We start from the raw sequence: 57,671 nt of genomic DNA, 5'->3' as shown, positions 1-57,671 counted from the left end.
TTTACAAGCCCAAAATAAGCAATTTCTTTTAGATGGAAAGCCTATTCAACTCATCTCTGGAGCCATCCATTATTTTCGCGTCGTGCCTGACTATTGGGAAGATCGTTTATTGAAGCTCAAAGCTTGCGGGTTCAATACCGTGGAGACGTATATGCCTTGGAATTTGCATGAACCGGAGGAAAATGTTTTTAATTTCGCTGGCATTGCGGACGTGGAGCGATTCATTCGGAAGGCTGGCGAGCTGGGGCTGCATGTGATCTTGCGACCGAGCCCTTATATCTGTGCGGAGTGGGAGTTTGGCGGATTACCAGCGTGGCTGTTGAAATATCCGGACATGAGGCTTCGCTGCATGGATCGGACTTATTTGGAGAAAGTAGACCGATACTATGACGCGCTGATCCCGTTATTGGTCCCGCTGCTTAGCACAAATGGCGGACCCATCATCGCGATGCAGATTGAAAATGAATATGGCAGCTACGGCAATGACACAGCGTATTTAACGTATTTGCGGGATGGGCTTATCAAGCGCGGCGTTGATGTTATGCTGTTTACGTCTGACGGTCCGGAGGACGGCATGCTGCAGGGCGGGACGGTTCCAGGCACACTGGCCACGGTGAACTTCGGTTCTAAGCCGGAGGAAGCTTTTGATAAGTTTCGCGAGTATCGTGTTGATGAGCCGCTCGTTTGCATGGAGTACTGGAACGGTTGGTTTGATCACTGGTTGAAGCCTCACCACACGCGTGATGCGGGCGATGTTGCGGACGTATTCGACCGTATGCTTCGCGCTGGCGCCTCAGTGAATTTCTACATGTTCCACGGTGGGACGAACTTTGGCTTCTACAACGGTGCGAACTATGGTGATAAATATGAAGCGACCATCACCAGCTACGACTATGATTCTCCTTTGTCTGAATGCGGAGATGAGACAGAGAAATATAGAGCTGTCCGCAGCGTCATTGCTAACTATCTAGGAAAAGATGGTAAGGATTTCCCTGAATTGCCTGCACCCATTCAAAAGAAAAGCTATGGTCGTATTGCTTTGACTGAAAGTGCAGATATGCTTGACCATTTGACAAACCTCACTAAGCCGGTGAAGAGCACATGCCCAGAGCCGATGGAGAAGCTCGGTCAAAGCTATGGATTCATCGTTTATTCCACGCACGTGTCAGGGCCGCGCACCGGTGAAAAGCTGCACCTGCAGGAGGTACATGACCGTGCGCAAGTCTTCTTGGACGGTGTCTATCAAGGTACGGTGGAAAGATGGGATTCGCGTCCACTCCCGATGGACATTTCCGCTCAAGGCGCGAAGCTGGACATTGTGGTAGAGAACATGGGGCGCGTCAATTATGGTCCGAAATTAAAGGACTATAAAGGCATTGCAGAGGGTGTTCGAATGAACAATCAGTTCTTGTTTGATTGGACGATATATCCACTCCCACTGGACGATTTGTCGGCGATTCCATTTGGACGCTCCGCTGAGGTGAGTGAACGGAATGATCGCCCTGCGTTTTATCGAGGGGAATTCACCGTGGAAGAAGCGGGGGACACGTTCGTTCGTTTGGACAACTGGTCGAAAGGCGTAGTCTGGATTAACGGGTTTAATTTGGGCCGTTATTGGGAGAAAGGGCCGCAGCAAACTTTGTATCTGCCGGCGCCTTTACTGGGGACTGGACGCAATGAAATTATCGTATTTGAATTACATCATACAGAGAAGCCGGTCATTGAGCTGACGGATGCGCCGGATTTGGGATAACTTGTAATTGGAGGGATTGACAATGGCATCTAGAATGGCAGTCAAAAGAGTCATCATTCTTGGCATAGATGGGGCGGGGGCATTCGTCAGCGAAGCGGATACGCCGTATATCGATGTGCTCCTCCTTGGCGGAGCCAGGACGGATCTTGCGCAGACCGTATTTCCCTCCAATAGCGGGGAATGCTGGGGTTCTCTGCTGCATGGCGTAACGCCGGAGAAGCATGAGTCCCATTTGAATATTAAAATGGAACGGAACTACCCAGTTATCTCGGCAGCGCCCTCCTTATTTCAAATCATAAGTGAAGCCAAGCCTAACAACAAGATGGCTTCCTTCGTCTCATGGAAACCTATCCAGACCGGAATCATTGAAGAGAACGATGCGGTTTATAAATACGCTGCACCGGATGAAGAATTGGTTCCTGCCATTGCCGCGTATATCCATAACACCCCGGATTTTGAGCTGCTATTCGTTCAGTTGGATGATGTGGATGCTGCCGGCCATCGGCACGGGTATGGCTCCGAGGATTACTTAAAGGCGATCACGCGCGCTGACAATCAAATCGGTGAGATCAGTAAAGCCATTCTAGATGCAGGAATGCTGGAAGACAGTCTGATTATCGTAACGACGGATCATGGCGGCGGGGGCTTAGATGCCTTCAATCATGGCAGCGATCATCCGAAGGACATGACGATTTTCTGGGGCTGCCGCGGTCCGGGCGTCCTCTCAGAGGCTGATTTAGCTGGCATGACTATCATGGACACGGCTGCCGTCGCGCTGTCTGCTCTGAGCCTACCATTCCCGGATGATTGGGATGCCAAGCTTCCGGGCGGATTGCTGGTTAAAACAGGGCAGCGCTAAAGGATGACGCATGGCGACTGGAGATAGCCAGACGCCGTATGGGCAAAGAGCAATCGAGTCAGTGAAATGGAACCTCCAAATCCACCTGAAGTGGAAATGGGGGTTTTTCTTTTTTTTAGAGAGGCTCGGAATTCAAATTGGCATTAGGGAAATTGGAATACTATCTATGTCTAGTTGCGGGGAAAGGGTATGTACTTGTGGTGAATTTGTTTGGATTTTTTTGTGACGTCAGAGCTGGCAACGCAGGCTTGGCTGCAGGTTTTCCGCTCCATAGTGATGTTTTTCAATGCTAAAGTTTGAACGGGACCGAAATGTGTTTCGTTAACGATATAAAACAACCTTAAATGATGTGGAATCAACTATAGTGATGTTTTTCATTGCTAAAGTGTGTGCCAGAGGGGAATCTCCATATTTAACGATGATTAACATCGCTAAATACCTTGTAACTGGATGTGACAACTTCTAGCACCTAGCCTCAGCATCAGTCACCAGCATCAGTCACCAGCATCAGCACCTATCCTCAGCATCAGCCTCAGTAACTAGCTCCCAGTAACAGTCCCCAACCCCAACCCCCTCACTCAGCCTCTGGCACCAGCCCTCAGCCCCGGCTCTCCCAACCTGCGCAGACTCCAAAGTCCAGTCTATTGTACAATCAACAACCCCTTTCATCGAATAATGTGCTCATGAGAGGAGGGAGCGCGTTGGAGCAAATAACGATCGCCGCTGTCGGAGATTTATTGATGAAAAGTGAAATCATTGACTCAGCTAAACAAGGAGACGGATACTCGTTTGATTCTATTTTTGAACCCATTAAACCTTATCTAATGAACCATGATCTAACGATTGGTAATCTGGAGACGACCTTCTCTGGGAAAAGGCAATTGGGCAGGATGGGAATCCGTCCTAAATGCAATTGTCCAATGGAACGAAGGAATCCGAGGACGGGATACCCTGTATTCAATTGCCCAGATGCACTGGCAGCAACGCTGAAAAACGCAGGGTTTCATGTATTAATAACTTCCAATAACCATTGTATGGATGGTGGTTCAGCTGGCTTGAAGCGAACGTTGAAGGTTCTCGATCAGCACGGGCTCAAGCATACGGGTACCTCACGTACCCTTGATGAAGCTAATCAGCATCTGATTATGCGTGTAAAAGGGGTGAATATCGGCATTTTGGCCTATACCAAAGGGACGAATGCCATATCTGTTCCACGTCGATGGATGGTGAATTCATTCGATCGAAAAAGGATGATTGCAGATATCCGCCAATTGAAAGGCATAGCCGATTTCATCATAGTCTGCTTACATTTTGGGAAAGAGTATCAGACGTATCCGAGCAGAGATCAGAAACAATTGATGCAGTTTCTCTTTAAACAAGGGGTTAATGTAATCTTAGGTTCACATCCTCATGTGCTTCATCCGGTAACTCAGACCGTAATGAAAGACAACGATGGCAAGGTGCGCAATCGAGTCGCCGCGTCCTCCTTAGGCAACTTCGTATCGTCGAAGCTGACAAGAAGTGAGAATACGATTCGGGGAATGATTCTGTCATTGACTCTAACTAAAAATGAGAGTGGCGTCATAGATGTCAAAAAAATTGACCAAATTCCAACGATAGTGGAGAAGAGGAAAGATGATAAGACTACGTTTACAGTTGTTCCGGTTAAATAGTCTTCGGAAAGAAAAAGTGCCTCTCGCCATGTAATCACATGGGAGGGGCATTTTTCTTGTTGTTGCATCTGTTCATCATGAACCGATTTTTATTCATATTGTGAAAGGGGAAGGAACTGCTCGACGAGTTTTTCGGCCCAACGTTGATTGGCTTGCACTGTTCGCCCAGCGTTATGTGGAGTGTGAACGACATTGTGTCTTCCTAAAAGCGAATCATTCAATGGCAAGGGCTCGATGTCAAAAACATCGGCTGCAAGGCTAATCTCATTTTTAAGAACGCGCTCACGAATCGCCTGCATATCGCAAATTTCTGCTCTCGTTACCAATACCACTAAACATCCTTTAGGCAATGAATGAATATGCTCCGATGTAATTAGTCCTGTTGTTTTCTCTGTTAAGGGTAACATAGGTACGAAAATCTCAGCATCTTGGATAAGATGGCTCAAGTGCCATTCTTTTCTGGCTCCAGCGCGGTGAAAGGAAGGTTCAGTAGCGAAGGGATCCCAAGCTGCAACGTCTGCCCCAAGCATGCTGACAAAGCTGGCATAACGAGAAGCGATATTACCTGCCCCGACAATACGGACACGTTTACCCTCAACGGTTCCATTCGTAAAGTTGGGATCGTCACCAAACTGTTCTCCTCTTGTTTTCGGTGTGCCTACACAATTCTCGGGTTCATAGTGCCAAGGCTGCAAGCTTGTCATGATGTCATGATGCATTTGAGGAATTCTACGTAAACCACATAGGGTCAGCGCCAGACCGAATTCGGATACCGATTGTCCCCAATAACCTTCGCTAGGATGAGTGTACATGGTCACCCCTGCATCTTTCAAAATCTCCAATTGTTCATCCGCTAAAGAACTCCCATAGGAGTTGGTTGTAATAACGGCTTCTTTTAAGCTGCTGAAAGAGCGTAAGCAATCGGATGTTACAGCTACATTTAAGGAAACCAAACGGGTAACGCTGTCGGGTTCGGAAACAAGCTCTCCGAGGGGTTTTAACTCATCAGGAGCCACTCGAATAAATTCAGTTGATCCTTGGGCTTTCCAAAGTGTGTGAAAATGGTCCGCTGTCCACGGCCAGGTCGCATCGAAGCTAGGATGGACGATAATGACACTTCTCATAATGGGGGATCACTCCTAGTTCATTGATGTTTTAATGCAAAAATCTCGCCAATTGTTATTCACAAGGGATGGATCCCTATCACCACAAAATACGAGTATCCGATATTGATGGATTTGTATTTCGGCTTTACCCAGCTCCCACTGACCTGCAATACAACGGCTTGGGGAAATCCCTAATTCTCCATCAACGCGCCATGGCACAGGATGCTCCGGATTGTTCGGATGGTCCATAAACACAAAGCCGGCGTTATCAGTTCGGCCTTCAATTGGCATGCTGCAGGAAACCCAACGAGCGCGTTTTCCTTCTGCTTCTCTGTACAAGAATCGGATCTGGATGATTGCCACGATAAATACGTATGCTTTGTTCATCGGTTTCAGCTCTTAAATAGGGGATATTCAATGGGGATGACCTCCATCTACGAAATAACTTAACGGAATACGGGCAGCTTCACTTGCTCACCATTGTTCATGGCGGATTCATGTGCGCATATGCCGGCACAAGTCCAATTGGCAGACGTATAGACGTTGGGGAAAGACTCACGTTTCTCAACTATGCTCATGATGAATTCGTGTGCCAAATGCGGATGGGAGCCACCATGCCCGTTTCCTTGTTTAAAGGATAAATGTACGTTATCTGCTGAATCATAGACACCCTCCAGCGTATATTTACGTATGCCTTCTGGGAGCAAGTGCGCATAATCTGGAATTTCAACCCGCTTGGCATTCTCACCTGTGAAGATAACAGGTTCTTCCCCCTCTAACTGCTGCCATTCAAAGCTCATTTGATCCGCATAAACGTCAAAGCTTTCCACATATTCGCGTGATGTTTCAAAGAGAGAGCGCGTAACCTCCATGGCAAGGTTAGAGTCACGAAGTCGGAATATCGCGGATTCGACTGCAAAAGGCGACCCGTATTTGGCAGCAAGCTTATCAGCTATTTGTCCTGAGCCCATGCACGTGACGAATTCTGCTTCCTTACCGGCTAGTGCGAGCAATGGGCTAACCGCGTGTGTTGCATAATGCATGGGTGGGAGGCCTTCCCAATATCCAGGCCAGCCTGACATCTCTTGTTGATGAGCTCCGCGCAGAAACTGAATCCTCCCAAGTTGGCCGCTGTCTCGCAAAGCTTTCACATATAGAAACTCGCGAGTATAAACGCAGGTTTCCATCATCATATAATTTTTCCCAGACAGCTGCCCAGCTTCGACTATTCGCCTACAATCTTCAACAGTTGTCGCCATAGGAACCGTACAAGCTACATGCTTGCCTGCCAACAATGCGGTAATGCTTTGCTCGGCATGGTTAGGGATTGGAGAATTAATATGCACAGCATCAATGTTGTCGTCCTTTAGCATGTCATCGAAACTGGAATATCTAACTGGGATACCGAAATGGTCACCTATCTGATTCAGTTTATCCGTTGTTCTTTGACAGATGGCGTAGATGTCCGCATGGGGATGGTTTTGATAAATGGGTATAAATTCAGCCCCAAAACCTAAACCGATTATGGCGACTCGTATTTTTGAAGACACAGTTGGATCCTCCTATCCTATTCCATTTATAGCTTGACTTTAGAGCAAAAAACAAAAGAAGTCGATGAGATTATTTGCTTTTAAAATGAGATTTTTCACCTATCTTTCCTAGTTGTAAATATCAAAATATAACCATATATTAAAGGAAGTGCGAAAATGAGGTGTTCACTAATGAGTTTATTCACATCAGGATTCAACGAAAATTCATCTATAACGAATCCACAGCAAAAACAAGTCGCTCTGTTAATTGAAACTTCGAATGGGTACGCTCGTGGACTTCTTAGCGGGATAAACACCTATTTGCGTGAAAACCGTCCTTGGTCGATATTTCTTAGTGAATATAGCCGAAATAACACCGATTTGACTTGGCTGCGTGAGTGGCAGGGGGATGGCATTATCGCTCGTATCGAAAACGAGCAAACCGCTCGGTTTATTAAGGACGCGGGTCTGCCAACCGTAGACCTCAGTGCCTCAAGAATGATTCCGAGCCTTCCTTATGTAGAGACCAATGATCAATCCATTGCCCAATTGGCTGCGGAGCATTTTCTCGAAAGAGGCTTTAAACATATAGGATTTTACGGGGACTCTCGTTTTCGATGGTCAAAATTACGATGTACCTATTTGGCGGCATATCTTGCGGAGAGAGGTTATGATTGCCATATTTATGAAGCCTCTGAAAATCGATTAGGTGAAAAATCATGGAAGACAGAAAGAGATAAGCTGGTCCAATGGTTGTATGACCTACCCAAGCCGATAGGGATAATGGCGTGTTATGACATTTGCGGCCAACAGCTTCTCGAGGCTTGCCGGGTTGCTGGGATTGCCGTTCCTGATGAAGTGGCTGTCCTAGGTGTGGATAATGATGAGCTCCTGTGCGAATTATCCAATCCTCCCTTATCCAGCATCAAAACGAATGCCGTCAAGACAGGCTACCAAGCAGCGGAATTACTCGAGCGTATGATGTCAGGTGAAGTCATAGGAGGACAAATGCACTTGATTGAACCCGTAAATGTGGAGGTCAGATTGTCAACAGATGTTCTTGCCGTAGAGGATAAAATAGTATCCGATGCCGTGCGATTTATTCGTAATCATGCCTACGATGACATTCAAGTTCAAGATATTCTCGAACAACTTAAGGTTTCGCGTCGCATATTGGAAAGCCGATTCCAGAAAGCATTGGGTCGCACACCGCACGATGAAATCATAAATGTAAAACTAAAGCTTGTAAAAAAACTACTCCTAGATACTAAACTTTCCTTAGCCGTCATCGCCGAACGCATCGGATTCAAACATACAGAATATATGAGCGTAGTCTTCAAAAGAGCGACTGGAATCAGGCCTGGGCAGTATCGGCAGCAGAATAAACATCGCATGCAAGATTTGTAATAGCAAAAGTGCCTCTCTCATTGCAATCGCGTGGGAGGGGCACTTTTTAATTATAGAAAAGACTTAGTTAATTACCGCCAACTCTGGAATAGCGACGACTTTCTTCAAATTCTGGGACTCCATACCCGCAAGTATGGTCTGAAGCGCTCTATACCCATCCACTCCGGTAATTTCATGGCCGTTTCCAGACAGGATACCATTAACAAAATGATGAATAACGCCTGAATTATGCTGCTCCCCTGCCTTGTTGGTTTGCAATGCCCCGACTTCATGGTAATCCCTCATACCGTCTGAGTATTCAACAATCACCCCGAATCGATCATCGGTTCCGATTTTCAGTGTACCTTTTTCGCAGTATAAAATAGTGGCGTTTATTTCATTCGCATAATTGGTCCAGCTGGCTGTTAACGAGCCTACGGTTCCGTTCGCTGTTTTCAATAATATCATCGAGTGATCGTCCACGTTCGTAGGTTTATGCAGCGTCGAGCAAAATGCCGTGACTTCCGTGATACTGTCTTCCAACAGCCAGTGGATCAAATCCGCTTTATGGATGCCTAAATCGTCTAATGCTCCGGAAAAGGCATGCTCCTGGTTGAAAAACCAGCTGTTTTTGCCATCTATGCTCCAATGTTCGGGTCCCGAGTGAGCGAATGTCGTACTAAAGCTTAACACCTTGCCTAATTTTCCGGATTGTAAAATGTCTTTCGCTTTGCTGTGTGCTGGCATAAACCTTTGATTGTGGCCGACCATCAAAAATACATTCTGTTCTTTGGCCGTGCGAATCATGGCTTCTGCTTCTTTCAGAGAGGTGGCCATCGGCTTTTCAACCAGTACGTGCAGGCCCAATTCCATAGCTTCAATGGACACGGAGCTGTGAAGATGATTCGGCGTACAGACGGAAACGGCGTCAATGCCACCACTCTGCAGCAGTTGTAGATGTGTTTCATAGGCATTCGGTATACCAAACTGTCTAGCGACTTCTTGTGCACGTTCCAAATTAGGATCACATACAGCTACAATGACTACATCCTTATGTGCTAGGTACTCAGGCAAGTGGCGGCGCTGTAAAATGGCCCCGCATCCAATAAGTCCTACCCTCAATTGCGATTTCACAATGCGATTCCTCTCTTCCGATTTCATCATTTTAATTTCGTCCAATCAAACAAAACACCCATGGCAGAACTGCGGTTTTGCACCAATGAATCGTACACCTGAGGGGCCTCTGATGGAGAATAATGATGGGTTATCAAAGAGGACACATCCATTCGTCCTTGCGCGATATAGCTTAAGAATAGAGCGGCCATTTGGGGATGATTCCAACCGTTGTAATTCATTTGGGCGTGGATACCCAGAATGGAAACAGAATTGGACACAACATTGCGGCCCATTCCCTGCTCAGAAGGTGTTGCTGTATCCCCCAGCAAAATAACTCGCCCCAAAGGCCTGACGAGCCGAGTGGCTTGGGCTAAAACGGCCGGATGTCCGGTAATGTCAAAGATAACATCCAGCATCCTGCCATCTGTTTTACGCTTGATTTCCTCATGTGCTTTTCCCGCATCCATGGGGAGCAGATGTATGCCTGGTCTTTGCCCAACCAGTTGCAAGCGGCTCTCTGCAGGATCGATGGCGAAAATTTCTTTGACCCCAGACAGATATAAATATTGGGTAACCAGCTGTCCGAGAAGTCCGAGTCCGATGACACCTACCGTTTCTCCTAACTGCAGCTCTGCTCTTCTTACACCAAGCTGTGTTGTTTTGGAAAGATTGATCCATACGCCTTGCTCGGCGCTGATATTCTGCGGAAGAAGATAGGCATGCTTGGCATCTGTTTTAAAATATTGCGTGTGCGAATTCTCGACAAACACACGATCTCCTTTTTGTATCCCCTTAACTTCAGGCCCGATTTCAAGCACTTCAGCCACCATGCAATAACCGGGATAGAAAGGATACTTAACCCAGTCCGACCAGTTGGTCTCAGGGTCAAATACACCTCTAAGGCATTGAAGCTCTGTCCCTGTACTAATCAGGGAGCATAGAGCGGCACATAAAATTTCGGTCTGGCCGAGTGCAGGATCGAACGTTTCCTTTCGGACCTCCACCTTTTGCTTTTCTGTGAAAACGATACGCAGTGTTTCCATTACAATACCTCCTCTAACGGGTTTATTTCCCCTCGAGATTAGTGTATAGGTATCGGATTTACAAAAATAGAGCACAACTTTGCTGAAGTTTAACACTTATACAGGTCGTGCGGCTGGGGTATTACTGAACATCCAATTATTCGATAAAGCTCTTGAACATAAACGTAAAGACTGGTTGTTTGCCAACACATCCCGTGGCTCAACTCATCAAAAATAATGCTTGAACGTAACGTAACGTAACCCTATATAATAAATAATACTTATTGAGATTAGTGGAGGAAAGATTATGGCGGTATTAATTTGTGGAGGAGCGGGTTATGTTGGAAGCCATACATCCGCATGTCGAGAGTGCATGGGAGTGGCATCGGCGGCATCCTCAAGGATTTCCTAAGATTGATCAAGGAATTCAGAAGGAGGGAAATGTGACTTGAAGCGTGAGGATTACCTAACTACAGGGCAGATTGCCCGACGAACCGGGATAACGATTAGAACTTTGCGATACTACGATCAGATTGGATTGTTAAATCCATCACATTATGATCATGCTTCCCTACGGATGTATAGCAAAGAAGATTTAATTCGTCTGCAAAAGATTCAGACTTTAAAATATATCGGATTATCACTCAACGAAATTAAACAAATCATTCAAGACAATTCATTACCCATACATGATTTGAGAAGTTCTTTAGTCATGTAAAAAGAAATTATTCAGCAAAAAATTGCCCATATGCAGTATGTGGTGAAAGCCATTAATGAATCCATGGGTATTCTAGGTGATAAATTGGAACAAGTGGATTGGGAAAGTCTGGGTAATCTTATTCATGCCATTCACGTGGAAATAGATTGGGTTGAGCAATATCACAACGCGTGCCGACTACAAACAAGAATTCAGTTATACGATAAATTCAGTGTAAATAAAATCGGTTGGCACCGATGGCTTTTTGAGCATTTGAGCCATTCACCTAATTTGAGGGTTTTAGAACTCGGTTGTGGCGATGCGGCATTATGGAGCCGAAATATAGGTGCTGGATCATGTAATTGAACGATTTCATTTAGATAACGGTAAGGAAATTTTGTCCCCTTGGTTTTCTGAGATCGAATGTATTCAGTATGAAGACCATATGCTTGTAGATGAAATTCAACCGCTTATCAATTACATAACTTCAACTCCAATGAATGCTAGAGAGGTTCTTAATGGAGTTACTTTAGATAAATTCAGAAAGTTTATAAGTACCAAGCTAGAGCTAGAGGGAAGCATATATATAACGAAAGAATCCGGATTTTTCTTAGGGAGGAAATAAACAACGATGTTACAAGAGATGAACCCCAGAGTTCGTATCGTGAAAGAAGAGGTTTTATCCAACAACTGGTACGTACTAAAGAAAATAACTTTTATGTATCAAAAAAGTGATGGTACTTGGGAAACTCAAGCTCGAGAGGCTTATGACCGCGGTAATGGTGCGACCATTCTACTATATAATATCGAGAAGAAAACAGTCGTGTTAACGAGACAATTTCGAATGCCGTCCTATTTAAATGGTAACGGAACGGGGATGCTTATTGAGGCATGTGCAGGTTTGTTGGACAATGACGGTCCAGAAGAAAGTATCCTTCGAGAAACGGAAGAAGAGACCGGATATCGTGTAAAGAATGTTCATAAAATCGGTGAAGCTTATATGTCCCCAGGTTCTGTGACCGAGATACTGCACTTTTATATGGCTGAATATACAGCAAACATGCTTGCCGGTGTTGGTGGGGGATTAGAGGAAGAACAGGAGCATATAGAAGTACTGGAAATCTCGTTAGAACAGGCATTGCAGATGGTTAAAAACGGAGAAATCAAAGACGCAAAAACGATTATGCTCTTGCAATACGCCCAAATCAATGGGCTGCTTGAATCCGTTAGTAAACCGCAGCACATCCTCATCGCCGGCCCCTATCGTTCTGGCACCGGTGATGATATCCGTTTGATTGAGAAAAATATGCGCTTCATGAACGAAATCGCTCTTCAAGTATATGAAGCGGGACATTTGCCTGTATTAGGCGAATGGTATGCACTTCCACTGATGGAGACAGCTGGCTCAAAAGGGATTGGAGAGGACATATTCAATCGAATGTTCCACCCGTCTTCAGTGAGATTATTAGACCATTGCGATGCGGTCCTCCGTGTGGGTGGACCCTCTCAAGGTGCAGATGAAATGGTGAAGGTAGCAAAGGAAAAAGGGAAATTCATCTACAAGCATTTTCATGAAGTTCCTCAGGTAAAAAACACTTATTAGGAAAGACCTTTCTGTAAGCACTTTTAACAGACTGCCGAGATTTTTGCGGCAGTCTGTTTACTAATGCATCAAACTTATCACTCTTTCAATATTTTTGCTGATGTTTAAGAGCTTTTTAAACATTTTTATCAAACAAACGCTTGTATTGAACGGGGGAAATGCCCGTGTATTTCTTGAAAAGGCGGGTAAAGGTTTGGAGGTCATTAAATCCGAGGGTGCTGCTGATTTCAGTAATGTTCATTTCCTGCATTTCCAAAAGTGATTTCGCTTTTGCGATTTTCATTTCCCGATGCAGCAGAATCGGAGATTTGCCGAACATCTCTTTGAAATGGTTGCTTACGTAGGTAGAATTCATATGTAAATCCTTGGCTAAATCTGATAATGAAAGCGAAGCCTCGGGCTGGGTGACAATTTTCAATAAGATGGACAAAAAGCTGTGAGACGGCTGTCTCAACTCCGTGGTATTCATGCTTCCCATAGCATTTTCTAATAACAAATAAAGCAATTCAAGGGATTTTGCTTTTTGCAAAATGATATTAGGGATATGGCCTTCCCGTGTAGTGGCGAGCACGAATTCGTCGAATACGGCCTCGAATTTTTTGTGATTTTTCAACGGGTAGATATAAGGGATCTGTAAAAACGGCAGCACATCGATCACATTCTGAATCTTGTAAGTAAAATGCCACCAGAGAAACTCGGTTTCCTCATCGCTATCTTTATATTGGTCATGTTCCAGAAAAGTAGGGATAAAAATGACGGATCCCGGTTCAATCACATAGACTTTGTCTTGAACCCTGAGTTTGGCCGAGCCTTTTCTCACATAGGTCATCATGTAATACTCTTGAAATACTCGGTTCCGGTAGTTCATCTCGCGACGGCGATGGATATCAAACTTTAACACTTTTAACTCGGCTGTTTCCAGCAGAGATGAGAGCATATCATTCTTCATGCTAGTCAACCCCTATCTTAAAATTGATTATATCATAATTACTGGTTCTTATTTGATGCTTATCTAAATGATTTCATAGAAAAAAAGGAGAGATTTTCGACGAAAAAAGGTTTGACAGTCCTTTTTCAATGGCTTAACATGAATCATATGATCCAGATAAATACCAATGATGGAAGGAGGGAAGAGATGAAGGCAGTAATTTCCTTGAAAGGCAAGGTTGAAGTGTTAGACATTGAAGAACCTTCCATTGAAACGAACCATGTGCGTGTAGAAACCTGCTATTCCGCAATTAGTTCGGGCACAGAGCTGCTGTTGAAAAACCTGATGACCGATACTCCCATTCAACTTGGTTACAGTGCGATGGGAATTGTGCGGGAAATTGGGGAAGGCGTCTCCCATGTGAAGGTAGGGCAGAGAGTCGCTTGCTATGGTTCTCCTTATGTTAAGCATGCAGAATTCTTAGTGGTGCCTAAGCATTTGGTTGTTCCGCTTCCGGATGAATGCAGCTCGAAAGAAGCATCCTTCGTCGGACTCGGTGCGATCGCCATTCATGCGCTGCGGCAAGCGGATTTGCGTTTTGGAGAATCGGTTGTTGTGGTTGGACTAGGGATACTGGGACAAATCGTATGTCGGATTGCGGACGTTTCCGGCAGCAGGGTAATTGGGCTTGATTTGTTGGCGGAACGCTGCGGTAAGCTTTCGGAAGCCTGTGACGTACAAGTGTGTGACAATGTACAGGATGTCAATCGCACCATCGATTCGTTACATCAGCATGAAGGTGTTGATACGGTCGTCATCTGCGCCAATGGTGCCAATTCCGGCATGATTGATCAGGCCCTTCGCTGGATTCGCGACAGAGGGAAAATCGTCATTGTCGGCGATGTGAAGATGGACTTCGATCGGGAGTTGATGTTTGCCAAAGAGGCGCAGGTGCTCATCTCGCGCGCTGGCGGTCCTGGGCGGTATCATGACAGCTACGAAAGCAAGGGCGTCGACTATCCGATTGGTTATGTACGTTGGACGGAAGGTCGCAACATGGCGGAATTTATCCGTTTACTTGCGGAACGACGGATATCCATCCAAACACTTATCACGCATGAGATGTCTTTACCCTCTATGACAGTGGCTTACGAATTGCTTCGCGAATCTCCACGAGACGTTTTAGGTGTTCTCATTGATTATGGGAAGGAGCGTCTCGACTCCAAAAGGTGATTATTGATCGTTCAGCAGCTTTTTCTATAATAATTCACACGCATAAAGGCTATTTTGCAACTTCAAGTTGCAAAATAGCCTTTATGCGTGTGAATTGTTGTAGAGAATACAAACATTGGTAATCACTATAGCCCATCTGCCCTCACGAAAGCTAAATGACTCTAAAATCACATTTTGGAGTTGTGCATACCAGTTGTGAATCAATCGACAGTCTCTGTTCTGCAACAATTTAGTCCTTTTCTCATGCTATAGAGCTACTTGTCTATCCTAGTAGGCGTCTTGTAGCCTGCGGCAAACCGTCTCGAAGTCGTCGAGCCGTGCCCAGTAAAGCTTGAAAATATGGCGCATAGTTTCCAGTTCGTGGAAAGTAACATTCATGTCGGTGTAGAAACTAAATGTCGGGATGATGTCCCGGTACATGAAGAACCGAGAAGGACGCGCTAGCGTCTCTTCCCCAGTCCACTCCGCCGCCGTTTTGACACTCGGGATGGTAAGGGTGGTTTTGCGAATATGCAGCTGCGCTTCGTTCGAAACAAGAAAATCGAGCAGGGTTTGGGCTGCTTCTTTGTGCTTGCTCGATTTAATGACCGCAAGTCCAATGATTAAGAGCTGAGTCTTCGCCTCCATCGAATAGGGAAGCGGTGCGATGTCATAGGCGAAGTCAGCATTACGCAAGTGGTTCAAGCTGCAATAGCTGGTCACAATCATGGACGTCTTTTGCTGCAAGAAAAACCGTTCGGCATCAGAGTCATTTTCCGACATATAGACGGTGTCTGGATTCATTCCTTCAAACAGCCCAAGGCTTGTTTGCATGGCTTTCCGAAAGTTATCGTTGTTGAAAATCAGTTTACCTTGTTGATCGCGTTCAAAAACGACTTTGTTTTGCAATAAAAAGAGCGGCCATCGATTGATGGATTGCAGGTGAAACAAAATGCCGATGCGATCATGCTTTTGCGTTAAGGCTAGCGCCGCTTGCTGTACATCGTTCCAACTCCAGCTGCTATCCGGCTCTGGCAAGGCGGCTTCCTTGAAATGATCTCGGTTGTAACACAAGACGATCGGTGAAAAAATAAACGGCTGTACGTACAAATGATTATCTTTGGTGAACGGACCCGACAGAAAGGGATACGTGCCATTCTTTCGTTCAAGCGGCTCCAAGATATCCGAGACAGCCCCGTTTTCGGTAACCCTTTCGTAGCCTTGATTATTTAAAGTGATAAGGTCGAACGCGTCTCTCTCCATGGCTTCTTTCGCGTTCTGAGAAAAGTACGATTGCGAAAGAGGGATCATTTGGACGACAATATGCGGATGCTGCTGTTGAAACTTTTCGACTAGTTCCAATAAGTTAGCTTCTAGGGTGAGAGTAGGGTAATAACCGAATTTCAGGGTAAGCTTTTCGTTCCGGCCCGTCCCGACTACGCGTGTCCCGATTCGCGGTGCTTTTTCGATCATTTCCTGATTGAGTAGTAGTTCCAGTCCTTTACGAACGGAGTTTTTGCTAAGCTGGAACTGTTCAGCAAGTGTTAATTCGGAAGGTAAGAAGTCACCGGGCTGAAGTTTTCCGGTAAGGATATCGCTGCGTAATGTCGTGACCATGTCTTCCAGTCGGGTTCGGAAGGTTGATCGTTTGGGTTTACCCGCCATTTATCTGAGTACCTCCGGGCCATTCAATGTTGGTTTGTATCTGGGTTATATTATAGTATGCCAAGATGATTGGACACAAGGTTCGCAATGTTCTGCCGTCATTTTTTTCTAACCCAATGTCGGATTGCATAAGATTCCATAGTTTTTTCTTTATCATTTAAATACACCAAGTGTTAATTTACATAACAAACAGTTTACATCAGTAAGATTCATCAATAAAGACTCATCGAAGGGGGGGTTCCATTGATCTCATTTCGTCAAGTAGAGAAGCATTATGGCGATTTTCATGTGCTCAAAGGAATTGATCTTCAGATTAAGCAGGGTGAAGTTGTTGTCGTTGTAGGTCCGTCAGGTTCGGGCAAGAGTACGCTGCTAAGGTGTATCAACCGGCTGGAAACCATCACAAGCGGTGAGCTAATCGTGAATGAGTACAAGGTCAGCGATAAGAAGATGGATTTGAACAAGCTGCGTCGAGATATCGGCATGGTATTCCAGCATTTCAATCTCTATCCGCATAAGAAAGTGATCGATAACATTACGCTTGCTCCGATGAAGGTGCATGGTATGTCTAAGAAAGAAGCCGAAGAGATCGCGATGTATTTTCTGGATAAGGTTGGTATTCAGGATAAGGCGCACAGTTTTCCTTCGCAGTTATCCGGTGGACAGCAGCAGCGTGTGGCCATTGCGAGGGGACTGGCGATGAAGCCGAAAATTATGTTGTTTGATGAGCCCACATCAGCCTTGGATCCAGAAATGGTCGGAGAGGTGCTTGATGTTATGAAGGCGCTTGCAAACGAAGGAATGACGATGGTTGTGGTTACACACGAGATGGGCTTTGCCCGCGAAGTAGCCGATCGCGTTGTTTTTATGGACAAAGGTCAGATAGTAGAAGAGTCACCACCAGAGGAATTCTTCGTCAACCCTCGCGAAGAAAGAGCAAAATTATTTCTGAATCGGGTACTTAACCATTAATAAGGAGATGAACAAAACCATGATGTCAAAAAAGTGGAATTTCATGTTGATGTTAGTTACGGTATTCGCATTGGCGGGGTGTGCCTCTAACGGCAGCCCAACAGGAGGCGCATCAAGCACTCCGGCTAGCTCCCCAGCAGCAAGCAGCGCTCCAAGCACTGCCAAGCCGGCCGGTGGAGCGTCCGTTCTGGATGAGATTAAAAGCAGAGGCAAACTCGTCGTTGGTGTGAAATTTGATACCAAGCTATTCGGTTTGAAGAACCCGACTGGCGGCGAAGTTGAAGGCTTCGACATCGACATTGCCAAGGCATTAGCGAAAGAAATTCTCGGCGATGAGAAGAAAATTGAGTTGAAAGAAGTAACGTCCAAGACGCGCATTCCGATGCTCGATAACAAAGAGATTGATATGATTGTTGCAACGATGACGATTACCGAGGAGCGGAAGAAGCAAGTTGAGTTTTCCGATGTTTATTTTAAAGCCGGACAGTCTTTGCTCGTGAAGAAAGGCAGCCCTATTAAGAGTGTAGCGGATGTCAAAAAAGGAACGAAAGTATTGGCTGTAAAAGGCGCTACCTCCGTTGCGAATATTAAAGCAAAATCCCCAGATGCCACCATCCTTGAGTTTGATAATTACCAAGATGCTTTCAGCGCCCTGAAAGCGGGTCAAGGGGACACGTTGACCACAGATAATGCCATCCTCTATGGCATGATGGTACAAGATAAGAACTTCGAAGTGGTTGGCGAACCGTTCACAGATGAGCCTTATGGTATCGCGATGAAAAAAGGTGAAACAACGCTTCAAGCCGCGGTGAATGATGGACTGAAGAAGCTGGAATCAAGCGGCCAATACGCGAAAATTTACGAGAAATGGATTGGCAAAGCGCCAACCAAATAAGCGGAACAAGAATAAAAGAAGAGATGGGTGGCAGCTGCTGCCCATCTTCTGTCTATGAGGGGGGAGCGCATGCCGGATTTCTCGATTTTTACCGATTATTTTGATATCTACATGAAGGGCTTCTTCAACACGATCATTGCCAGCGTTATTGCGTTAATTGGCAGCTTTGTGCTGGGTACGGTCATTGCCATTTTTCGTATTGGATCGGTGAAACCGCTGCAATGGCTAGGGACTGCCTATGTAGAGTTCATTCGAAACATACCGCTCTTGCTTGTTGTATTCGTGTTCTTCTACGGGCTGCCGTCCATCGGCATTACCCTTAGCGGATTCGTGTGCGGGACCTTAGGCCTTACGGTGTACACGGCAGCTTTTATTGCAGAAGCGATCCGGGCAGGTATTATGTCGGTGCCCAAGGGTCAATCTGAGGCGGCACAATCCTCGGGACTGACCTATCTCCAAACGATGTGGCATATCGTCCTTCCGCAAGCGATCAAAATTGTCATACCGCCGCTCAGCAACCAATTTATTAACCTCGTTAAGAACTCGTCGGTACTTGGCGTATTCGCAGGCTTAGACCTCATGTATTTCGGGGATCAGGTCGCAAGTGAGACCTATGCTACGTTCGATACCTATATCTTCGTTGCTGTGCTTTATTTGATACTCACGCTGCCGCTAAGTTACTTGGCCTTGCGTCTAGAACGTAAATTAGCCCGCGCAGACTGACTTTAGGAGGGGGTGAGCGAATGGATATCATGCAGGCTTTCTCGGCTGATAATGTAAGGTTTGTATTTGAAGGTTTCTATATGACGCTTAAAGTCGCTGCGATCTCTATTGTATTTAGCTTTATCGTGGGATGTATTGTCGGTACAATCCGGTATACGAAGCTGCCGGTTGTTTCACCTATTCTGGCTATAGCAGTTGAGCTTCTTCGCAATTTACCGCTGCTGTTAATCATATTTTTCTCGAGGTTCGCCTTACCGGATATCGGGATCAAACTTGGACCCATGAATGCGACGATTTTGGCCTTAACGTTATTTGAAGGTGCGATGATTGCGGAGATTGTGCGAAGCGGGCTGAATTCTATTGATAAAGGACAGATTGAAGCCGCAAGATCTTCAGGACTAGGCTATGTGCAAACCCTTTGGCATATTGTTCTGCCTCAAGGGCTGCGCCGAATGATGCCGCCACTAGTGAGTCAATTTATCTCTTTGTTAAAAGATACGTCTCTTGCGATTGTTATTTCCTTGCCTGAACTGATGCACCATGCGAAAATAGTAATTGGACAAAGCTACAGTTATACCATTCCAATTCTATTTTTAGTGGCTATGCTGTATTTCGCTGTGAATTATGCGCTATCACTAGCAGCTCGCAGGATGGAATCAAGATTGGTATAAGAGGAATATAACATCCAGAAGGAGTCTTGGCATCATGTTACATGTAAGTTGGGAAATGATGATATTCATCATCATCGGTGGTTTTGTAGCGGCATATGTAGATTCAGTTGTAGGTGGAGGAGGGCTGATCGCTCTACCAGTTCTACTGGCCACGGGGCTACCCCCGGCTGTTGCGCTGGGAACGAACAAATTGGCGGGCACCATGTCTTCTCTGACGAGTACGATTTCTTTCATGCGGTCTGGGAATGTTGATCTGAAAGCCGTACGCGGTTTGTTCTTTTTATCTCTCTTAGGAGCCGTGTGCGGAACGACGGTGCTCCGCCAAATTCCATCTGATTTCTTAAAGCCGCTGGTTATCGTTATGTTGATCTTGATCACCATCTACACGATTTTTCGCAAAAATTGGGGGGATATTTCTACCTTCGGCCAATTCTCAACGAAAACAGCGATGTTAATGGGCTTCGCCGCATTCGGTTTGGGTTTTTATGATGGCTTCTTTGGACCGGGGACCGGTTCCTTTCTTATTTTCGTTTTTCTGATGTTAGGATTCAATTTCGTCAAAGCGGCTGGTAATTCCAAAGTCCTTAATTTCGGGAGCAACGTGGCTAGCTTGGCTACTTTCATGGTTCTGGGATCCATTAATTACGGGATTGGCATCCCAATGGGAATAGCCATGGTTTGTGGATCTTTACTGGGCTCACGCATGGCGATCCGCAAAGGCTCAGCGTACGTTCGACCGCTATTTCTTACCGTTTGTATCATCCTAATTGGCAAACAGATATGGGATATCTTATAGGGGGTGAAAGGCTGGGACGCTTAAAGAACGAAGGGCTGCAAATGATTTTCGTCGCAATCGTGACGGCCATAGCCGGAGAGTTTAAGATCACACCTTTCAGTGGCGAAGTGTTTCGGATTGGACTTGGCAGCAGCGCCTTTCTACTCAGTTTGCTTTTGATGAAGCACCTGCCTTATGTCTATACAGGTATCATTACCGGGATCACGGTCCTGCTATTTCGGACGTTGGAGGACGGTATCCTAACGCAGGGGGCCGCGTCCTTCAGCGCGAGCGCGCAAACGCATTTATCAGCCGCATTTTATTATATGGCCTTCGCGATTGCTATGAGCTTGATTAAACGGGAATGGGATCAATTCCACCCTTTTGTACTGGGATTGTTCTTGTCGGTTATTGATCTTATGTCCAATGAGATTGAATTGCTGGCGCGCAGCTTGATTTTTCATTCAGCGAACATGTTTACGGAGCAATTATTGTATATCACCGTTACCGCTGTCGTGCGGAGCTACTTCGTGGTTGGTATCTACAACAGTGTGACCATAAATCAGATGCGAGTCGTGCATAATGAGCAGCAGAAGCGCATGGAACAGATGTTAAATACGAATAGCGGTTTATATGGCGAAGTATTTTACTTGCGGAAGTCGATGGATACGATTGAGCAAATAACAGCCAAGAGCCACAATTTATATGAAAAAATCAATGGCGCGGGGTTAAAAAGCTACTCTCGTACCATTTTGGAAATTACCCAGCAAATTCACGAGGTCAAAAAAGACTCGCAGCGCATCCTAGCCGGGTTATTGAAGCTGTTCGATCGCGACTTCGCTTCCGATATGAGGCTGGCCGAAGTCGTGGAATTCGCTATCAAATCCAACATGGGTTACAGTGCGATGCTTGGCAAAAAGATTCAATTCAAAAGTGATATTCAAACGGACTATTGTTCGGATCAATACCTCCCTCTTTTAACCGTCATCAATAATCTCGTGTCTAATGCCGTTGAGGCGATTGAATTTCAAGGATCGATTCTCGTTAGTGCTTATGAGCAAGGTGCTGAGACCACCATACTCGTTGCTGACAATGGTGTTGGCATTTCTGAGCAGGATAGGGATATGATTTTTGCACCTGGATTTACGACCAAATTCAATCAGGAGGGCTTTGCCGCGACAGGGATTGGACTTTCTCATGTGCGAGATATTGTTCATTCATTAGGCGGAGACATTCATTTGCTTTCTGACAAGCCGGGTTTTCAGAGCACTTTTGTGATAACCATATTGACCGATACGTTGAAAAAAGGAGCGTAGAGATCATGCTGTCATTCGGAATTGTTGACGATGATGCGGTAAGTAGACGGATGCTGCAAAAGATCATTGAAAAAGGCGGTTTAGGCGAAGTCGTTGGTACGGCTGGCAGCGGGAGCGAAGGGGAGAAGGTTCTTCTGGAAACCACCCCCGATGTAGTGGTCATCGATTTATTAATGCCGGATCAAGATGGAATTGAGACGATTATTCGATTGAAGGAGCAAGGTTATCGAGGGAAATACGTGATGATTTCGCAAATTGAAAATAAAGAAATGATTGGCAAGGCCTATCAAGCTGGTGTCGAATTTTACATTCAAAAGCCAATTAATAAAATTGAAGTGGAAGCTGTGCTGTCCAAGGTTAATGAGCAGTGGAACATCAGCCGCTCCTTGCAGGAGATTAAAGAATCTTTAACCAAGTTAAGTTTACTGCACACAGGCCCTGAAAGTATTCGAAAAAAACGAAGCGTCCGCGAAATTATGCAGCCCATTCTCATGGATATGGGAATTGTGGGGGACACTGGCAGTCGCGACTTGATGGACATTATGGAACATCTCGCACGTCATCATAAAGCGGAAGGAATTCCGCCGCTCAAGGAGCTTTATGAAACCGTTTCTAGATGCCATAAGGTGAAGGAAGCGGATGTTGAAAAAGAAGGCAAGGCCGTCGAACAACGGATTCGCCGAACCGTCATGGGGGCATTAACCCATATCGCCAGCATCGGATTGACGGATTACAGCAATCCGAAATTTGAGCATTATGCGCCTCTTTATTTTGAATTCCAGGATGTGCGTATGAAGATGAAAGAAATCGATGAGAACTCGAAGCCTGAGAAGGGCAAGGTCAATATTAAGAAATTTCTTCAAGTTCTCTATCTTGAGGTTACGGATAAGATGCGCAGCGAATATTAATAATAGGGCCGTTTCTGGTTGCGAATTGACCGCTGGTTATGGTATTATTTTGAATTAGTGATAGAAGAAGGAGGTGAAGGTAGGATGAATCGAGAGTTTGTGAACAACCGTGTGAGCCAGTTACCCATTGCGATGGCTGGCATCGTTCATGCAGCAGTCAAAGACGCGAGAAGTCTGTCTATTTATGCTCATACGGAATTACAACTCACGAAAAGACTCCTACCTTAACCCTCAAACGGATCAATCCGAAAGGTCGTAGGAATTTTCCTGCGGCCTTTTTTGTGTACATAGGCGATGGATAGGGTCTTTCACAAATTAGGAGGATCCTTCATTATGTTAATTATTAACGGTCAAAATATAAAGAAATACCATGGTGCGCAGCTAGTTCTTGAGGATGTTACTTTTGAAATCCATCAGGGAGAAAGAGTAGGACTTGTGGGACGCAATGGCAGTGGTAAATCGACGCTGCTTCGCCTTATCTCTAAGATGGAGAAGCCCGATGAAGGGCAATTAACGGTGCGAAAAGATACGCGGATCGGTTATTTAGCACAAATCCCAACGGAGTGGGAGAGCGGTACGGTGTATGATGTGCTGGCGTCCAGCTTTCAAGGGATACTTGAATGCCGCGCCAATATGACGGAGCTGGAGCAGCGGATGTCGAGCTCAGAAGTCATGAGCGATGAGAAGCAGCTGGATCAGCTGCTTAAGCGGTACGCACAGCTGCAAGAACGTTTCGAACGGGAAGGCGGCTACGAGCTGGATGCAAGAATCGATCAAGTCGCGAACGGACTTCGTATAGCACGGGAGGTTTATGAGCGGAGCTTTGCCTCGCTGTCCGGAGGGGAAAAGACGAAGATTGCTCTCGCATCCCAGCTGATCGGCAAGCCTGACTTACTGCTGCTGGATGAGCCAACGAATCATCTGGATTTGTTCGGTGTAGAGTGGTTGGAGGACTATCTCACCCATTATGATGGCGCATGCTTCATTGTTTCTCACGACCGTTACTTTCTGGATCGGGTTGTTACGAAGATCGTTGAGTTGGAAGATGGCGAGTCTACGACCTATCTGACTTCCTATTCGGGATATGTGAAGGAGAAAGAAGTCCGGCTGCTGCAGCAGTTTGCTGATTATCAGGAGCAGCAGAAGGTCATCAAAAAGATGAAAGAGACGATCAAGCAGCTGACGGAGTGGGGCCGGGTAGGAGGGAACGAGAAATTTTTCCGCCGGGCGGCTTCTATGCAGAAAGCGCTGGATCGGATGGAGAAGCTCAAACGGCCTGTTCTTGATCCGAAGGCAGCGGAATTCGGATTGAAGCTGGACGACCGCTCAGGTCGGAGAGTGATTCGTTTCGAGGATGTGAACAAGCGATACGGGGATAAAGTGCTGCTGCAGCGGGCAAGCGGCTTGCTGGAATATGGCGAGAAAGTGATGCTCGTCGGGTCTAACGGTTCGGGCAAAACAACGCTGCTGAGGATGATTCTGGGTGAAGAGCAGCCTAACCAAGGGGAGCTCGAGCTTGGAGCGCGGGTCGATATTGGCTATTTGGCACAACAAGAGTATCCAGAGGACCATAAGAAATCGGTGCTGACTTACTTCTGTGAGGAAGCGAAGCTGGAGGAAGGAGAGGCTAGGGGCCGGCTTGCTGCTTATTTATTTTATGGCGCAGATGTATTCAAGTCGGTCAGTTCTCTTTCGGGAGGGGAGTGGACTAGATTGCGGCTAGCACTGCTTGTGCTTCGTAAGCCTAATTTACTTATTCTCGATGAGCCCACGAATCATATGGATATTGCTTCAAGGGAAGCTTTGGAAGAGGCGCTGGAAGAGTTTCCAGGCACCGTGCTGGCTGTGACGCATGATCGTTATTTTATGAATCGGCTGTCTCGTAAAATATGGGAGCTGGATCAAGGGCGAATTACCGTTTACTTGGGTAATTTTGATGATTATAAAGAGAAGAGCGCTCAATTGCGTGAAAATCGAATCCGTGAGTCTGCTGCTGTTGGTACGAGAAAATCGTCTGGTGCGAGTGCTGGGGCTAGGGATGGTGCACATGCCAATGCAAGTACAAGTACAAGTACAAGTACAAGTGCAAGTGCAAGTGCTATGGCAAGAAATGCTGAGAGTGCTTCGCCAAGAGCTTCTAGGAGTGCTGCGCTAAGTGATTCAGCGAGTGCTACGGCTAAAAATACTGCCAATGTGGCGCAACGAGGGAAGTCTAAAAGCTCATCCGTGTTTACACGGGAGAGGCTAGAGAAGCAGATTGCGGATGGCGAAGCGCAGTTGAGTAATCTGGACCAGCGGCTAGAGAATCTGGCGGCAGATGAACTTAGCGAACTGTGGGCGGAAAGAGAAACGGCGCAGGAGATGTTGGATAGGCTCTATGAGCAGTGGATGCTGATAGAGGAGCAAGAATAGAAAAAGGGGGGCGGATACCCCCCCTTTTTTGGTTTGGGGTGAGGGAATCTCACCCTTAATTTGTTTTCGTAGATTCCGACACGGCGAAATCGATGAGATTTCATCACGTCGCGGAACGAGGAGCCGCTATTTGAAGAAAATAGCGCTAAAAGGACATTTCGCGGAACGTGAGGACTCTATTTGTTGGAAAACCGCGTGATTTGAGGGCGAAACAAGGAAATAGCGGAACGACGTTCCGCGAAAGTCTACAAACAGCCGAATTCCTCACAAATAACGCCTCGACGTTCCGCAAAAGATTAACTTTCACGCGCCGACGGGACATTCCACACGCTGCGCAAGGGATCAAACCTGAATCCATTGCACAGGAACCTCGATGCGCTGCGGAACATAATGCCCGTTGAATTGCTCAAGCAGCAATTTAACAGCCGATAAGGCCATTTGCTCTTCATCCTGCAAAATGTGCGAGATTCCCGGAATCTCTGGATCATCGAAAGAAACCAACTCGATCTTCGGGTTCAAGCCTTCTTCCTGATGCAGAGCATGATGCGTGAGCCTTGCCATCTCAGCAGTTAAAGCAAAAACAGCTGTAATGTTAGGATGCTGATGCAGGAATTTAACAATATAAGCTGAAGTATCGCCGTTTCTGAGGATGTCGATGGGGACATGACACCATAAGCTTTTATCAATCAAAATGTTTCTATCAATATAAGCCTTCTCAAAGCCGTGAGTCCGGTCTTCAACGGTTGTATTCGTATTATCAGGGGAGATGAGCGCGATTTGCTGATGGCCTTTGTTTAACAGTTTGGTAACCGTCTCATAAGCGCCGCCCCAATTATCAGATGTAATCCGGTAAGTTTCGATATTTCGTAAATAACGGTCTATAAACACAAACGGATATTTATCCAGGGATAAACGGAGTAGCGATTCATTATAGCGCTCATCCTCCGTAGGGAAAACAATGATGCCGCGGACGCCTGGGGTGTTGGTCAATTCCTGGACCGAACGGGATTCCTCGATGGAAGATTCGCGTGTGATATGCAGGACGAGCTGATAACCGGCTTCCTTGACGTAGTATTCAATGTAGTCGACAAGTCTCTGAATGACTTTCGTTTTCATGGTAGGGATAATCAGACCAATGTAATTTTGGGAAGAAGACGCTGAAGAACGGCGTTTAGGATCCACTGTGATTGAGTTGGGGTTGACTGACACGAATGTTCCCTTGCCTTGAATACGAGTGACTAGTCCCTCGTCAACCAATACGGCTAGCGCATTCTTCACGGTTATTTTACTGACCATAAATTCATCCATAAATTCTTGCTCCGAAGGCACGCGATCTTTGGGGCGAAGCTCTCCGGATATAATCTTATCTTTAATGGATTGGTAGATTTGTTTATAGAGAGGAATTTTAGTCATTCGTGCATCACCTGATTCTCATATTCTTAGGTTCATTGTACTCAGTAAATGTGAAAAAGGGAATACATAAAAGTCTGAAAAGTATATTTATAATGTTTTAATTAAATTTTATAACCAATTGTATATATAATATTGTAAATATCTACCATTAAAATCCGATTCAACAGGTACCAGTCATATTTCATAAAACGAAAAATTTAATATGGATTCTAAACAAACGTTTAGCCGTGGAATTTATGTGATTAAATATAATAAACATAATTTTATACTCAATTGATTATATTATTATAGGTTTTTATGTACTATAATTCGATTTGTAAAGCGCTTACATGTTAATCGACCATTTGCATGATAGTTTATATGACAATCAAAATTTCTATTTAGGGGGATTAATTGTATGAAGAGAAAGCTACAAGTGTCTTCTGCTGCCATTTTGGCATCCATGCTTTTATTGTCAGCTTGTACATCAAACTCGGGCACAAGTAATGAGGGAACGGCTACTGCGAACCCAGCAGCTACAACCAAGAATGATAGCGCAACCAAATCAGGTACACCTGTTAAGCTGAGCTTCTGGACGTTCAATGAGCTGCATCAGAAATTTTTTGAAAGCATGGCTGAATCATGGAATAAAACACATCCTGAACAGCCGATTCAAGTGGAAGCAACAACTTTCCCCTATGATGATAACCACAATAAACTGTTAGTGGCGCTGCAATCAGGAACGGGTGCTCCCGACATGGCTGACATTGAAATCAGTAAAATCGGCAATTTCCTAAAAGGCGATGTCCAGCTAACCGCGCTGAATGATATTGTTGAACCGGAGAAGGCCAACCTCGTCATGTCTCGACTCGATAATTATGCGAAGGACGGCAAATTTTACGGGATAGATTACCACGTTGGGGCACAAGTCATCTACTACAACAAAGAAATTCTCGATAAAGCAGGCGTAAACGCTGACGATATTAAGACTTGGGATGATTATGAAAAAGCAGGTAAGCAGGTTCTTGAGAAAACCGGCAAGCCGATGACGACGGTCGAAACGTCGGACCAATGGTCATTCTGGCCGCTAGTTGTACAACACGGTTCGGACTTCCTAGACAAAAACGGTAACGTGACAATAGGTGACCAAGCGAATCTAGATGTATTGAGTTACCTGCAGAAGCTTGTGAAGGAGAAAGTTGCCGTTGTGGCTCCGGGCGGCTTGCATCATGCGGAAGAATATTACGGTTTCATGAATAAAGGCGGCGCAGCTTCCGTCTGGATGCCGATGTGGTACATGGGTCGCTTTACGGACTACATGCCTGATTTGAAAGGCAAAGTCATCATTAAACCGATGCCGGTATTTAAACAAGGCGAGATGCGCTCTTCCGGTATGGGGGGTACGGGTACGGTTATTACGAAGCAATCGAAGAATCAAGACGTAGCTAAGAAATTCCTTTCCTATGCGAAATTGTCCAAAGAGGGCAACATTCAGATCTGGTCACAACTCGGCTTCGACCCGATTCGCTCTGATGTTTGGAACGATCCGGCGCTTAAAGCGGACAATAAATTCACGGCTTATTTTGGCAAAAACCTGTGGGATGTTTTGATTTCTGTGAAAAGCGAGATCGCGCCTACGAATATCAAGGAGAAAACACCGGCTGTCTCCGACTATATCAAGACGAAAACCATCTTCCAAGCGCTTAATGATTTGAAAGATCCGAAGCAAGTTCTAGACGATGCTGTGAAAAATATTAAGTAAATTGAACGCCCCGCGTTCCGTTGCTGGCTTTGCCCCAGGGACGTCCCTTCGGCAAGGCTTGCAGCGCTTCTAGAGAGGAGTGGTGATTGACGATATGAATAAATTTCTGTATTCCTCCCGGGTAGCTCCTTATGTCTTTGTTCTGCCTTTTGTGTTATCGTTCCTTATTTTCTTTGCTTATCCGGTTATGACCACGATTGTCATGAGCTTTCAAGAAGTTTTGCCCGGCCAGACCCATTTTATTGGGTTAGCGAATTACAAAAATTTATGGAGCGAGTCGTTTTTCACCGCGTTGAAAAATAGCAGTCGGTATACGTTCTGGACCCTGCTGGTGCTTATTCCATTACCGCTTGTACTTGCTGTATTCCTGAATGCGAAGCTGACCAAGGCGAGTGCGTTCTTCCGTTCCGCTTTGTTTATCCCCTCCCTCACTTCGGTTGTTGTGGCGGGAACTATATTCCGGCTTGTTTTTGGCAGCTTGGATGATTCGGTGATGAATGCATTCCGTCATATGCTGGGCATGCCTACCATTAACTGGCTGGCCAACTCCACGACGGGAATGCTCGTGATGGTTATTTTGGCGACTTGGCGGTTTACCGGCGTTAATATTATTTATTTCCTATCCGCGCTGCAGAGCATTCCGCATGAATTATATGAGTCAGCAGAAATAGACGGTGCCAACAAGTGGGACCAATTCTGGCGAATTACCCTGCCGTTATTGAAGCCGGTAGCGATCTACGTCATTACAATTTCCATCTATGGCGGCTATTCGATGTTTACGGAAAGCTTCATTCTCTGGAACGGTAACCGTTCCCCGAATGACATTGGTCTGACGATGATCGGTCTACTTTATCGTGAAGGCATCGAGCGTAATAATTTGGGCTTCGGATCTGCAATTGGGATCACATTGCTAGGTATAACCATGATCTTAAATGTCATTCAATTGAAATTCTTCGGTTTGTTCAGAAAGGAGGATTAGGACATGCAGATACAACGACATAAGTTCCTTCAAACCTCCTTACTGCTCTTCCTGTTTGTGGTACTTGCTGCATTGGCGCTATTCCCGTTCTACAGTCTCACGTTGGCTTCGTTTAAGCCTTCCAAGGAGATGCTGCGCTACGGGCTCAATGTGAAGCTGCAGCCGGAGTTATTGTCCTTTCATAACTATGCCTTCCTATTCTCTACATCCGCGAAGAAGTATCTGATCTGGTATAAGAACAGCGTCCTTATCTCCATTGTTTATACCGCTTGTTGTCTGCTTTTATCTTCGATGGTGGGCTATGGGCTCGCGATGTACCGATTTAGAGGAAGAAACCTTATTTTCCTCTTGGTCCTCTTGGTCATGATGGTACCTGTCGAAATTATTATGCTGCCGTTGTATAAACAAATGATTGCCTTCCACTTGATCGATACTTACAGTGGTGTCATTTTACCTTTCGTCGTCGCACCGCTGCCGATCTTCTTCTTCCGGCAATATGCTGCCGGGCTGCCCAAGGATTTCCTTGATGCAGGGAGAATTGACGGCTGTTCGGAGTATGGTATCTTTTTCAAAATCATGATGCCACTGATGGCTCCGGCATTCGGGGCGATGGCGATATTGCAGGCCCTTGCGAGCTGGAACAGCTTTGTTTGGCCGCTGATTGTACTCAAAACTGGGAATAAGCTGACCCTGCCGATCGGTCTGTCCAGTCTTGTAACGCCTTATGGCAATAACTACGATATTCTCATTGCCGGTTCCGTGCTTGCGATCGTGCCTATACTGATCGTCTTCATCTTCTTCCAACGCTTCTTTGTTTCGGGTCTTACGGTTGGTGGTGTGAAAGGTTAATGGCGGTCTCTCGGATGAAAAAAAGGCTGCTGCTTTCGCTCGGTTTCGCGCTTGTAGCAGTGGCTGTAGGGGTTTCTTATCTCCAATTCGTGGGTTCACGTTCAGCCCCTGTCGAGTTTCCGAAGAGACCTTTTCAGTACCCGATGTATGACACCGGAAGCACCAATACGGAATCAGGCTGGCATACGATGAATACGCACGATCCCTCCATTTATAAAGAAGGGGATACGTATTATGTGTTTTCTACTGATATAAAAGTTGGCGCCAATAAGGATCCGCTGCGGCCGGGGATCATGGTGAGGCGATCAAAAGACTTGATCACATGGGATTGGGTAGGGTATGCGCTGGATGGAATACCGAAGGAAGCAGCATCATGGACACGGGCAACGAATCTATGGGCACCCGACGTATTCAAAATGGGAGATACCTACTATTTGTACTATGCAGCATCTACCTTCGGAAGTAATCAGTCCATGATTGGTCTTGCAACCTCCAATTCAATTACCGGTCCATGGACGGATCAAGGCGCCGTCGTGAAGACGGCCAAGGGAGATGAAGCGAACGCGATTGATCCTAATCCGGTGTTTGATAGCGAAGGTAAACCATGGCTTTCGTACGGCTCCTTTTTTGGCGGCATATATCTCGTAAGACTTGATGAGAGCACTGGCAAAGTGAAGCAAGGGGAGCAGCCTACGCTGCTTGCCCGTAGAGACAGTCGAACAGTTGCAGGCGCTGTTGAGGCGCCGTATATCATCTATCAACCGGATCAGAAAAAGTACTATTTATTCGTATCCTATGACTCTTTATCTTCCGATTACAGTGTAAGAGTGGGCAGATCTTCCTCGATTACGGGGCCTTATGAGGATTTCAATGGGCATCAGCTTTCGGATACGGGGTTTTCGCCGCAGACGAATGTGGGAAATAAGCTGATTGGCAGCTACGTGTTTAGTGGGAAAGAAGGCTGGATCGCGCCGGGCCATAACTCGGTTCTGAAGGACGGCGATCGCACATTTCTCGTACACCATGCCCGTGGAGAAAAAGATAAGAATTGGTCTTACCTCTATATTCGTGAGCTTTTCTGGACACGTGACGGATGGCCGGTTGCTTCGCCTGAACGATATGCGGGAGAGAAAACACAACCTCTATCTCCGAAGCTGCTTGCAGGGCGTTGGGATCGATTGCCGATTCCGATGGCATGGACGGGAATAGAACGTTCTGAACCAATGACATTGCAGCCTAATGGAAAGATCGAATCGGCACATGGTATCGGGAAATGGTCATTTCAAGAACCGAATGATTTAACGCTGCAATGGACGGCTTTGGATACAAATGAAGGCACCCAGACGACAGAAAAGGTACTTGTCTCGCCTTCCTGGGATTGGGAGAATGACAAGCCTACGCTTGTGTTTACAGGGATGAACGAGAAGGGTATTAACATATGGGGCAAATACACAGATAGCATCAAAGGAGAATAACGATGGGGAACTTAGAAACCAGCTATATCAAACCACTTTTGGAGCAGCGTGCAGATCCGTGGATTTATAAACATACGGATGGATTTTATTACTTTACCGCATCGGTTCCGGAGTACGATCGCATTGAACTACGGCGTTCCGCTACGATTGCCGGTTTGAACGAGGCACAGCCTGTTGTTGCTTGGCGCAAATATGACGAAGGTCCGCTAAGTGCCAATATTTGGGCGCCGGAGCTGCATTTCGTTGCAGGCAAGTGGTATATCTATTTTGCTGCGGCTAGAACGACAGAAACGAATGAAGGCCTTTTCGATCATCGTATGTTTGTGTTGGAAAATAGTTCGGCCAATCCGCTTGAGGGAGAGTGGGAGGAGAAGGGGCAGCTGATCACCGAGTGGGAGAGCTTTGCACTGGATGCAACTTCCTTCGAGCATAACGGTATCCGTTATCTTGTCTGGGCACAAAAAGATTTGAATATAATAGGAAATTCTAATCTTTACATTTCCGAAATGAGCAGCCCATGGACGCTTCGCGGCAAGCAAGTCATGATCACAATGCCGGAGTATGATTGGGAAATCATCGGCTTTAAGGTCAATGAAGGCGCCGCGGTGTTGAAGCGGAACGGACGCATCTTCATCAGCTTCTCCGCAAGCGCAACAGACTTTAATTATTGCATGGGTCTGTTAACGGCTTCGGAAGATGCTGATCTGCTGGATCCGCAATCATGGGCGAAATCCAAGTCGCCTGTTCTGACCACCGATGCAAGCGTCCGACTCTTTGGACCCGGACACAATAGTTTCACTGTATCGGAGGACGGCACACAGGATATCTTCGTCTTCCACGCGAGAAATTATAAAGAAATAGTGGGTGACCCGCTCTACGATCCGAATCGCCACACCTTTGTGCGTGTACTGAAGTGGCACGCGGATGGCACACCGGATTTTGTTGGCTCCGTGTTAGGTGCCTAGAACTGTTAAACCATGATATAAGCCTCTATCTCATGTTAGTGAGAGTAGAGGTTTTTTATTCGTGCGCTTATTCAGAACGAACGTGCAATATAGTCTGCTGAGAAGTCGATTTTCGGCTTCTCAGACTCTGTTAACGAGCTTCGACTCGCAGAGCTCTCACTGAAAGCGCGGTTTTGCGCGCTTATTGGTTCGTGCGCTTCTGAATAGGCGCGTTTTCTGAGCTTGTTCTGCGCGGACGCACAGGATAGTCTGCTGAGAAGTCGATTTCCGGCTTCTCAGACTCTGTTAACGAGCTTCGGCTCGCATAGCGCTCACTGAAAGCGCGGTTTACGCGCTTATTGGTTCCGTCTGGGAGATCTTTCCGCCACCGTTCCGACATGGAAGTCGGTAGTCCATTTATGATAAGCTATACGTATTAAAGAAGGAGGCGATTGCTGTGATTCAAGTTTTCCCTGCGCATACGCGAAATACGACCGATCTAGGGTGGCTAAAGAGCCATAAAAATTTCTCGTTCGGCGATTATTTTGATGAGGATAATGTAGGTTTCGGGGTTATGCGTGTTTGTAATGACGATGACATTGCGGCTGGTCGGGGCTTCGGTCCACATCCCCATAGCGACATGGAGATTGTCAGCATCGTTCTCAGCGGAGCCATTAAACACGAAGATAGTTTGGGGCATGTTGCGGTAACAGGAGTCAATGGCGTTCAGCGGATGTCAGCTGGAAGCGGCGTTATTCATGCCGAGTATAATGCGTCGGATACGGAACCGATGAGTCTATTTCAGCTGTGGTTCATGCCTTCTAAACGGGGCTTGGAGCCGTCCTTTGAGAATGTTACTTATGAGCCTGAAGCGTTGGTTAACGCACTGCTCCCAGTAGTTACACCTGAGGGTGGCGAGCATGCAGCCAAGATCCATCAGGATATGAGCATTTACCTCAGCAAGCTGGAAGCGGGCAAGGAGCTTGTTTTCCGTCAGGCAAAAAATCGACGCATTTTTCTTATGCTTATAAGCGGGAAGTTATCTGCCAATGATGCTGTTTTGGAAACGAAAGACAGCGCTCGTATGGAAGCTGAACAGACGGTTGCTATTCGTGCGATAGAAGATACACATTTCATGCTAATCGATCTGCCATAATGGATGAGGAAGGAGGGCTATGCGGATGAAGGAAGTCTTTTTAATTAAACATGCAGTGGGCGGTCGAGCGTTCGTAGATACAGGTAAACATCCGATCTCCTACACATGTGAGCAGGTTGGAGACCAATGGATTTTTACCGTGCAGATAGAGAAGAAGGAAGATATTGCTGAGCTTTTGAAATGGAAAGAGGAACTCAACGTATTCCTATTTCAGGAGTTTGAAAATGAGCCAACAAAGAAATTATGGTTCTATGTAGGCGATGATTCCGTTCATTATTTCGAGGAAAAAGGCGAGTTAACCATTGTAGCAAAGTCTCAAATCGTCTACATTCCTGATCAGTTTAGTGCGCAATTGTAACTCAACATAGGGAGAGCTTGTGCAGGTGTCAAATGCTTGTGGGGCTCCCCTTTATCGGATTGGAGCAACACCTATGAAAGTTCAGGATCAATTACTAGAGAAAGCTATACCTTTTATCAAGGAATGTTACAGTGAACTAGGCCAAAGCTCGGGCAAAATCGAGGCTCGTCTTGCTGGAATTGCCGAAGCCATTAGGTATAAAGGTTACTACGAACATACCTTTCAAGAGCTAGAACATGGGGCCAAAATGGCATGGCGCAACAGCAACCGTTGTATCGGGCGATTGTTCTGGGAAACACTGACTGTACATGATGCTCGTTATATAGAAACAGAAGAACAGATGGCTGAGGCACTTTTTCGTCATATAGAAACGGCAACCAATGGCGGCAAAATCCGTCCAGTGATTACGATTTTCCCACCTACGCATGATTCGGCTCAGGGAGCCTTTATTCATAATGATCAACTGATCCGTTACGCGGGCTATGAAACTGACAATGGGATTCTCGGTGACCCAGCGTCTATTCAAATAACTGCGTTATGCCAATCGCTTGGATGGCAGGGAGCCGGAACGCCTTATGACGTGCTGCCGCTTGTTGTTCAAATGGGAGATCGGAAACCGAAGCTGTTCGAGATTCCTGCCGAGCTCGTCCTGGAAGTAGATATTACACATCCGGATATAGCAGCATTCGATGATTTGCATCTCAAATGGTATGCCGTACCGATCGTGTCGAATATGTACCTTGAAATCGGAGGGATTCACTACCCTGCTGCGCCATTCAATGGATGGTACATGGGCACTGAAATCGGGGCGCGCAACTTTGCAGATCAAGCAAGATATGACATGCTGCCGCGTGTAGCGTCTGTCATGGGTCTGGATACTCGGCGTGATGCCTCTCTTTGGAAAGATAGAGCGCTTGTTGAGTTAAATGTGGCTGTGCTGCATTCTTATCAACAGCAGGGAGTAGCTATTGTGGATCATCATACGGCAGCAAAGCAATTTAAGTCTTTTGAAGAGAAAGAGCAAAAGGTCAGTCGTGACGTCACGGGTGATTGGTCGTGGCTGATCCCGCCGCTATCTCCGGCGACAACGCATATTTTTCATCAGCATTATTCAAATGAAGTGAAGCTGCCTAACTTTTTTTACCGGCATGAGGGCTGAGCATTCGCAAAGGGATTGCATCTCCATTTATGGATAGCACCAAAAATCGAGTTAGTAAGATCCCCGTAAATACTCGGGGATTTATTGTTTGAAAATTGACCTAGGGACAAATTAAGAGATTCATTGAATTGTGTTACTAGACTTTGAAAAGAGGATTTTATAATGAAAAAAGGGCTTTGGTACGCCATTCTAGCCTATATCGCATGGGGCTTGCTGCCAGTTTATTGGAGGTCTTTTGGATCTCTGCTTGCGGGTGAAATATTGTCTCACCGTGTTATCTGGTCATTTGTATTCATGGCCATTCTCTTATTGATAGGGAAAAGCCGATGGAAAGAATTTCGTGAGATGGTTACGAACCGGAAAGCGCTGCTCCAGATCGGAATCAGCAGCATTTTAATCAGCTCCAATTGGCTAATATTCATATGGGCTGTTAATAACGGTCATGTTATTGAGACGAGCTTGGGGTATTATATTACGCCCCTAATTAATATCATGCTGGCGGTCCTGTTTTTACGTGAAAAACCAAGCCGCAGTCAGTGGGTGGCCGTTGCTTTGGCGGGGGCCGGCGTTTTGCTGGCAACCATCGATTACGGCAGATTCCCATGGGTTTCCCTCTCACTAGCGCTTTCTTTCGGTCTTTATAGTCTTGTGAAAAAGAGAGTTTCCTACGATGCCTCTATCGGACTGGCTGGAGAAACCGTCATTGTCTTCCCAATAGCAGTCGCGTATATTGCCTACTTACACTTCACACATCATGATTCCGCATGGGCGTTACCGCCTATCTCATTAGCGATGCTTTTATTGTCAGGAGTGGCAACCGCTTTGCCTCTGCTATGGTTTGCAAAAGCAACTGCTCGGCTGCCACTTTCCATGCTGGGATTCATTCAGTATATAGGTCCTTCCATTACGCTGCTTTTAAGTGTGTTCCTATTTAAAGAGAAATTCTCTCCCGTGCTTCTCATCAGTTTCTCCTTGATTTGGACGGCGTTAATTGTCTATGCATTGGCATCGATGCGAGTGGCGAGGACTTCTGTAGCGGAGTAGGCTTCAAATGTGGATCGTTTTAGGTGATATTAACAAAACCGTTCGAGACTTAGTCTCGGACGGTTTTGTTATATGCTTTAGCCTAAGGTGATGAGTGAGAACGGCGAAGAATTATGTACTTAGAACTGATTTAGAGGAACGACGTAGTTCACTTTGGGGTCGAAAACAAGGATTTTGCAAGAAATAGCGTACTCACGCACCAACCAGTTGTGTATTCCATAGGCAGTTAGTACAATGATGGTGATTAAGAATACGCTTACGAGAAGCGCTTATGAAGTAAGCTTTTTATAAGAAGAGCTTTAGGAGGACGAGCATGTACAAGCTGCTGCTAGTTGATGACGAAGAGGACGTGCGAGAAGGTGTCGTCCGTGAGATAAATTGGGAAGCGATTGGCTTTGAAGTGGTTGAGAAAGCGGAGAACGGCAGGGAAGCGCTGGAAATGGTTGAGCGGCTGCAGCCGGACGTGGTTGTAACGGATATTCAGATGCCGTTCATGAATGGGCTCCAACTAGCTGAGGCGGTCCGGGAGCGTTTTCCGACGATTAAGCTCATCATCCTTACGGGGCATGATGAGTTCGAATATGCCCAAAAGGCGATTAAGCTGCACATTGATGAATACGTGCTGAAGCCTTTTTCCGCGCAAGAGCTGATCAATGCCTTGCTGAAGGTGAAGGAGCATATTCAAGAGGAAGTGTCCCACCGGGAAAATGTACAGCTGCTGAAGGAGCATTACCGCAAGAGCATGCCTGTGCTTAAGGAAAATTTCCTAGCAACGTTAATGAACCGAAAACTCCCGCGTGACGAAGTCTACGAGAAGGCCGCGAACTACGGGATTGAACTTACTGGCAATAGCTATGTTGTAGCGGTGCTGAGCATCGATGGGGTGCTCATTCATGAAGAGGATTTGGAGAATCGCAGCGAACTCGCGAAGTCCGTTTCTTTGAAATATTCCGAGGACCAGGCGCTGAAATATTTTGCCCTGCTGAATATTACCGAGGAGATCGCTGATAAACGGCGTCTTGGCCTTGTTTTCATGCATAACGATCAAGTGGTTGTCCTAGCTGCGAGAGAGAGCATTGACAGAGAAGCTGCGCTTCAAGAAACGATGAAAGTGCTGGAAGAAGTGCGTCAGAATGTAGAGAAATATTTGAAGTTTACGCTTACCGTTGGGATCGGAACCGTTATGAAGGACGTAACCAAGATGAGCTATTCGTATGAAGATGCCGTGTTGGCGCTGGATTACCGGCTTATCTTAGGCAACAACCGCATAATCTACATTGATGATGTGGAGAAGCGAAACGTGGAGAAGATTCGTTTTGACGATGTGAAGGAGCATGCCTTGACGCGCTGCATTAAGGTCGGGACGAGTCAGGAGATTCGGGAGACGATGGATGAGCTTTTTCAAGGGATAGAGGGTGGTGTTTCCGTTAAGGACTACCAAATATATTTACTCGAAATATTGACTTGTATCTTGAAAGCCGCCAAGGACTCGAATCTTAACGTGGATGAGGTATTTGGCGATCATTTTATTCCTTTTACAGAAATAAATAAATTCACTTCCTTGGAAGAAGCCAAGCATTGGCTTGCCGAATTATGCGCGAGCATGATGAATCATATTGCGACAGATCGTCAATACACGTACAAAAACTTGGTTGAAATGGCTAAGGATTATACGAAGAGCCACTATCACGAAGGTGATATCACGATTAATAAAGTGTGCGGCCACCTGCATATCAGCGCGGGATATTTCAGCAGTATTTTCAAGAAAGAGACGAAAATGACTTTCGTAAATTATTTGAATCATATTCGTATGGAAGCAGCCAAGGAGCTCTTGCGTTCTACGGATATGAAGGCGCTGGAGATCGCAGAAAAGGTTGGTTATGCCGATGCCAATTATTTCAGCTTTTCGTTCCGCAAAAATGTCGGTGTTTCCCCCAAAGAGTACCGCAATAACAGTTCCAAAGTGCTTTAGTGTTAAAGGGGTGGTAATGTTTTGAAACGTAAAGTGAGAACGATGTTCGAGGCCTTATATACTGTATTGCTGGATACGATGAGGGTGAAAAGTATTCAATTTACGATTACGATGTCGTTTATTTTGATTACGGTGATCGTCATGTTGATCGTCTCGCTGGTGCTTTATAATAAATTTTCTAGAACAGCGGAAGAGAGTGCTTTTCTGAATACACAGCAAGTGATTGAGCAGGTACAGTTTAACTTGGAACACTATATTAAAGGTATGGCGGACACCTTTGAGGTGGTCGATGCGAAAATTGCAAAGAGCTACGGCATTCCTTCGGACAAGCTGCTCGAGCAGTTGGAAACGATCGCGAGTACGCGCGAGGATATCGTGTCCATTCACCTTTTTACAGCAGATGGTGGACTAGTAACGGGCATTCCCACGACCGAGATGCGCAAAAATACGCGACTTCTCGAGCAGTCGTGGTTTAAGTCTGCGCTGGATAATCCGAACCATCTCACTTTTTCCCTCCCGCATATACAGAATCTGTTCAAGGATCCATACAAGTGGGTCGTTTCCATGAGTAAAGGGGTTTCCATTCAAAAGAATGGGAAATGGGTGGAGGCTGTGCTGCTCGTAGATGTTAACTTCAAGACGCTGGATGACGTGTTTCGTACGGTTTCTCTCGGCAAAAAGGGCTACGTTTACATCATCGACGACTCTGCCGGCAACATTGTCTACCACCCGCAGCAGCAGCTTATTTATATTGGTTTGAAGTATGAAAATGTGGAGCAAGCACTCAAATTCTCGTATGGAAAATACATGGATGTCAGCGATGGCGAGTCGCGGCTCAATGTGGTCAGGACGGTTAATAACATCGGTTGGAAAATTATTGGCGTCTCCTACATGGATGAAATGGTTACAACACGCAAAGAAATCAGTACGTTCATGATTTGGCTTCTCGTCATTGTCCTTGTTTTCATTTTGTTGATCTCGTCCTTCATGTCTGCACGTATTTCGCAGCCCATTAAGCGACTGAAGAAGTCGATGGAAATGGTCGAAAAGGGCCATTTTGACACGTATATTCATGTTCGGGGCGCTGATGAAGTGGAGCAGCTTTCGCGGAGATTCAATCTGATGGTCTCACGGGTTCGTGAGCTGATGGATCAAAGTATCCATGAGCAGGAGACGAAGCGGAAGAATGAGTTGGAGGTATTGCAGTCTCAGATTAACCCGCATTTTTTGTACAATACACTCAATTCCGTTGTTCGCATGGTCGGTAATGGGAAGAATGAAGACGTCGTCAAAACCATTACGTCCTTGTCCAAGTTTTTTCGGATATCGCTGAGCAAGGGGAAGAATATCATTACCATCGGGGAAGAGATCGAGCACATTCGGAATTATTTGATTATCCAGAAGATGCGGTATAAAGATAAGTTCGATTACGACATTCAAGTGGATGAAGAGGTGCTTACCTACAAGACGCTGAAGCTGATTTTACAACCATTTGTGGAAAATGCACTCTATCATGGCATTGAATATATGGTAGACGTAGGCCTCATTCACATATCGGTCGGCAAGGTCGATGAGAAGATCTTATTTGAGATTCGGGATAACGGTGTTGGTATGTCAGAAGAAACGCTCAAAAACATCCTGACCGGTCATGTGAAAAGTGAAAAAGGGTCCGGTGTAGGGCTGCGAAATGTACATGAGCGTATCCAGTTATATTTCGGTTCGGAGTATGGAGTTAAGGTTGAAAGTGAGTTGGAAGAAGGAACTACCGTCAAGGTTTGGATTCCCGTAGTTATGGAAGATGAATAGGAAGGAGAAGCCATGGATAAAACAATGAAAGTAAAACCTATTCTATTTGCCGTCCTGGTAGCTGCCGTCCTGGTAGCCGTCATCTCCATGTCCTCCTGTACCAAACAAAAGGAGACCATTCCAACCGAGCAAAAGAAACATTTGGAGGTTATACTCCGCAGTCAAAACGGCGATTACTGGAAAACGGTGAAGATGGGCGCCGAGGTGGCCGCGAAGGAGTTTGATGTTGCGCTGGATTTCCGTGCACCAGGCGATGAAGCGGATGTGAAGGGTCAAATCGCCTTAATGGAGCAATCGATCAGCAGCGGACCGGATGCCATTGTGTTGGCAGCTAACGGTTATAAGGAATTGTCAGGGGTTGTGGATGATGCATCAACGCGGGGAATTCCTGTCATCACAATCGACTCCGAAGTGGAGAATCGTAAAGCGAAGAGCTTTATTGGGGCCAATAATTACGAGGCTGGGCAATTGGCTGGCAAACAGCTCATCCAGCTGGCTGGGACAAGCGGTGATATTGCTATTGTTAGCTTTATGCAAGGAGAGCGCAATACAGAGCTTCGGGAACAGGGTCTTTTGGAGGAATTATCCAAATATCCGGATGTGAAGGTGATTGATAAGGTTTACAGTATGACGGACTATGAGCTTGCCGCGCAGCTTACCCATAACATGATGGAGAAGTATCCCCAATTAGACGGGATTGTTGCACTGAATGAAATCTCATCCATTGGTGTTGCGCATGCGATTCAGAGTATGAACCTTCAGGACAAAGTGAAAATCATCACATTTGATAGTACCTCCGAAGAACTGGAGCTGCTGCAGGAGGGTGTCATTCAAGCGACAATCATTCAGAATCCATTCAGTATCGGGTATTTAGGTGTAAAGAACGCAGTTGAAGCTTCGAAAGGGAAGAAGGTGCCCAGCCGCGTGGATACAGGGATTAAAGCTATTGATCTGAATAATATGTTCTGGTCGGACAATCAAAAGCTGTTATTCCCTTTTATAAAGTGATGAGAATTTCGATAGAACACATGAGGATATTGCATTTGTTTTGGTGTTTTGATCCAGTATAGTAGGGAATGTAAATAATAAACAACACACCTTTTAGGGAGGGTCTTACCTTGAAAAAATTGATTACTCTTGCAGTAGCAGGCGCTTTGGTTGCAACCGTAGCTGGCTGTGGCACTAAAACAGCAACTCCTTCACCAGCTCCAGCAGCATCTACAGGTGCAGCAGCAACGGCAAAACCAGCAGATACAGCTAAAAAACCAACAATTGGTGTAGCCATCTACAAATTTGACGATACATTCATGTCCGGTGTTCGTGCCGCGATCGCTGATGCTGCTAAAGATAAAGCAACAGTTGATATCGTTGACAGCCAGAACTCACAACCAACACAAAATGATAAAGTCGATCTTTTCATCACGAAAAAAGTAAACGCTCTAGCGATTAACGCAGTTGACCGTACAGCGGCAGGCGTTATCATCGATAAAGCAAAAGCGGCCAACGTTCCAGTTGTATTCTTGAACCGTGAGCCACTTGCTGACGACATGAAGAAATGGGATAAAGTTTACTATGTAGGCGCTAAAGCAGAGCAATCCGGTACGATGGAAGGCCAACTGCTAGTTGACTACTTCAAAGCTCACCCAGAAGCGGATAAAAACAAAGACGGTAAAATCCAATACGTTATGCTGAAAGGCGAGCCAGGACATCAAGATGCTGAGCTTCGCACGAAGTTCTCCATCCAAGCGATCACAGATGCTGGTCTGGGTGTAGAAAAAGTAGCGGAAGATACAGCTATGTGGGACCGCGTTAAAGGTCAAGAAAAAATGGCAGCATTCCTAGCTTCCAACGAAAGCAAAATCGAAGCTGTTCTTGCGAACAACGATGATATGGCACTTGGCGCTATCGAAGCTTTGAAAGCAAAAGGCTATTTCAAAGATGGTAAATTCCTACCAGTCGTTGGTGTAGATGCTACAGCTCCTGCACTTCAAGCGCTTAGCGATGGAACTTTGCTAGGAACTGTTCTGAACGATGCGAAAAACCAAGGTGCGGCAACAACGAATGTTGCAACAGCACTTGCTAACGGCAAAACGCCTAGCAAAGAAACAACTGGCTACGATGTAACAGACGGTAAATATGTATGGATTTCCTACAAAAAGATTACAAAAGATAACATGAACGAAGCGAAGTAATCCGAATAGAAGCGGGCAAGAGCAGCGATGGTTACTACGCGGGCGCTCTTGCCTTCCTTATTTGGGAACCCATGCAAAGGTAAAGAGACAATGAAGAAAGGCTTCACTTTGTGGGGATTATCGTGAGCTGTAGGGGGAGTTACCATGACTGTACATGACTATTTATTGGAAATGAATCAAATCTCCAAAGAATTCCCCGGCGTCAAAGCGCTGGATAACGTTACCCTCAAAGTTCGTCCGGGAAGCGTGCATGCGCTGATGGGAGAGAACGGAGCGGGCAAATCGACGCTGATGAAATGCTTGTTCGGTATTTATAAACCGGATGGCGGAGAAATCAAACTGAATGGCGAAGTTGTTTCCATTCAAAGTTCGAAAGATGCTTTAACAAACGGCATTTCCATGATCCATCAAGAGCTGCATCCCGTTCCTCATCGTAACGTAATGGAGAATATATGGCTTGGCCGATTTCCGCTAAAAGGGATTGGACCTTTGAAATTAGTGGATCACAAGAAGATGCGTAAAGATACAGAGAGCTTGTTCAAACAGCTACAGATGGATATTAAGCCGGATACACTGGTAGGAACGCTATCTGTTTCTAAGGTGCAATCCATTGAAATTGCCAAGGCTGTGTCATTCAATTCGAAAGTCATTGTTATGGATGAGCCTACTTCTTCACTAACAGGTAACGAAGTTGAGCAACTGTTTCGCATCATTCGCGACCTCAGAAGTCGTGGCGTTTCGATCATCTATATTTCACATAAAATGGAAGAAATTCTTGAAATTTCTGATGAAGTGACGATTATGCGCGACGGTACCAAGATCGGTACGTGGGCATCATCGGAGTTAACGACTGACATGATTATATCGAAGATGGTCGGACGGGATTTGAAGGAGCGTTTCCCAGAGCGCAGCAATGTGCCAAACGGTGTATTAATGAAAGTCGAAGGACTTACATCTGTCATTCCAAGATCATTCAAGAATGTATCCTTTGATCTTCGGAAGGGAGAAATTCTCGGAGTCGGCGGTCTTGTTGGTGCTCAGCGGACGGAGCTGATTGAAGCTTTGTTCGGAATGAGAGGTGTTGCTTCCGGCAGCATTTCCATGCATGGCAAGCAAGTGAAGCTCAAGTCGCCAATTGATGCTATCAAGCAGAAAATCGCTTTGCTCACGGAAGAGCGCCGTGTAACGGGTATTTTCCCCGTACTATCCGTTCTTGAGAACACCGTGATTGCAAATTTGGGCAGATATATGAATCCACTAGGCTTCATTAACGAAGCTAAACGTAAAGTAGAAGTCGAACGAAGTATCGAAATGCTTCGGGTCAAGACGCCGAATATGCACGCGCTGATCAAGAACCTGTCAGGTGGAAACCAACAAAAGGTGCTGCTTGCCAGATGGCTGCTTACAGAGCCAGACGTGCTCCTGCTTGATGAACCGACACGGGGAATTGACGTAGGTGCTAAATTCGAAATTTACTCCATCATCGCTGACCTTGCGAAGCAGGGGAAAAGTATTATCATGATCTCTTCTGAAATGCCCGAACTGTTAGGGATGTCAGACCGAATCATGGTCATGTGTGAAGGACGCCTTACAGGCATTGTAGAAGGAAATAAAGCAACTGAAGAAGAGATCATGCGCCTTGCTGCACAGCATATGGCATAATGGAGGGGGCCAAGAACCATGAGTACGAAGACAGAAACAATGAAATCCAGAGACATTAGTGGGTTCGTGACCAAATATGCAATCTACATCGTGCTAGTCGTGTTAGTTATCGGTATCGCGATATATGATCCACGTTTTTTATCGGTAAATATCCTTCGTGATATTTTACTTCAGTCATCCACGCGCGTCATTATCGCCTTGGGTGCGGCATTCATCTTGATCACAGGGGGAACGGACTTATCGACAGGACGTATCGTTGGCTTGACCGCCGTTATCTCCGCTTCCATGCTGCAGACACAGGAGTATGGTCGAAGATTTTTCCCGAATTTGCCTGAGCTGCCATTGATCGTGCCGATCGTTATTGCGATTGTAGCTGGTCTATTGATAGGTCTGATCAATGGGATCATTGTTGCAAAATTCAAGGTTCCACCGTTCATTGCAACTTTGGGTACGATGGTTGCTGTATACGGAGCTAACTCCTTATACTTTGATATGAAACCGAATCAGTCACAGCCGATTGGCGGATTGAGACCAGATTTCAGTCAGTTGGGGACAGGCGCGATCGGAACCGGTTCTACGTATTCCATACCTTACATTGTCATTATTGCCATTGTCGTAGCTATCATCGTTTGGATTGTGTTCAACAAAACGAAGCTGGGAAAATATATGTACGCCATCGGCGGTAACATTCACGCAGCAGTCGTTTCGGGTATTAACGTAAACCGTTACCTCATCTACATCTATGCGATTGCTGGCGCTTTGTATGGTCTGGCAGGGGTACTGGAAGCAGCAAGAACGGGTGGCGCAACGAATAACTACGGGAATATGTACGAGCTTGATGCGATTGCAGCTTGCGTGGTCGGCGGCGTATCCACTTCCGGTGGTATCGGGACTGTACCGGGTGTTCTTGCAGGGGTTTTAATTTTCAGCGTTATCAACTATGGTTTGACGTTTATTGGGATTAGTCCTTACTGGCAGTTGATTATTAAAGGTATTATTATCGTTGCGGCTGTTGCCTTCGATATGCGTAAATACATGAATTCCAAATAATGATCTTAAACACCAAGACGTTTCATCTCACTTGGTTATAGGTAATAATGTGAAACAGGCTGTTGCGATTTAACGACAGCCTGTTATCCTGTAATAAATGAAAGCGATTACTGACGTCTCAGGAGGACATAGTCATGGCAAATCATAATTCGGTAAGCTGGAGAAAGCGAATATTTTCAGTTTCTTTGAGAAGCAAGATTGTGGGCACATTTATTATTGTATCTTTACTCGTTGCAGTAACGAGCGGCATGTCGTATACATACTTAAATAAAGTGGATAGCTCCTATTCCAAGCTTTTGAATGATAATGTCACTATTCTTCGCAATGTTTCTGAGATCAAAGAGAAAACGCAAGTACAGAACAGTATGTTGTTTGGATACGTGTTAGATCCATCGAAGGACAAAGAAAAGCTTTTGACGGAAATGAATGGAACACTTTCATCAATCATTACTCAGATGGGAGAGGTTTCGAAGAACGAGGATGAGCAGAGTGCTATCCAATCCATGGCAGATTCGAACATGACGTTTGCTCGCTTAGTGAAGAAAGTAACGGAATACGCCGACAAAGGGAATGTAGCTCTAGCCAAAGCGGAAGCGATGCAATGGGCTATTCCGACAACGGAAACATTGACGCAGGCAGCCGCGAAGATTGAAGAGCTGGAAAGGAAAGTTCAGGAGGAAGCTTCTGCCCGCAATCATGATGTGGTTGTATCCACCGTTCAAACGTTGATCTGGGTTAGTGTAGCAGCCTTTCTTTTCGCCTTGGCCATCGGCCTCCTGCTGTCCCGCATGATCGTTAATCCCATACGTTCTATGGTACAAGCAGCCGAACGAATTGCGGCATGCGATTTAACGGTTAATGACATTAACGTGAAGAATAGGGACGAATTACGACATTTGGCTACTGCTTTTAACCAAATGAAAGTCAATCTGCATAGCTTAATTAGTCAGGTAGGAAGCAGTGCCCAGCACGTCGCTGCCGCTTCGGAAGCGCTTAGCAGCAATTCTGAACAAGTAAGCGAATCTTCGGAACGTATTACCTACACGGTTCAAGACATTTCGCAAGGTACGGATGCGCAAGTGCGAAGTGTACACTTGGGAGTCTCTATCATGGAGGAAATGTCAGCAGCCGTCATTCAAATTGCAAGCGTCACGCAATCGGCTAACCATCAGTCTTTCCTCGCGCAGCAAGAGGCTGGGGAGGGCAATGCGGCTGTCGAGACAGCGATAACGCAGATGAATGCTATTTATCAAAAGATGATGGAGCTTGCTGAATCGGTGCAGCGGCTCGGTCAACGTTCTGAACAAATCGTCAATGCGAACGCAATGATTGCAGGGATCGCGCGGCAGACGAACATGCTCGCGCTCAATGCCTCCATTGAAGCGGCACGCGCCGGAGTCGCTGGTAAAGGCTTTGCGGTCGTCGCCGACGAGGTCCGCAAGTTATCCATGCAGACGGGAGCAGCGGCGGAAGAAGTCACTCTTCTTGTTTCTAGTATTCAGGATGAAACAAGAAAGGTTGTCAGTTCCACCGAGGCTGGGAGCCGAGAGGTGCAGACGGGGCTTGAGGTTGTCGGCGTAGCGCGAGATACCTTCAAACGTATTCGCGATGCGATGGACGAAGTTGCGAGGCAGATCGAGGAAGTGGCGGGCAGTTCAGCCGCGATTTCCGAGAAAACACGCGCAGCCGTGGATGTGATTCGCGCGATCGATGAAGTCGCCGGACAGACCGCTGCGGGAGCAAGGAATGTATCTTCCAACATCGAGGGTCAGTACGCGAGCATGGAGGAGATATTCTCCTCAGCGACAGTGCTGAACAGCATGGCTTCTGATTTGCAAACCTTAATCGGAAGATTTCGAGTGTGAGGCGTGTAGAGCGGACTCCGAATTTGGAAAATTCTTCGTTAATGTAGAATGAGCTGGCTAATTTGGCTGCTTTTGAGTGCTTAAGAATGGTGAAGAGTGCTAAAAAGTGGCTAAAGAGAGCTAAAGAGTGTTTAAGAGAGCTAAAGAGAGCTAAAGAGAGATAAAGAGAGCCAAAGAGAGCTAGAGAGAGCTAAAGAGAGATAAAGAGAGCCAAAGAGAGCTAAAGAGAGCTAAAGAGAGCTAAAGAGAGTTAAAGAGAGCTAAAGAGGAACGATAAGCCGCTATTTCGGGAAAAATGTGCTGAAAGTCGAATCTAACGGAACGTGAGGGCTCTATTTTAGGAAAATTGAGCTTTTTAGGTCGCGAAGCAGCGAAATAGCGGATCCTCGTTCCTCTTGGCGGGTGAAACTGGCATATTTCGTTCAAATAAGGCTTCTACGTTCCTTTTGTGGAACATGCGGAACATTCGAGCTTGAAACAAGGACCTGAGGAAGCGCCTCAGGTCCTTTATTTTGAGCTCGATACTAATCTCGCACTTCCACGATAAGTTCAATTTCCACCGGTGTGTGAAAAGGCAGATCACTCGTACCAATCGCTGAACGAGCATGTTTACCTTGCTCACCAAACACTGCCACTAATAAGTCAGAAGCGCCGTTGATGACATAGGGCTGATCGCCAAAGCCTGGAGCGCTGTTGACGAAACCGAGCATTTTCACGATTTTGACAACACGATCCAAATCTCCAAGATAGCCCTTCATTACCGCTAAGCAATTGATAATGGTTTGACGCGCTGCCGCTTGCCCTTGCTCAATGGTTACTTCGCGGCCAAGTTTGCCTTCGTACATAAGTTCACCGTTAATGCGGCAATCCTGACCGGATAAATAAATGAGACTCCCTGTTTGATTGCAAGGAATGTAGGTGAAACGCGGTTCCGGGGATGCGGGAAGCGTGATTCCTAGCTCTTGTAGACGTTTTTCAATTTGGGACATAGTGTTGACCTCCAAGTCAAATGATGATTTAATCGGCAGTAATGCTGCCGGATTGCTTACTCCAACATACCTCGTGCCAGCACCGGAAGGTGCTCATACGCATCACCGCGCTGCATAATAACCTGATTGTGCAGGTTGACGGTGCTGCAAATGTGATTAGGAATAATACGCAGCTTGTCGCCTACCTGTATGTTGGCCGCTTGGGCAAGCGGCCCAAGATCAAGCATGCCATGCTCTTCGGACATGCGAATGAGAATCGCATCTTCTAAATTCATGATGTGGCCGAAGCCCTGCAGCTGAAGCGGGTTTGTATCCGGCTGCACATCGGTAGCGAAGGTTTTGCTGCCGCCGTCGATGATCGCGAGATCCACCGACGGGCGGCTTACGACGGTGACGAGCACGCTGCCTGCGCAATCTTCGATGTCGCAGACGCCTAAGCGGGCCTGCATCCGATCGTGGTACACGTAAGTGCCGGGGCGGACCTCCGTCACGCCTTCTACCGCAGCGGCGGAAGCCGCCGTCGGTGTGGATCCGACGCTAACGTCCGTGATAGCGATGCCCTGCGCTCTAAGACGCTCGGCCAGCTGCACCATCAGCGTGCCTTCTTCTTGACCGGCGGCCGTCACGTCGAGGGTAGGCTTCCCTGCCAGCAGGGAGCCGCGAAACGTGTAGATGCCGGTCAGCCGCAAATGCGGCATGCGGGCGATCTCCGCGGCGAGCGCGGAAGCCTGTTCGTAGAGTACGCCGGTTCTGCGGAAGCCGGTATCGATTTCTAGCCGGACTTGCAGCGAGTGGCCGAGTCGGTTTGCGCACTGCTCTAATTGCTGAGCGCCTGCCAAGCTATCGACGCCGACGATAAGCTCGATCCGCTCGCTTAAGCGAATCGCTCTTTCAATCTTGCTTGCGGTTACTAGCGGGTAAGCGATGAATATATTGGCAACGCCACCCGCCGCCATTACCTCTGCTTCGGACACTTTCGCTACCGTAATACCGACTGCACCAGCCGCAATTTGTTGAAGTGCGACGGATGGGAGCTTATGCGTCTTCGCATGCGGACGCAGCTTCACATGATGTTGACTGATAACATTAGCCATTGCTTGAATGTTACGATCCATGCGATCTGCGTCAATTAGCAGGCAAGGTGTCTCTAAGCTTTTTGTTGTCTCCAATGTTTCCGAGCTCTCCATCTTTTTCATCATCCCTCCACACTCTCTTTCACGGCATTTTTGCCTTCTTCTAAGTGACTATATAGGGTATACTTTGAAATATTCAAATACGTGCAAATCTTCTCGCCGCCTTTTTTAATCAGAAAAGCGCCTTTGGCATCCAGAAGCTGAATCATGCGCATTTTGTCTTCCTTGGTCATGACGGCCACGGGTTTGCCTACTTGCTCCTGTGCTTCTTGAATAAGGGCATCGAGCAGATCGGTTACACTCGTAACGAATGATTCTTTTACTTCTGTTTGTTCCCCAGGACTTATCAGCGTTTGCAGCGTTTTCCCTGCGATCATTAGCTCCGTGATATCGTAGTTAATGCATAGCGAGCCAATGATAGTGCCTGCTTTATTTTTCATATACATCGAACTAGAGCGCAGAATGCGTCCATCTTTGGTTTGCGTTAAGTAGTTAAACTTGTTGCCGTTTACATGATTGCCCCGCAGCAGCTCCAAACCCAGGTTCGTTCCGGGATCTCCGACTTTGCGTCCAGTAATGTGACCATTCGCAATCGCGACGATGGAGCTGTCGTAGGGACCTGTCAAGTCATGCAGCACGACTTCACAATTGTCTCCGAATTGAGCGGCAAGTCCTGTCACAAGTTCGGTCAAAAACCCGAATTCATCTTGAATTGATTCCACGCCTGTCATCTCCCTGTGTAAGGTTATTCTGAGCAAAATAGTAACACAAACGGTTTGAATGTCAAACAAAAAGTTTGTTGAACTAAAAAAAAGTATGATTTTCTGGCAATGCTCATGGTACTATGTAAAAAAGATCATTGCAGGGCCGAAGGAGGGATCACCCTTGAGACGCTGGTTTGCCAAATCCCTGAAACGTAAGCTGTCTTTGCTTATTTTATTCGCAGTTGTATTACCGCTGCTTTCAATGGGGATCGTTTCCTATAGCATCGCAACATCGGTATCGGAAGAGAAAGCGAAGCAGGCGGGGATGAACACACTGAAGCAAATGTCGGATAAGCTTGATTTTGTTATTCAAGACGTTGAGAATATGTCGGTCTTTCTGATCGGGCAAAAGGATATTCAAACGTATCTCGATAACGAAGAAGGAGACGTCAACAGCTATTCTCTTATTGTTGGCACCCTATGGAATTTGTCGTATTCCAAAAAATATATCTCCAACATTACGATTACTCCGAAAAACGGCAATCCTGTTCTTTCAACAACGACCATAACCAATTCAGGATTATATCCTCTCTTACAACAATATGAATCCGTTTACAAGCCAGCTTCCAAATGGTGGTCTCCACTGTATGAAAACCAAACATCGGACGGACCAAAGAAGGTTATTTCACTCGTTAGACCTATACGTGATTTCAGCACTTTTAAGACGATAGGTACTTTGACCGTTTCGTTAGATCAGGCAGAGATCGAGCGTTATTTGACAGGTGCAGGCTGGGAAAGCAGTGGGTTCGTTCTTTTGTTAGATCAATATGATCAGATCATTTCGGGTGGCGATCCGAGTTGGTTAGCACGAACCGTCGGTGAAGTTTTTCCGAAAATGGGGGAGCTAGCAGCTGCAAACGGTGTGCTTAATGTGAAAAAAGGGGAACAACCGCATACGGTTTTGTATAATCCGATTCCTCGATTAGGTTGGAAATTGGTCGGTTTCATTCCTACACAGATTTATCAAAAGCAAAATGGTTACGTGCTCACAGTGACAGCTGTTACGATCATAATTGCACTGCTGTTCGCTATGGGGATGGTGCTCTACTTCTTGCAATGGGTAACTAAGCCTTTGATGAAGCTGACCAAATATTTGAAGGATCTAAATCCAGACGAGACGATTCCTACCTATGAGGTGAAAAGCGTCGATGAAGTCGGACTGCTTGTCCACAGTTATAATAAGCTGAGTGAACGGATAGGCAGACTGAAGGATCAAGTGCAGCTGAACGAAGCGATGAAAAAGGAAGCGGATATTATGGCTCTGCAGGCGCAGATCAATCCGCACTTTCTGTATAATACACTCTCCTCCATCCACTGGATCGCTTTGATGAATAAGGATCGTCAAATTGCTGAAATGGTTGGTGCGCTCAGTGATTTCTTAAGATTCAGTTTGAATAAAGGCGAGGAGTTTTGCGCTGTTCAGCAGGAAATTTCTCATGCACAGAATTATGCTTATATACAAGCTATTCGGTTTCCAGATCAGTTTGAGATTGAATTTTTTATCGATCCCGCGATGGTGCATAACTCGATGTTAAAGCTGCTTCTACAGCCTTTGATTGAGAACAGCCTTATTCATGGTATCCAGAAGAAAAAAGCGAAGGGTCACATCTATGTGCACGGAGAACTGCGGGATCGTCAAATGAAATTCGTTGTTGAGGATACGGGAATAGGTATGGATGAGACGAAGCAACGCGCGATTCAAGATCAGCTTGCTTTGGCCAATCGTCAACTGGGTATGCTAAGCGAAGTCGCTAAAGAATCGAAGATAGCTGTTACCAGCTACGGACTCATCAATGTTCACCGAAGATTATTACTGCATTATGGAGCGGAGTCTGGGCTTATTGTTGAGAGTACGCCTGGTGTTGGGACGAGCATATCATTTTCAATTCCTCTTTGGATGGGAGAATTAGCGACATGAGAATCTTGATTGTAGACGATGAGGTTATTATACGAACAGGTCTTTGTACCGTCATTGATTGGAAAGAGCTCGGTCTAGAACTGCTTCCGGCCGCCGCTTCTGCCGAAGAGGCTTTGGAGCGCATTCCTGCAGAGAAGCCGCATATTATACTGACCGATATTCGTATGTCAGGTATGGACGGTATTGAGCTTGCGCGCGAGGTGAAAGCGATATTGCCGGACACGGAGATCGTTATTCTTACGGGTTACGATGACTTCAGTTATGCCCAGCAGGCACTGCGCGAAGGTGTGACCGATTACTTGCTGAAGACAAGCCGTCCAGAAGAGATTATTAAAGCTGCGCTGAAAGCGAAGCAGAACATTATGGATAAATGGGAGTCGATCAAACAGGATAATCTTCAACAGGCTGCACTGCGCAATCAGTTGTTGGAACGAGTGTTGGGTCGGGGCTTGAACGATGATAGAGAAGCTCATGAGCAGCTGCAAGCATGGTTTAGCAAGAATGGTGTAGATGTTCACCCAGAGTCAGGTGAGTCTGCAGCGATGCAAGTTCTCCTTATCTCTGTTTCCGGATGGGGGGAGACGCCTGTCATGGAGCTTCTGCAAGGAGCCGCAGAGAATATCCTCTTCGAGCTGCTCCCGTGCGTTACGCTCATGAAAAAGGATCATTTGCTGCTTGTCGTGCGCCACGAAGTCGGGATGACTGATCAAGCTGGGCTGACAAGGGCGCTTAAGCGCGTTACCGAAACGCTCAAATGCTCGGCTTTTGCAGCGCTCGGAACCGTAACGCAGAATTACGAAGGCCTTCGGGAATCGTATCGTGTGGCGAAAGAAGTGTTTGCTTACCAAGGGCTGCTCGGTGCACAAGGACTGTTTACGGTGGAAGATATCAAGGAGCGCAACGGAGGTCGCACGGTTTGCACCGAGAAAGAGGAAGCGGAGCTTACCGCGATTTTGATGAGCGGCAATGCTACAGAGCTGAGGCACTGGGTGAACCAGAAGGTGCGGGCTCTGATGGAAGATGCCGCAGCGACGCCGCTTACGGTGCAGGGCTATTTGCAGTCGATGATCATAGCGGGTCATCGATGGCTTGAACGGGCCAGTTCTTCCCAAGAGGGGACGGTTCCTCTTAGCACACTGCCTGCCTATGAGGGGGATGGGCGTCCCGAAGAAGAAGTCTTTAAGGTACTTTCTGCCGTGATGACGCGTTTTCATCAGGGCTTGGACCAGAATCGCTACGCCTACATTCACAAGTCTATTGCCTATATTCGGGACAATCTGCATCAACCGATTTCGCTTCAACAGGTGGCTGGATTCGTGCATGTGAATCCCAATCATTTCAGTGAGGTGTTCAAGCGAGAGACAGGCTGTACGTATATCGAATTCGTCACACAGGAACGGATGAAACGCGCCGTAGATATCCTCCAGGGCACTCAGATCAAAGTCAGCGATATTGCCAGAAGAGTGGGTTATGAAGATATCAAATACTTTACGCAGCAGTTCAAAAAATATACGGGAAGAACGCCGTCTGAATTTCGACAAGGGAATAAAGACTGAATAATGTCCCCCTCTGCGCCGAAGTTTCTCCCGTACCCCCTCCTGAATATGTCCTCTATACTAAAGTTCATAGAGAGATTGAGCTTTTGTATCTACGAAAACTTTTAGGAGGTCCAAACAAATGAAAAAGTCATTGATCGTTACACTGGCGGCTACGATGTCACTAGCCTTATTAGCCGGTTGTGGTTCAAGTGGAACCAAAGAGGGTGCAGCAGGTACCACAGCTCCCAAATCGACGGATGCAGCCAAACCAGCTGAGAAAGTAAAATTATCGATTTGGCACAACTATACAGGCGAAGATCTTCGCGCCAAAACCATGCGTGAATATATGGACAAATTCAAGAAAGATCACCCGAATGTCGAATTAGATATTCAGGGAATTCCGCCCGATGGTTACCGTCCAAGGTTAAAAACGGTAGCTGCCGCTAATGAAATGCCCGACCTATTCGTGATGTGGCCAGGTGTTATGACGAAGGAATTCGTCGGTGGTGACTTGATTCAGCCGATTAATGAGCTGCTGGATAGCAAAACGGAATGGAAGAACGGTTTTATGCCAGGATCCTTTGATGATTTCACGATCTCAGGTAAAACCTACAGCGCACCGATGGCTCTATCTCCGACTTCGATCCTCTACTACAACAAAGAAATCTTTAACAAATATAATGTACAGCCGCCTAAGACATGGGACGATCTCATGAAGCTGGTGGAAACGTTTAAAAAGAATAATGTTACGCCAATCGCACTTGGCAACAAAGCAGCATGGGTTGCGCAGTCCAGCATTCTCAGCTCACTTGCAGACCGTGTAACAGGTACGGATTGGTTCCTGAAAGCAGTGGATCAGAATGGTGCCAAATTTACGGATCCAGAATTTGTACAAGCTCTGACGTATCTTCAACAGCTTGGCAAAGCTGGCGCTTTCCAAGAAGGTTTCAACAGCATTGATAATACACAAATGGAACAAATGTTTGCACAAGGTAAAGCAGCCATGATGATCGACGGTGGTTGGGCATTACCGAACTTGGCGTCGAATACGTCCAAGGAAGCGTTAGCTAACATGGCTGTTACGGTTCTGCCAACCGTGCCTAACGGCAAAGGTGATCCGAATTCCCTTTCAGGCGTAGTGGGAACAGGTTTAGGGATGAGCAAGAAAGTTACAGGCGCTCAGAAAGCGGCCGCGTATGAACTGATCTATGCCTTGTCTGGCCCAGAAGCACAGAAAGCCATCTTGGAAAGCAACCAGCTCGTTAGCTACAAAGTAGACTTGGATACAACCAAAGTATCTTCCTTGTTTGCAGAAGTGTACAAAATGATGAATACGGTCAAGAAAACGCCAGTTTACGATGGCAAGCTTAGCTCCGCTAGTGCCGATGTCGTGAACAATGGTCTGCAAGAGCTCCTTATGGGTGGCAAGCCTGAGGATATTGCCAAAAAAATTCAAGACGCGCAAGCTAAAGCCGTCGGCAAATAAAGTACGGCCACAGGACTCCAGCCAAAGCCCGGCTGGAGCCTTTTTTCAAAAAAGATAGCAAGGAGGGAAGTTATGACCGTATCCGCTAGAATCAGAGGATTCATTACCATAGGGCTGCTTCCGGCCTTAGTACTCTATCTGTTTTTTGTCATTGTACCGATTTTCTGGTCGGCCTACTACGGCTTTTTCGACTGGAAAGGTATTGGTGCATCCAAATTTATCGGATTTGACAACTACGTAGAAGTGTTCAAAGATCCAATCTTCTGGAAAGCTTTTAAAAATAACATGCTTATCGTTGCAGCTTCCGTTTTCGGTCAGGTACCGATCGCTATGGTATTAGCACTACTACTTATGAGCAGTACGCTATTTCAACGTGTTATTCGAGCTTCTGTCTTCATGCCCATGGTGCTGTCCTCGGTTGTTGTCGGGATCATTTGGGGATACATTTACCACCCGCAAATCGGTATTCTCAACTTCCTACTAGAGGGCATCGGGCTTGATAGCTGGAAGAAATCTTGGCTCTCCGATCCGAAAGTATCGATGTTCGCGCTCATGGTGCCGATCATCTGGAATTATATTGGTCCCTACATGATTATGTTCATTGCCGCTCTACAGAATATTTCACCGGAGATTGACGATGCTGCTCAGCTGGATGGCGTGGGTCCGGTACGCAAATTGTTTGCAGTGACACTGCCTATGATTTGGGATACCGTCAAGGTGGCCGTCGTGCTTTGTATATCCGGAAGCTTGAAGGCGTTCGATCTTATCTATGTCATGACGGGCGGTGGACCGGCCCACTCTACGGAACTGCTTGCTTCTTATATGTACAACAGCACATTCAATGTATATCGGTTCGGTTTTGGCAGCGCTATTTCCACGGCGATTATTATTCTTAGCTTGATCTTGATCGTTGGCAGCCAATATCTCATGAAACGAGATTATCGTTAAGAAATAAATTCTCTCAGGAGGGACATCTATGGAGCAGGTTGTATCGATGCAGACGGGTTTTCCCGCTGGAGGTAAGAGGCGAAGAGGGTGGGGGCGCGGTGTCATCAACGTAGGTTTGACCCTGTATGCACTTGTCACGCTTTACCCGCTGATTTGGTTATTTATGAGTGCTTTAAAGTCCAATGAGGAATTTCATTCGCGGCCCTTTTTACTGCCGACTGTTTGGAAATGGGACAATATCGTCCGGGCATGGAAAGTATCGGGTATGGGTCTCTCGCTCTGGAACTCTACCGTGGTAACGGTGGCCTCACTCGTGCTGACCTTAGTCATTGGAGCACTGGCAGCCTTTGTTTTATCGCGTTTTGAATTTAAATGGAAGCCATTTTTTATGGGCTTATTCCTACTCGGAATGCTCATTCCGATCCACAGCACACTTGTACCCCTTTTTATTATTATGAAAAAAATCGGCCTTCTGAACACGTACGGTGCACTCATTTTACCTTATGCGGCCTTTGAACTGCCACTAGCCATCTTCGTCATCGCGGCTTATTTAATTACGATTCCCAAGGAAATTGAGGAAGCGGCGTTAATCGACGGTACGGGCTATTGGGGCATTTTCTTTCGGATGATGCTTCCGCTTAGCTTGCCAGCGCTCTCTACGGTTGCGATTTTAGGATTTTTACGCTTTTGGAATGATTTTGCGTTCGCGCTAGTCTTTATCAGCAAGCCTGCGCTTAAGACAGTTCCGCTGAGTTTATCCGCTTTTGCTACGGGATATATGACCGATTACGAATTGACGATGGCTGCGCTTGCCATTGCCGTTCTGCCTACCATTATCGTGTTCTTGCTGTTCCAAGAGCAGATTATGAAGGGAATGACGGCTGGCGCAGTCAAAGGATAACGTTTCACCAATTCACATCCTAAATTAATAAATCGTCATTCTTGGATTCCGAAAAAGAGTCCTGAGGGTGGCGATTTTTTCATGCGTTAATGACCATCCCTCAAGCTCGTCCTCATAGTTTGCTAACAAAATCATGCTACGATTATAGGGGGTGGATAGCATGAATGACGTATCTTTTGAAACATTACAAGCTTTGATTGCCAACTTCTCTATCGTCACCGCTTATTTGTTTTTGGCCAGCCAAGTGATTTATAAGGATTGGAACTTGGGTACGCCTACAACTCTGTATACGAAACTTCATATAGGCGTTTTAACTGGCATATTAGGTATTATACTAACTAATGGAACAAAACCAAGATTTTCTGCTTAATGAGGGGAAGGTCATACAGATCACTGTATCAGTGGGTGTTGCCACGTACCCTGATACCAATGGGAATACAAAGAAGAAGCGGATAAGGCGCTGTATAAAGCCAAATCCTGCGGTAGGAATTTGGTTTGTTCGAATCTTGTCGGCTTGAATGAAGCATAAAGGCACAATCATGATTAAGGGCGTTCGTGAGAACAATCTGCAAATATGTGAGTAGGTAAACGGGTAAACAGGTAGACAGGTAAACAGGTAGGGAAAAAGGAAGGCAAGTTGTACTTCGTACAACAATTTCCTTGATTTTCACTAGATAAGCAGAAGATGTTGTATAACGTGCAACAATTTAGCCTTATTATCGCTGAAAAGCTACTTTTTGGCTGAAATTGTTGTATTTTTTGCATTACCGATGCATCAAACCTCACATCAAATATTTACTTAATTTGTAATATAAAGTATTTATTTATCTAGACAAACAAAGAAAAAGCACCTATGTTTAGGGAATGACGCGCTATCCATCATTCTCCCAAACAAAGGAGCCAACCATGGATAACGATAAGGAATTTTCCGTAGTTTGTCAATGTCTCAAAGTGCTCAACGTCCTAGATTATCGGTCTATTTTTCAGGATCATCGGTCAAAGAAGCTGTTTGCGGGTTCAGCCATAGGGCTTCATGTCGTTGCTCAGCTGTTGCAACTGAAATCGTATGGCGAACTGTCTGAGCAACTCCAAGCACACACCGAGCTTG

Annotated in this window: 51 protein-coding genes (1 of these 51 running past the window's edge); 39 read left to right on the top strand and 12 right to left on the bottom strand. The window is 46.1% G+C overall.

Annotated elements, in window-relative coordinates:
* The 3 genes from G519_RS0115435 to G519_RS0115415 all read left to right on the top strand — a co-directional run.
* Positions 1 to 1,753, top strand: partial view of a glycoside hydrolase family 35 protein gene (locus tag G519_RS0115435; protein WP_029195480.1) — the 3' portion only. Its footprint begins 8 nt before the window's first position; the window shows 1,753 of its 1,761 coding nt (coding positions 9-1,761); its start codon lies beyond the left edge, outside the window; the stop codon is at positions 1,751 to 1,753.
* A 22-nt stretch (positions 1,754 to 1,775) separates the two neighbouring features.
* Positions 1,776 to 2,612, top strand: coding sequence for an alkaline phosphatase family protein (locus G519_RS0115430; protein WP_051253420.1), 837 nt, complete (start codon positions 1,776 to 1,778; stop codon positions 2,610 to 2,612).
* Positions 2,613 to 3,313: 701 nt separating this feature from the next.
* The gene (locus tag G519_RS0115415) at positions 3,314 to 4,285 is read left to right on the top strand and encodes a CapA family protein (RefSeq protein WP_029195477.1); all 972 of its coding nucleotides are present in this window, start codon (positions 3,314 to 3,316) and stop codon (positions 4,283 to 4,285) included.
* A gap of 89 nt (positions 4,286 to 4,374) precedes the next feature.
* Here G519_RS0115415 and G519_RS0115410 read toward each other — a convergent pair whose 3' ends face one another.
* The 3 genes from G519_RS0115410 to G519_RS0115400 are packed head-to-tail and all read right to left on the bottom strand — an operon-like array spanning position 4,375 to position 6,941.
* The gene (locus G519_RS0115410; RefSeq protein WP_029195476.1) at positions 4,375 to 5,409 is read right to left on the bottom strand and encodes an NAD(P)-dependent oxidoreductase; all 1,035 of its coding nucleotides are present in this window, start codon (positions 5,407 to 5,409) and stop codon (positions 4,375 to 4,377) included.
* 15 nt (positions 5,410 to 5,424) lie between these two features.
* Positions 5,425 to 5,778 (bottom strand): DUF6807 family protein, encoded by a 354-nt coding sequence (locus tag G519_RS0115405; RefSeq protein WP_029195475.1) that lies wholly within the window; start codon positions 5,776 to 5,778, stop codon positions 5,425 to 5,427.
* A 59-nt stretch (positions 5,779 to 5,837) separates the two neighbouring features.
* Complete coding sequence (locus G519_RS0115400) at positions 5,838 to 6,941, bottom strand: Gfo/Idh/MocA family protein (protein WP_029195474.1); 1,104 nt, start codon at positions 6,939 to 6,941, stop codon at positions 5,838 to 5,840.
* 171 nt (positions 6,942 to 7,112) lie between these two features.
* Between G519_RS0115400 and G519_RS0115395 the strand changes: the two genes are divergently transcribed.
* Positions 7,113 to 8,327, top strand: coding sequence for a DNA-binding transcriptional regulator (locus G519_RS0115395; RefSeq protein ID WP_051253419.1), 1,215 nt, complete (start codon positions 7,113 to 7,115; stop codon positions 8,325 to 8,327).
* A gap of 63 nt (positions 8,328 to 8,390) precedes the next feature.
* Here G519_RS0115395 and G519_RS0115390 read toward each other — a convergent pair whose 3' ends face one another.
* Positions 8,391 to 9,485, bottom strand: coding sequence for a Gfo/Idh/MocA family protein (locus G519_RS0115390; RefSeq protein ID WP_307720091.1), 1,095 nt, complete (start codon positions 9,483 to 9,485; stop codon positions 8,391 to 8,393).
* Positions 9,467 to 10,465, bottom strand: coding sequence for a zinc-binding dehydrogenase (locus tag G519_RS0115385; RefSeq protein ID WP_036633042.1), 999 nt, complete (start codon positions 10,463 to 10,465; stop codon positions 9,467 to 9,469). Before G519_RS0115385 ends, G519_RS0115390 begins: the two co-directional genes overlap by 19 nt.
* Before the next feature lie 427 nt (positions 10,466 to 10,892).
* Here G519_RS0115385 and G519_RS52165 point away from each other — a divergent pair, with 427 nt between their 5' ends.
* The 3 genes from G519_RS52165 (at position 10,893) to nudK (ending at position 12,744) form a co-directional block, all read left to right on the top strand.
* Positions 10,893 to 11,162 (top strand): MerR family transcriptional regulator, encoded by a 270-nt coding sequence (locus G519_RS52165; RefSeq protein WP_029195470.1) that lies wholly within the window; start codon positions 10,893 to 10,895, stop codon positions 11,160 to 11,162.
* Positions 11,163 to 11,487: 325 nt separating this feature from the next.
* The gene (locus G519_RS52160) at positions 11,488 to 11,766 is read left to right on the top strand and encodes a hypothetical protein (RefSeq protein WP_029195468.1); all 279 of its coding nucleotides are present in this window, start codon (positions 11,488 to 11,490) and stop codon (positions 11,764 to 11,766) included.
* 6 nt (positions 11,767 to 11,772) lie between these two features.
* Positions 11,773 to 12,744, top strand: a complete 972-nt coding sequence (nudK, locus tag G519_RS0115360) for a GDP-mannose pyrophosphatase NudK (RefSeq protein WP_244280122.1) — start codon at positions 11,773 to 11,775, stop codon at positions 12,742 to 12,744.
* Positions 12,745 to 12,859: 115 nt separating this feature from the next.
* Here nudK and G519_RS47490 read toward each other — a convergent pair whose 3' ends face one another.
* On the bottom strand, positions 12,860 to 13,693 hold the full coding sequence (locus G519_RS47490; RefSeq protein WP_029195466.1) for a helix-turn-helix domain-containing protein: 834 nt from the start codon (positions 13,691 to 13,693) through the stop codon (positions 12,860 to 12,862).
* 186 nt (positions 13,694 to 13,879) lie between these two features.
* Here G519_RS47490 and G519_RS43125 point away from each other — a divergent pair, with 186 nt between their 5' ends.
* Positions 13,880 to 14,905, top strand: a complete 1,026-nt coding sequence (locus G519_RS43125) for a zinc-dependent alcohol dehydrogenase (RefSeq protein ID WP_036633039.1) — start codon at positions 13,880 to 13,882, stop codon at positions 14,903 to 14,905.
* A gap of 267 nt (positions 14,906 to 15,172) precedes the next feature.
* On the opposite strand, the gene G519_RS0115345 is transcribed toward G519_RS43125, so the two are convergent.
* Positions 15,173 to 16,549 carry an extracellular solute-binding protein gene (locus tag G519_RS0115345; protein ID WP_029195465.1) on the bottom strand — a complete coding sequence of 459 codons (1,377 nt, stop codon included), beginning with the start codon at positions 16,547 to 16,549 and terminating at the stop codon, positions 15,173 to 15,175.
* A gap of 243 nt (positions 16,550 to 16,792) precedes the next feature.
* On the opposite strand from G519_RS0115345, the gene G519_RS0115335 reads away from it, so the two are divergent.
* The 9 genes from G519_RS0115335 to abc-f all read left to right on the top strand — a co-directional run bounded on the left by G519_RS0115335 (position 16,793) and on the right by abc-f (position 25,221).
* Positions 16,793 to 17,521 carry an amino acid ABC transporter ATP-binding protein gene (locus tag G519_RS0115335; RefSeq protein ID WP_029195464.1) on the top strand — a complete coding sequence of 243 codons (729 nt, stop codon included), beginning with the start codon at positions 16,793 to 16,795 and terminating at the stop codon, positions 17,519 to 17,521.
* 19 nt (positions 17,522 to 17,540) lie between these two features.
* Positions 17,541 to 18,416: a glutamate ABC transporter substrate-binding protein gene (locus G519_RS0115330; RefSeq protein WP_029195463.1), complete on the top strand. Its 876-nt coding sequence runs from the start codon at positions 17,541 to 17,543 to the stop codon at positions 18,414 to 18,416.
* A gap of 69 nt (positions 18,417 to 18,485) precedes the next feature.
* Positions 18,486 to 19,139, top strand: coding sequence for an amino acid ABC transporter permease (locus G519_RS0115325; RefSeq protein ID WP_029195462.1), 654 nt, complete (start codon positions 18,486 to 18,488; stop codon positions 19,137 to 19,139).
* Between the two features lie 20 nt (positions 19,140 to 19,159).
* Positions 19,160 to 19,810: an amino acid ABC transporter permease gene (locus tag G519_RS0115320; RefSeq protein ID WP_029195461.1), complete on the top strand. Its 651-nt coding sequence runs from the start codon at positions 19,160 to 19,162 to the stop codon at positions 19,808 to 19,810.
* A gap of 34 nt (positions 19,811 to 19,844) precedes the next feature.
* Positions 19,845 to 20,606: a TSUP family transporter gene (locus G519_RS0115315; protein WP_029195460.1), complete on the top strand. Its 762-nt coding sequence runs from the start codon at positions 19,845 to 19,847 to the stop codon at positions 20,604 to 20,606.
* Positions 20,607 to 20,647: 41 nt separating this feature from the next.
* Positions 20,648 to 21,901, top strand: coding sequence for a sensor histidine kinase (locus tag G519_RS0115310; protein ID WP_244280121.1), 1,254 nt, complete (start codon positions 20,648 to 20,650; stop codon positions 21,899 to 21,901).
* Positions 21,902 to 21,906: 5 nt separating this feature from the next.
* Positions 21,907 to 22,809, top strand: coding sequence for a response regulator (locus G519_RS0115305; RefSeq protein WP_084160175.1), 903 nt, complete (start codon positions 21,907 to 21,909; stop codon positions 22,807 to 22,809).
* Between the two features lie 84 nt (positions 22,810 to 22,893).
* Positions 22,894 to 23,037, top strand: coding sequence for a hypothetical protein (locus tag G519_RS51275; protein ID WP_164826750.1), 144 nt, complete (start codon positions 22,894 to 22,896; stop codon positions 23,035 to 23,037).
* 105 nt (positions 23,038 to 23,142) lie between these two features.
* Positions 23,143 to 25,221, top strand: coding sequence for a ribosomal protection-like ABC-F family protein (gene abc-f, locus G519_RS0115295; RefSeq protein WP_029195457.1), 2,079 nt, complete (start codon positions 23,143 to 23,145; stop codon positions 25,219 to 25,221).
* Between the two features lie 342 nt (positions 25,222 to 25,563).
* On the opposite strand, the gene G519_RS0115290 is transcribed toward abc-f, so the two are convergent.
* On the bottom strand, positions 25,564 to 26,634 hold the full coding sequence (locus G519_RS0115290) for a GntR family transcriptional regulator (protein ID WP_029195456.1): 1,071 nt from the start codon (positions 26,632 to 26,634) through the stop codon (positions 25,564 to 25,566).
* 397 nt (positions 26,635 to 27,031) lie between these two features.
* Here G519_RS0115290 and G519_RS0115285 point away from each other — a divergent pair, with 397 nt between their 5' ends.
* The 5 genes from G519_RS0115285 to G519_RS0115265 all read left to right on the top strand — a co-directional run bounded on the left by G519_RS0115285 (position 27,032) and on the right by G519_RS0115265 (position 32,643).
* On the top strand, positions 27,032 to 28,375 hold the full coding sequence (locus G519_RS0115285; RefSeq protein WP_029195455.1) for an ABC transporter substrate-binding protein: 1,344 nt from the start codon (positions 27,032 to 27,034) through the stop codon (positions 28,373 to 28,375).
* Between the two features lie 94 nt (positions 28,376 to 28,469).
* Positions 28,470 to 29,354, top strand: a complete 885-nt coding sequence (locus G519_RS0115280) for a carbohydrate ABC transporter permease (RefSeq protein WP_051253416.1) — start codon at positions 28,470 to 28,472, stop codon at positions 29,352 to 29,354.
* Between the two features lie 3 nt (positions 29,355 to 29,357).
* Positions 29,358 to 30,203 carry a carbohydrate ABC transporter permease gene (locus G519_RS0115275; RefSeq protein WP_029195453.1) on the top strand — a complete coding sequence of 282 codons (846 nt, stop codon included), beginning with the start codon at positions 29,358 to 29,360 and terminating at the stop codon, positions 30,201 to 30,203.
* A gap of 14 nt (positions 30,204 to 30,217) precedes the next feature.
* On the top strand, positions 30,218 to 31,678 hold the full coding sequence (locus G519_RS0115270; RefSeq protein WP_036633054.1) for an arabinan endo-1,5-alpha-L-arabinosidase: 1,461 nt from the start codon (positions 30,218 to 30,220) through the stop codon (positions 31,676 to 31,678).
* Between the two features lie 2 nt (positions 31,679 to 31,680).
* Positions 31,681 to 32,643 (top strand): glycoside hydrolase family 43 protein, encoded by a 963-nt coding sequence (locus G519_RS0115265; RefSeq protein WP_029195451.1) that lies wholly within the window; start codon positions 31,681 to 31,683, stop codon positions 32,641 to 32,643.
* A gap of 181 nt (positions 32,644 to 32,824) precedes the next feature.
* Here G519_RS0115265 and G519_RS50205 read toward each other — a convergent pair whose 3' ends face one another.
* Positions 32,825 to 33,022 carry a hypothetical protein gene (locus G519_RS50205; protein ID WP_154669574.1) on the bottom strand — a complete coding sequence of 66 codons (198 nt, stop codon included), beginning with the start codon at positions 33,020 to 33,022 and terminating at the stop codon, positions 32,825 to 32,827.
* A 57-nt stretch (positions 33,023 to 33,079) separates the two neighbouring features.
* Between G519_RS50205 and G519_RS0115260 the strand changes: the two genes are divergently transcribed.
* From G519_RS0115260 to G519_RS0115210, 11 genes are all read left to right on the top strand, one after another.
* A complete protein-coding gene (locus G519_RS0115260) occupies positions 33,080 to 33,778 on the top strand; it encodes a pirin family protein (RefSeq protein WP_029195450.1) in 699 nt (232 codons plus the stop codon).
* A 25-nt stretch (positions 33,779 to 33,803) separates the two neighbouring features.
* Entirely contained in the window at positions 33,804 to 34,136 is a 333-nt protein-coding gene (locus tag G519_RS0115255; protein ID WP_029195449.1) for a hypothetical protein, read from the top strand.
* A 73-nt stretch (positions 34,137 to 34,209) separates the two neighbouring features.
* Positions 34,210 to 35,295, top strand: a complete 1,086-nt coding sequence (locus tag G519_RS0115250; protein WP_029195448.1) for a nitric oxide synthase oxygenase — start codon at positions 34,210 to 34,212, stop codon at positions 35,293 to 35,295.
* 162 nt (positions 35,296 to 35,457) lie between these two features.
* Complete coding sequence (gene rarD, locus G519_RS0115245) at positions 35,458 to 36,339, top strand: EamA family transporter RarD (RefSeq protein ID WP_029195447.1); 882 nt, start codon at positions 35,458 to 35,460, stop codon at positions 36,337 to 36,339.
* A gap of 313 nt (positions 36,340 to 36,652) precedes the next feature.
* On the top strand, positions 36,653 to 38,311 hold the full coding sequence (locus tag G519_RS0115240) for a response regulator (RefSeq protein ID WP_029195446.1): 1,659 nt from the start codon (positions 36,653 to 36,655) through the stop codon (positions 38,309 to 38,311).
* A gap of 42 nt (positions 38,312 to 38,353) precedes the next feature.
* Positions 38,354 to 40,117 carry a cache domain-containing sensor histidine kinase gene (locus G519_RS0115235; RefSeq protein WP_084160178.1) on the top strand — a complete coding sequence of 588 codons (1,764 nt, stop codon included), beginning with the start codon at positions 38,354 to 38,356 and terminating at the stop codon, positions 40,115 to 40,117.
* Between the two features lie 12 nt (positions 40,118 to 40,129).
* Positions 40,130 to 41,125 (top strand): substrate-binding domain-containing protein, encoded by a 996-nt coding sequence (locus tag G519_RS0115230; RefSeq protein WP_036633034.1) that lies wholly within the window; start codon positions 40,130 to 40,132, stop codon positions 41,123 to 41,125.
* A gap of 146 nt (positions 41,126 to 41,271) precedes the next feature.
* A complete protein-coding gene (locus tag G519_RS0115225; RefSeq protein WP_376768230.1) occupies positions 41,272 to 42,309 on the top strand; it encodes a galactose ABC transporter substrate-binding protein in 1,038 nt (345 codons plus the stop codon).
* Positions 42,310 to 42,453: 144 nt separating this feature from the next.
* Positions 42,454 to 43,971, top strand: a complete 1,518-nt coding sequence (locus G519_RS0115220; protein WP_029195442.1) for a sugar ABC transporter ATP-binding protein — start codon at positions 42,454 to 42,456, stop codon at positions 43,969 to 43,971.
* A gap of 18 nt (positions 43,972 to 43,989) precedes the next feature.
* Positions 43,990 to 45,021 carry a galactose/methyl galactoside ABC transporter permease MglC gene (gene mglC / locus G519_RS0115215; RefSeq protein ID WP_029195441.1) on the top strand — a complete coding sequence of 344 codons (1,032 nt, stop codon included), beginning with the start codon at positions 43,990 to 43,992 and terminating at the stop codon, positions 45,019 to 45,021.
* A gap of 134 nt (positions 45,022 to 45,155) precedes the next feature.
* The gene (locus G519_RS0115210; RefSeq protein WP_051253415.1) at positions 45,156 to 46,886 is read left to right on the top strand and encodes a methyl-accepting chemotaxis protein; all 1,731 of its coding nucleotides are present in this window, start codon (positions 45,156 to 45,158) and stop codon (positions 46,884 to 46,886) included.
* A 524-nt stretch (positions 46,887 to 47,410) separates the two neighbouring features.
* Here G519_RS0115210 and G519_RS0115205 read toward each other — a convergent pair.
* From G519_RS0115205 to G519_RS0115195, 3 genes are read right to left on the bottom strand one after another with little or no spacing between them, the layout of a single operon-like run.
* Positions 47,411 to 47,875, bottom strand: coding sequence for a RidA family protein (locus G519_RS0115205; RefSeq protein WP_029195439.1), 465 nt, complete (start codon positions 47,873 to 47,875; stop codon positions 47,411 to 47,413).
* Between the two features lie 56 nt (positions 47,876 to 47,931).
* A complete protein-coding gene (locus G519_RS0115200) occupies positions 47,932 to 49,074 on the bottom strand; it encodes an alanine racemase (protein ID WP_036633031.1) in 1,143 nt (380 codons plus the stop codon).
* A complete protein-coding gene (locus G519_RS0115195; RefSeq protein ID WP_029195437.1) occupies positions 49,071 to 49,730 on the bottom strand; it encodes a helix-turn-helix transcriptional regulator in 660 nt (219 codons plus the stop codon). The genes G519_RS0115200 and G519_RS0115195 overlap by 4 nt, the downstream gene beginning before the upstream one ends.
* Positions 49,731 to 49,893: 163 nt before the next feature.
* On the opposite strand from G519_RS0115195, the gene G519_RS0115190 reads away from it, so the two are divergent.
* The 6 genes from G519_RS0115190 (at position 49,894) to G519_RS0115165 (ending at position 56,933) form a co-directional block, all read left to right on the top strand.
* On the top strand, positions 49,894 to 51,690 hold the full coding sequence (locus G519_RS0115190) for a sensor histidine kinase (RefSeq protein ID WP_029195436.1): 1,797 nt from the start codon (positions 49,894 to 49,896) through the stop codon (positions 51,688 to 51,690).
* Entirely contained in the window at positions 51,687 to 53,246 is a 1,560-nt protein-coding gene (locus G519_RS0115185) for a response regulator transcription factor (protein ID WP_029195435.1), read from the top strand. The genes G519_RS0115190 and G519_RS0115185 overlap by 4 nt, the downstream gene beginning before the upstream one ends.
* Positions 53,247 to 53,367: 121 nt before the next feature.
* The gene (locus G519_RS0115180; protein WP_029195434.1) at positions 53,368 to 54,714 is read left to right on the top strand and encodes an extracellular solute-binding protein; all 1,347 of its coding nucleotides are present in this window, start codon (positions 53,368 to 53,370) and stop codon (positions 54,712 to 54,714) included.
* A gap of 72 nt (positions 54,715 to 54,786) precedes the next feature.
* Positions 54,787 to 55,662, top strand: a complete 876-nt coding sequence (locus tag G519_RS0115175; protein ID WP_029195433.1) for a carbohydrate ABC transporter permease — start codon at positions 54,787 to 54,789, stop codon at positions 55,660 to 55,662.
* A 28-nt stretch (positions 55,663 to 55,690) separates the two neighbouring features.
* Positions 55,691 to 56,563 carry a carbohydrate ABC transporter permease gene (locus G519_RS0115170; protein ID WP_029195432.1) on the top strand — a complete coding sequence of 291 codons (873 nt, stop codon included), beginning with the start codon at positions 55,691 to 55,693 and terminating at the stop codon, positions 56,561 to 56,563.
* Positions 56,564 to 56,723: 160 nt separating this feature from the next.
* The gene (locus G519_RS0115165; protein WP_029195431.1) at positions 56,724 to 56,933 is read left to right on the top strand and encodes a hypothetical protein; all 210 of its coding nucleotides are present in this window, start codon (positions 56,724 to 56,726) and stop codon (positions 56,931 to 56,933) included.
* Positions 56,934 to 57,671 lie beyond the last annotated feature (738 nt).

Source organism: Paenibacillus alginolyticus DSM 5050 = NBRC 15375 (genome assembly GCF_000422905.1).
GTDB lineage: Bacteria > Bacillota > Bacilli > Paenibacillales > NBRC-103111 > Paenibacillus_E > Paenibacillus_E alginolyticus.
Note: the sequence above shows the minus strand (reverse complement) of the source record. Positions and strands in the feature narration are given on the sequence as shown.

Bases quoted from the DNA above. Each gene is read 5' to 3' on its own strand.
- G519_RS0115270 (WP_036633054.1), top strand. From the start codon at position 30,218: ATGAAAAAAAGGCTGCTGCTTTCGCTCGGTTTCGCGCTTGTAGCAGTG.
- G519_RS0115325 (WP_029195462.1), top strand. From the start codon at position 18,486: ATGCCGGATTTCTCGATTTTTACCGATTATTTTGATATCTACATGAAG.
- G519_RS0115305 (WP_084160175.1), top strand. From the start codon at position 21,907: ATGCTGTCATTCGGAATTGTTGACGATGATGCGGTAAGTAGACGGATG.
- G519_RS0115250 (WP_029195448.1), top strand. From the start codon at position 34,210: ATGAAAGTTCAGGATCAATTACTAGAGAAAGCTATACCTTTTATCAAG.
- G519_RS0115240 (WP_029195446.1), top strand. From the start codon at position 36,653: ATGTACAAGCTGCTGCTAGTTGATGACGAAGAGGACGTGCGAGAAGGT.
- G519_RS0115345 (WP_029195465.1), bottom strand. From the start codon at position 16,549: ATGGCGGGTAAACCCAAACGATCAACCTTCCGAACCCGACTGGAAGAC.
- G519_RS0115330 (WP_029195463.1), top strand. From the start codon at position 17,541: ATGATGTCAAAAAAGTGGAATTTCATGTTGATGTTAGTTACGGTATTC.
- G519_RS0115265 (WP_029195451.1), top strand. From the start codon at position 31,681: ATGGGGAACTTAGAAACCAGCTATATCAAACCACTTTTGGAGCAGCGT.
- G519_RS0115290 (WP_029195456.1), bottom strand. From the start codon at position 26,634: ATGACTAAAATTCCTCTCTATAAACAAATCTACCAATCCATTAAAGAT.
- G519_RS0115395 (WP_051253419.1), top strand. From the start codon at position 7,113: ATGAGTTTATTCACATCAGGATTCAACGAAAATTCATCTATAACGAAT.
- G519_RS0115320 (WP_029195461.1), top strand. From the start codon at position 19,160: ATGGATATCATGCAGGCTTTCTCGGCTGATAATGTAAGGTTTGTATTT.
- G519_RS0115405 (WP_029195475.1), bottom strand. From the start codon at position 5,778: ATGAACAAAGCATACGTATTTATCGTGGCAATCATCCAGATCCGATTC.
- G519_RS0115185 (WP_029195435.1), top strand. From the start codon at position 51,687: ATGAGAATCTTGATTGTAGACGATGAGGTTATTATACGAACAGGTCTT.
- G519_RS50205 (WP_154669574.1), bottom strand. From the start codon at position 33,022: ATGTCGGAACGGTGGCGGAAAGATCTCCCAGACGGAACCAATAAGCGC.
- G519_RS0115205 (WP_029195439.1), bottom strand. From the start codon at position 47,875: ATGTCCCAAATTGAAAAACGTCTACAAGAGCTAGGAATCACGCTTCCC.
- G519_RS0115210 (WP_051253415.1), top strand. From the start codon at position 45,156: ATGGCAAATCATAATTCGGTAAGCTGGAGAAAGCGAATATTTTCAGTT.
- nudK (WP_244280122.1), top strand. From the start codon at position 11,773: ATGTTACAAGAGATGAACCCCAGAGTTCGTATCGTGAAAGAAGAGGTT.
- G519_RS0115235 (WP_084160178.1), top strand. From the start codon at position 38,354: ATGTTCGAGGCCTTATATACTGTATTGCTGGATACGATGAGGGTGAAA.
- G519_RS0115410 (WP_029195476.1), bottom strand. From the start codon at position 5,409: ATGAGAAGTGTCATTATCGTCCATCCTAGCTTCGATGCGACCTGGCCG.
- G519_RS43125 (WP_036633039.1), top strand. From the start codon at position 13,880: ATGAAGGCAGTAATTTCCTTGAAAGGCAAGGTTGAAGTGTTAGACATT.
- G519_RS0115430 (WP_051253420.1), top strand. From the start codon at position 1,776: ATGGCATCTAGAATGGCAGTCAAAAGAGTCATCATTCTTGGCATAGAT.
- G519_RS0115280 (WP_051253416.1), top strand. From the start codon at position 28,470: ATGAATAAATTTCTGTATTCCTCCCGGGTAGCTCCTTATGTCTTTGTT.
- G519_RS0115220 (WP_029195442.1), top strand. From the start codon at position 42,454: ATGACTGTACATGACTATTTATTGGAAATGAATCAAATCTCCAAAGAA.
- G519_RS0115315 (WP_029195460.1), top strand. From the start codon at position 19,845: ATGTTACATGTAAGTTGGGAAATGATGATATTCATCATCATCGGTGGT.
- G519_RS0115285 (WP_029195455.1), top strand. From the start codon at position 27,032: ATGAAGAGAAAGCTACAAGTGTCTTCTGCTGCCATTTTGGCATCCATG.
- G519_RS47490 (WP_029195466.1), bottom strand. From the start codon at position 13,693: ATGAAGAATGATATGCTCTCATCTCTGCTGGAAACAGCCGAGTTAAAA.
- G519_RS51275 (WP_164826750.1), top strand. From the start codon at position 22,894: ATGAATCGAGAGTTTGTGAACAACCGTGTGAGCCAGTTACCCATTGCG.
- G519_RS0115170 (WP_029195432.1), top strand. From the start codon at position 55,691: ATGGAGCAGGTTGTATCGATGCAGACGGGTTTTCCCGCTGGAGGTAAG.
- abc-f (WP_029195457.1), top strand. From the start codon at position 23,143: ATGTTAATTATTAACGGTCAAAATATAAAGAAATACCATGGTGCGCAG.
- G519_RS0115230 (WP_036633034.1), top strand. From the start codon at position 40,130: ATGGATAAAACAATGAAAGTAAAACCTATTCTATTTGCCGTCCTGGTA.
- G519_RS0115385 (WP_036633042.1), bottom strand. From the start codon at position 10,465: ATGGAAACACTGCGTATCGTTTTCACAGAAAAGCAAAAGGTGGAGGTC.
- G519_RS0115165 (WP_029195431.1), top strand. From the start codon at position 56,724: ATGAATGACGTATCTTTTGAAACATTACAAGCTTTGATTGCCAACTTC.
- G519_RS0115310 (WP_244280121.1), top strand. From the start codon at position 20,648: ATGATTTTCGTCGCAATCGTGACGGCCATAGCCGGAGAGTTTAAGATC.
- G519_RS0115175 (WP_029195433.1), top strand. From the start codon at position 54,787: ATGACCGTATCCGCTAGAATCAGAGGATTCATTACCATAGGGCTGCTT.
- G519_RS0115255 (WP_029195449.1), top strand. From the start codon at position 33,804: ATGAAGGAAGTCTTTTTAATTAAACATGCAGTGGGCGGTCGAGCGTTC.
- rarD (WP_029195447.1), top strand. From the start codon at position 35,458: ATGAAAAAAGGGCTTTGGTACGCCATTCTAGCCTATATCGCATGGGGC.
- mglC (WP_029195441.1), top strand. From the start codon at position 43,990: ATGAGTACGAAGACAGAAACAATGAAATCCAGAGACATTAGTGGGTTC.
- G519_RS0115180 (WP_029195434.1), top strand. From the start codon at position 53,368: ATGAAAAAGTCATTGATCGTTACACTGGCGGCTACGATGTCACTAGCC.
- G519_RS0115200 (WP_036633031.1), bottom strand. From the start codon at position 49,074: ATGATGAAAAAGATGGAGAGCTCGGAAACATTGGAGACAACAAAAAGC.
- G519_RS0115275 (WP_029195453.1), top strand. From the start codon at position 29,358: ATGCAGATACAACGACATAAGTTCCTTCAAACCTCCTTACTGCTCTTC.